The sequence below is a fragment of the Pseudoalteromonas caenipelagi genome, assembly GCF_013140855.1.
Taxonomy (GTDB): Bacteria; Pseudomonadota; Gammaproteobacteria; order Enterobacterales; family Alteromonadaceae; genus Pseudoalteromonas; species Pseudoalteromonas caenipelagi.
Genome location: NZ_JABBPG010000002.1, coordinates 346,030 through 403,700, shown reverse-complemented (window position 1 = coordinate 403,700; position 57,671 = coordinate 346,030). Strand labels below are relative to the sequence as shown.

Annotated in this window: 48 protein-coding genes (2 of these 48 only partly in view); 22 read left to right on the top strand and 26 right to left on the bottom strand. The window is 41.6% G+C overall.

Annotation, left to right across the window (positions count from 1 at the left end):
• The 5 genes from HG263_RS06495 to HG263_RS06475 all read right to left on the bottom strand — a co-directional run.
• Positions 1–1,246, bottom strand: partial view of an EAL domain-containing protein gene (locus HG263_RS06495; protein ID WP_216628376.1) — the 5' portion only. The gene continues 803 nt to the left of window position 1, outside the view; the window shows 1,246 of its 2,049 coding nt (coding positions 1–1,246); its start codon is at positions 1,244–1,246; its stop codon lies beyond the left edge, outside the window.
• Between the two features lie 92 nt (positions 1,247–1,338).
• On the bottom strand, positions 1,339–1,632 hold the full coding sequence (locus tag HG263_RS06490) for a hypothetical protein (RefSeq protein WP_171625262.1): 294 nt from the start codon (positions 1,630–1,632) through the stop codon (positions 1,339–1,341).
• A 40-nt stretch (positions 1,633–1,672) separates the two neighbouring features.
• Positions 1,673–2,359: a tRNA (adenosine(37)-N6)-threonylcarbamoyltransferase complex dimerization subunit type 1 TsaB gene (gene tsaB, locus HG263_RS06485; protein WP_171625261.1), complete on the bottom strand. Its 687-nt coding sequence runs from the start codon at positions 2,357–2,359 to the stop codon at positions 1,673–1,675.
• A gap of 1 nt (position 2,360) precedes the next feature.
• Positions 2,361–4,271, bottom strand: a complete 1,911-nt coding sequence (yoaA, locus tag HG263_RS06480) for a DNA repair helicase YoaA (protein WP_171625260.1) — start codon at positions 4,269–4,271, stop codon at positions 2,361–2,363.
• A gap of 81 nt (positions 4,272–4,352) precedes the next feature.
• Positions 4,353–4,589, bottom strand: coding sequence for a hypothetical protein (locus HG263_RS06475; protein WP_171625259.1), 237 nt, complete (start codon positions 4,587–4,589; stop codon positions 4,353–4,355).
• 329 nt (positions 4,590–4,918) lie between these two features.
• Here HG263_RS06475 and hisG point away from each other — a divergent pair, with 329 nt between their 5' ends.
• The 11 genes from hisG to HG263_RS06420 all read left to right on the top strand — a co-directional run bounded on the left by hisG (position 4,919) and on the right by HG263_RS06420 (position 13,740).
• Complete coding sequence (gene hisG / locus HG263_RS06470; RefSeq protein WP_171625637.1) at positions 4,919–5,818, top strand: ATP phosphoribosyltransferase; 900 nt, start codon at positions 4,919–4,921, stop codon at positions 5,816–5,818.
• Between the two features lie 5 nt (positions 5,819–5,823).
• Complete coding sequence (gene hisD, locus HG263_RS06465; protein ID WP_171625258.1) at positions 5,824–7,122, top strand: histidinol dehydrogenase; 1,299 nt, start codon at positions 5,824–5,826, stop codon at positions 7,120–7,122.
• Positions 7,115–8,188 (top strand): histidinol-phosphate transaminase, encoded by a 1,074-nt coding sequence (gene hisC, locus HG263_RS06460; RefSeq protein WP_171625257.1) that lies wholly within the window; start codon positions 7,115–7,117, stop codon positions 8,186–8,188. Before hisD ends, hisC begins: the two co-directional genes overlap by 8 nt.
• A gap of 10 nt (positions 8,189–8,198) precedes the next feature.
• Positions 8,199–9,260, top strand: a complete 1,062-nt coding sequence (gene hisB, locus HG263_RS06455) for a bifunctional histidinol-phosphatase/imidazoleglycerol-phosphate dehydratase HisB (RefSeq protein WP_171625256.1) — start codon at positions 8,199–8,201, stop codon at positions 9,258–9,260.
• Complete coding sequence (gene hisH / locus HG263_RS06450) at positions 9,257–9,850, top strand: imidazole glycerol phosphate synthase subunit HisH (RefSeq protein WP_171625255.1); 594 nt, start codon at positions 9,257–9,259, stop codon at positions 9,848–9,850. Before hisB ends, hisH begins: the two co-directional genes overlap by 4 nt.
• 8 nt (positions 9,851–9,858) lie before the next feature.
• A complete protein-coding gene (locus HG263_RS06445; RefSeq protein WP_171625254.1) occupies positions 9,859–10,593 on the top strand; it encodes a 1-(5-phosphoribosyl)-5-[(5-phosphoribosylamino)methylideneamino] imidazole-4-carboxamide isomerase in 735 nt (244 codons plus the stop codon).
• Positions 10,575–11,354 (top strand): imidazole glycerol phosphate synthase subunit HisF, encoded by a 780-nt coding sequence (gene hisF, locus HG263_RS06440; protein ID WP_171625253.1) that lies wholly within the window; start codon positions 10,575–10,577, stop codon positions 11,352–11,354. The genes HG263_RS06445 and hisF overlap by 19 nt, the downstream gene beginning before the upstream one ends.
• On the top strand, positions 11,345–11,962 hold the full coding sequence (hisIE, locus tag HG263_RS06435; RefSeq protein WP_171625252.1) for a bifunctional phosphoribosyl-AMP cyclohydrolase/phosphoribosyl-ATP diphosphatase HisIE: 618 nt from the start codon (positions 11,345–11,347) through the stop codon (positions 11,960–11,962). Before hisF ends, hisIE begins: the two co-directional genes overlap by 10 nt.
• 143 nt (positions 11,963–12,105) lie before the next feature.
• Positions 12,106–12,876 (top strand): glycosyltransferase family 25 protein, encoded by a 771-nt coding sequence (locus HG263_RS06430; RefSeq protein WP_171625251.1) that lies wholly within the window; start codon positions 12,106–12,108, stop codon positions 12,874–12,876.
• Positions 12,877–12,992: 116 nt separating this feature from the next.
• Complete coding sequence (locus tag HG263_RS06425) at positions 12,993–13,493, top strand: hypothetical protein (RefSeq protein ID WP_171625250.1); 501 nt, start codon at positions 12,993–12,995, stop codon at positions 13,491–13,493.
• Positions 13,486–13,740 (top strand): helix-turn-helix transcriptional regulator, encoded by a 255-nt coding sequence (locus tag HG263_RS06420; RefSeq protein ID WP_171625249.1) that lies wholly within the window; start codon positions 13,486–13,488, stop codon positions 13,738–13,740. The genes HG263_RS06425 and HG263_RS06420 overlap by 8 nt, the downstream gene beginning before the upstream one ends.
• 21 nt (positions 13,741–13,761) lie before the next feature.
• Here the strand turns inward: HG263_RS06420 and HG263_RS06415 are convergent, their stop codons facing one another.
• The 3 genes from HG263_RS06415 to HG263_RS06405 all read right to left on the bottom strand — a co-directional run bounded on the left by HG263_RS06415 (position 13,762) and on the right by HG263_RS06405 (position 16,313).
• Complete coding sequence (locus HG263_RS06415) at positions 13,762–14,316, bottom strand: cytochrome b/b6 domain-containing protein (protein WP_171625248.1); 555 nt, start codon at positions 14,314–14,316, stop codon at positions 13,762–13,764.
• A gap of 180 nt (positions 14,317–14,496) precedes the next feature.
• Positions 14,497–15,381 (bottom strand): lipase secretion chaperone, encoded by an 885-nt coding sequence (locus HG263_RS06410; protein ID WP_171625247.1) that lies wholly within the window; start codon positions 15,379–15,381, stop codon positions 14,497–14,499.
• 14 nt (positions 15,382–15,395) lie between these two features.
• Positions 15,396–16,313, bottom strand: coding sequence for an esterase/lipase family protein (locus HG263_RS06405; RefSeq protein ID WP_171625246.1), 918 nt, complete (start codon positions 16,311–16,313; stop codon positions 15,396–15,398).
• 582 nt (positions 16,314–16,895) lie between these two features.
• Between HG263_RS06405 and HG263_RS06400 the strand changes: the two genes are divergently transcribed.
• From HG263_RS06400 to HG263_RS06385, 4 genes are all read left to right on the top strand, one after another.
• The gene (locus tag HG263_RS06400; protein WP_171625245.1) at positions 16,896–18,545 is read left to right on the top strand and encodes a trypsin-like serine protease; all 1,650 of its coding nucleotides are present in this window, start codon (positions 16,896–16,898) and stop codon (positions 18,543–18,545) included.
• A gap of 86 nt (positions 18,546–18,631) precedes the next feature.
• Positions 18,632–19,837, top strand: a complete 1,206-nt coding sequence (locus HG263_RS06395) for a hypothetical protein (RefSeq protein WP_171625244.1) — start codon at positions 18,632–18,634, stop codon at positions 19,835–19,837.
• A 155-nt stretch (positions 19,838–19,992) separates the two neighbouring features.
• Positions 19,993–20,769, top strand: a complete 777-nt coding sequence (locus tag HG263_RS06390) for a putative porin (RefSeq protein WP_171625243.1) — start codon at positions 19,993–19,995, stop codon at positions 20,767–20,769.
• 301 nt (positions 20,770–21,070) lie between these two features.
• Positions 21,071–23,668 (top strand): ExeM/NucH family extracellular endonuclease, encoded by a 2,598-nt coding sequence (locus HG263_RS06385; RefSeq protein ID WP_171625242.1) that lies wholly within the window; start codon positions 21,071–21,073, stop codon positions 23,666–23,668.
• A 648-nt stretch (positions 23,669–24,316) separates the two neighbouring features.
• Here the strand turns inward: HG263_RS06385 and HG263_RS06380 are convergent.
• The 4 genes from HG263_RS06380 to dapA all read right to left on the bottom strand — a co-directional run bounded on the left by HG263_RS06380 (position 24,317) and on the right by dapA (position 30,167).
• Positions 24,317–25,444, bottom strand: a complete 1,128-nt coding sequence (locus tag HG263_RS06380; protein WP_171625241.1) for a hypothetical protein — start codon at positions 25,442–25,444, stop codon at positions 24,317–24,319.
• 1,126 nt (positions 25,445–26,570) lie between these two features.
• Entirely contained in the window at positions 26,571–27,362 is a 792-nt protein-coding gene (locus HG263_RS06375) for a PhzF family phenazine biosynthesis protein (protein WP_171625240.1), read from the bottom strand.
• Between the two features lie 534 nt (positions 27,363–27,896).
• Entirely contained in the window at positions 27,897–29,195 is a 1,299-nt protein-coding gene (locus HG263_RS06370) for a DEAD/DEAH box helicase (RefSeq protein WP_171625239.1), read from the bottom strand.
• A 57-nt stretch (positions 29,196–29,252) separates the two neighbouring features.
• On the bottom strand, positions 29,253–30,167 hold the full coding sequence (gene dapA / locus HG263_RS06365; protein WP_171625238.1) for a 4-hydroxy-tetrahydrodipicolinate synthase: 915 nt from the start codon (positions 30,165–30,167) through the stop codon (positions 29,253–29,255).
• Between the two features lie 231 nt (positions 30,168–30,398).
• Here dapA and HG263_RS06360 point away from each other — a divergent pair, with 231 nt between their 5' ends.
• The gene (locus HG263_RS06360) at positions 30,399–31,052 is read left to right on the top strand and encodes a DUF6058 family natural product biosynthesis protein (RefSeq protein WP_171625237.1); all 654 of its coding nucleotides are present in this window, start codon (positions 30,399–30,401) and stop codon (positions 31,050–31,052) included.
• A gap of 47 nt (positions 31,053–31,099) precedes the next feature.
• Here HG263_RS06360 and HG263_RS06355 read toward each other — a convergent pair whose 3' ends face one another.
• From HG263_RS06355 to HG263_RS06345, 3 genes are all read right to left on the bottom strand, one after another.
• Positions 31,100–31,888: an MBL fold metallo-hydrolase gene (locus HG263_RS06355; protein ID WP_171625236.1), complete on the bottom strand. Its 789-nt coding sequence runs from the start codon at positions 31,886–31,888 to the stop codon at positions 31,100–31,102.
• Positions 31,889–32,017: 129 nt separating this feature from the next.
• Complete coding sequence (locus tag HG263_RS06350; protein WP_171625235.1) at positions 32,018–32,281, bottom strand: hypothetical protein; 264 nt, start codon at positions 32,279–32,281, stop codon at positions 32,018–32,020.
• A gap of 164 nt (positions 32,282–32,445) precedes the next feature.
• A complete protein-coding gene (locus HG263_RS06345; protein WP_171625234.1) occupies positions 32,446–32,805 on the bottom strand; it encodes a cytochrome b562 in 360 nt (119 codons plus the stop codon).
• A 177-nt stretch (positions 32,806–32,982) separates the two neighbouring features.
• Between HG263_RS06345 and HG263_RS06340 the strand changes: the two genes are divergently transcribed.
• Both HG263_RS06340 and HG263_RS06335 read left to right on the top strand, forming a co-directional pair.
• The gene (locus HG263_RS06340) at positions 32,983–34,041 is read left to right on the top strand and encodes an ABC transporter substrate-binding protein (protein ID WP_171625233.1); all 1,059 of its coding nucleotides are present in this window, start codon (positions 32,983–32,985) and stop codon (positions 34,039–34,041) included.
• 199 nt (positions 34,042–34,240) lie between these two features.
• A complete protein-coding gene (locus HG263_RS06335) occupies positions 34,241–35,857 on the top strand; it encodes a S8 family serine peptidase (RefSeq protein ID WP_171625232.1) in 1,617 nt (538 codons plus the stop codon).
• A gap of 40 nt (positions 35,858–35,897) precedes the next feature.
• Here the strand turns inward: HG263_RS06335 and HG263_RS06330 are convergent, their stop codons facing one another.
• From HG263_RS06330 to HG263_RS06315, 4 genes are all read right to left on the bottom strand, one after another.
• Positions 35,898–36,716 (bottom strand): DMT family transporter, encoded by an 819-nt coding sequence (locus HG263_RS06330; RefSeq protein WP_171625231.1) that lies wholly within the window; start codon positions 36,714–36,716, stop codon positions 35,898–35,900.
• 2 nt (positions 36,717–36,718) lie between these two features.
• Complete coding sequence (locus tag HG263_RS06325; protein ID WP_171625230.1) at positions 36,719–37,663, bottom strand: protein kinase family protein; 945 nt, start codon at positions 37,661–37,663, stop codon at positions 36,719–36,721.
• Between the two features lie 137 nt (positions 37,664–37,800).
• Entirely contained in the window at positions 37,801–40,050 is a 2,250-nt protein-coding gene (locus HG263_RS06320; RefSeq protein WP_171625229.1) for an acyl-CoA dehydrogenase, read from the bottom strand.
• Between the two features lie 452 nt (positions 40,051–40,502).
• Positions 40,503–41,336, bottom strand: a complete 834-nt coding sequence (locus tag HG263_RS06315; RefSeq protein ID WP_171625228.1) for an ion transporter — start codon at positions 41,334–41,336, stop codon at positions 40,503–40,505.
• An 820-nt stretch (positions 41,337–42,156) separates the two neighbouring features.
• Here HG263_RS06315 and HG263_RS06310 point away from each other — a divergent pair.
• A complete protein-coding gene (locus HG263_RS06310; RefSeq protein WP_171625227.1) occupies positions 42,157–42,771 on the top strand; it encodes a hypothetical protein in 615 nt (204 codons plus the stop codon).
• A gap of 191 nt (positions 42,772–42,962) precedes the next feature.
• Here HG263_RS06310 and HG263_RS06305 read toward each other — a convergent pair whose 3' ends face one another.
• The 4 genes from HG263_RS06305 to ybaK all read right to left on the bottom strand — a co-directional run bounded on the left by HG263_RS06305 (position 42,963) and on the right by ybaK (position 50,978).
• Entirely contained in the window at positions 42,963–43,787 is an 825-nt protein-coding gene (locus HG263_RS06305) for a DUF6694 family lipoprotein (protein WP_216628374.1), read from the bottom strand.
• A 255-nt stretch (positions 43,788–44,042) separates the two neighbouring features.
• Entirely contained in the window at positions 44,043–47,588 is a 3,546-nt protein-coding gene (locus HG263_RS06300) for an amino acid adenylation domain-containing protein (RefSeq protein WP_171625226.1), read from the bottom strand.
• A gap of 799 nt (positions 47,589–48,387) precedes the next feature.
• Positions 48,388–49,986, bottom strand: a complete 1,599-nt coding sequence (locus HG263_RS06295; protein ID WP_171625225.1) for a DUF4365 domain-containing protein — start codon at positions 49,984–49,986, stop codon at positions 48,388–48,390.
• A 533-nt stretch (positions 49,987–50,519) separates the two neighbouring features.
• Entirely contained in the window at positions 50,520–50,978 is a 459-nt protein-coding gene (gene ybaK, locus HG263_RS06290) for a Cys-tRNA(Pro) deacylase (protein WP_171625224.1), read from the bottom strand.
• Positions 50,979–51,080: 102 nt separating this feature from the next.
• Between ybaK and HG263_RS06285 the strand changes: the two genes are divergently transcribed.
• Positions 51,081–51,302, top strand: a complete 222-nt coding sequence (locus HG263_RS06285; protein WP_171625223.1) for a hypothetical protein — start codon at positions 51,081–51,083, stop codon at positions 51,300–51,302.
• A gap of 59 nt (positions 51,303–51,361) precedes the next feature.
• Here the strand turns inward: HG263_RS06285 and dnaJ are convergent, their stop codons facing one another.
• Positions 51,362–52,495 (bottom strand): molecular chaperone DnaJ, encoded by a 1,134-nt coding sequence (gene dnaJ / locus HG263_RS06280; RefSeq protein ID WP_171625222.1) that lies wholly within the window; start codon positions 52,493–52,495, stop codon positions 51,362–51,364.
• 131 nt (positions 52,496–52,626) lie between these two features.
• Positions 52,627–54,549, bottom strand: a complete 1,923-nt coding sequence (gene dnaK / locus HG263_RS06275) for a molecular chaperone DnaK (protein ID WP_171625221.1) — start codon at positions 54,547–54,549, stop codon at positions 52,627–52,629.
• A 218-nt stretch (positions 54,550–54,767) separates the two neighbouring features.
• Between dnaK and HG263_RS06270 the strand changes: the two genes are divergently transcribed.
• The gene (locus HG263_RS06270; RefSeq protein ID WP_171625220.1) at positions 54,768–55,568 is read left to right on the top strand and encodes a thioesterase family protein; all 801 of its coding nucleotides are present in this window, start codon (positions 54,768–54,770) and stop codon (positions 55,566–55,568) included.
• A gap of 92 nt (positions 55,569–55,660) precedes the next feature.
• Here the strand turns inward: HG263_RS06270 and HG263_RS06265 are convergent, their stop codons facing one another.
• On the bottom strand, positions 55,661–56,437 hold the full coding sequence (locus HG263_RS06265; protein ID WP_343043960.1) for a substrate-binding periplasmic protein: 777 nt from the start codon (positions 56,435–56,437) through the stop codon (positions 55,661–55,663).
• 250 nt (positions 56,438–56,687) lie between these two features.
• Between HG263_RS06265 and HG263_RS06260 the strand changes: the two genes are divergently transcribed.
• On the top strand, positions 56,688–57,671 hold the 5' portion of the coding sequence (locus HG263_RS06260) for a PqiA/YebS family transporter subunit (protein WP_171625219.1). Its footprint extends 225 nt past the window's final position; 984 of the gene's 1,209 nt are visible here — the first part of the coding sequence; its start codon is at positions 56,688–56,690; its stop codon lies off the right edge, out of view.

The window sequence follows — 57,671 nt, the reverse complement described above, 5'->3', positions numbered from 1 at the left end:
CAAACATACTTTCCGCTTTATCTTCTATTTTTCGGCCCGCAGAATAGCGCTTTACCAGCATGTCTAATGCTTTGCCTGATACGCTATGGCGCCGATACATTTTTAAAAACGGATAATAAATCGCAACATTTAATGCCACTAACAATACTTGCAAAAACACACCAAGGTAACTGTTAGTTAAAAGCCACGCATTTAGAAATATGGGTGTAAACCACGGTACGGCTTGCTCAGCTGCCATCGTTAACAGTCCAGATGATATCGCATAATAAGACAACAGTGCATTGAGCATCGGCGCGAGCAAAAAGGGAATAAGCATGTAAGGATTAAATACAATTGGTAAAGCGTAAATCATCACTTCACTAATATTGAAAATAGCCAGAGGGAGGGAGATTTTTGCGATATGCTGTTCGTGTTTAGCCCCTTTTATCAAGAAGCTGGCAATGATGATAGCCCATATACAACCCGTACCTCCTAACAACACAAATGCACTAAAAAAATGGTAGTTTGCTATGTTCGCCCCAACAACGTAATTGGCAACGTCAGTTGGTGCTAAAATGTGATAAGTATTGTCGCCATGCACACCAAAAAACCACAACAAGTGGATACTGAACAATTGCACAAATACTTTACCAAAATCCGTCAGCTCAACTTGAAACGCTAACAAGTGATTGAATAGCCAGTTGGCTGAATTGTCAACAAACGGATATAAAAGCAAAGTAGTGGCAGTAACAGCTAAGTAGGGAAAAATTAGGTTGATATGTTTTCTTAAAAACAAACTAATCGAACTAACATTAACAATCCTGAACCATTTTACCTGAACAAAATACGACAATAAGTGAATACAAAATATTGGCATGAACAACGAATACAAAACACCTTGAGTTTGGTCTATGTGGATCATGTTATTGTCAATAAACATGTACCCAGTTGTGGCCGTAAAACAGCTCACTACTAAGATAGGGGCTGCGATAGTGTGAACTTTCAGATTTTTGGCAAGATGATAAGAAAATGAAATTAAGCTCAGTAACGGAAACAATCCCCAAACCAGTTGATTAAAGTCATTAAGGTATTGATGATCAAATCCTTGAGCTGCAATATCAAGCCATTGATTTAATAGCGTTATAAGAGAGGCTACGATAAAAAAGGGGATCAAAGCGATATAGCCTTCACGCAAAGACAATATCGTTGTGTTGGCCGATATTTTTACCGCGAAACGATTAAACTGATTAAGTATTGAAGTTGCCAAATACACACTCGGTTTTTTCTTTAAACAATACCGAGTTTTAGCCAGAACACCAATAGAACACTCTGAATTATGATTGAATATTTTTCAATTCATCAAACGAACACATTCACCCCTATAAGGCTTTGAACTTCTGCTCGACGCTCTTGATTATTAATGGCTGTGTAGGTACTAATTGCTTTGCTGTTGTTATAACTAGGCTGATCGTAGATTGTTGAGGTGAATTCACTTTGCAACTTTTTGGCAAGCTCAATGCCTTTTTCAGAGCTTCTTATAAAACTTTTATTTTCAGGTGCTTGTGGCGCAGACGTTTGCTCAGCATTGGCCTTTTTAACAGCTGGCTTTAACTGATAAGTATGTTGGCTTTGTACAATTAGCTGTGTTTTCATTGTCTGCACCGATATAACTAACTCTTATAAAAATATAAGATTATTCGCGACCTGGCAACTTTTTCCAAGTAACGGTATCTCTTACATAGTGAGGCTGCGCTTGGGCCGCATCTACTGACAAACCTTGACTGAATGCTTTGTCACCTATCTCAAGCATATAAAACGCATCAGGTAAGGTAATTGCATCTTTGACTTCAAGGTTATTACTTTGAGCCAGCTCAGGATAAGCTTGCCAAGCAGTGCCAACCGCAACTGTTGGGTTATCAAAAGACGCCACATCTTCTGGTGCACAGACTATTTCGTTACCGACAAGCGCTAAGTAGCCTTCGCTGGATACCTGATAATGTGCAAGATAAACTTCCCCCATTCTTGCGTCTATTGCGCTTAGCACCTCAGACACATTGAATTGGTGCACAGCTTGCAGCGCCATCGCTTCAAGCGTAGAAACACCGACAAGCCGCAATTTTGCAGAAAACGCTAAGCCTTGAGCAATAGCAACGCTAATTCTAACCCCTGTAAAACTGCCAGGCCCTCGTCCAAAAACGATACCATCTAAATCAGCTAACTGACAATTTGCTTGTGTTAGCAGCTGCTCAATCTCAGGGAGGATTTTTTGACTATGTTGTTGCGGACAGACTTCGAAGTGGCGATAGGTTTGACCATTAAAGTAAAGCGCCAAACTGAGCGCTTCTGTTGAAGCGTCAATTGCTAACAAGTTATGTTTCATACTATTTTATATTCTCAAGAAATTTAGTGGCAGTTTCCAAGCAACGAGTCCGCTTCATTGCTGGTAAGCTTTTTAAAAATGTTTGTCCGTATTTTCGCGTAACTAAACGATTATCGCAAATAACCAGTACTCCTTTATCCGAATTATCACGAATTAAACGCCCCACGCCTTGCTTTAAGCTAATCACTGCTTGTGGTAACTGAATCGTTGAAAACGGTTCATTACCTTGCATTTCAGCATCGTTCATTCTTGCTTGTAACAACGGATCGTCTGGTGAGGTAAAGGGCAACTTATCAATCATAACGCAACTGAGCGCATCACCGCGTACATCTACGCCCTCCCAAAATGATGCAGTACCAAGTAACACAGCATTACCATGGCGAACAAATTGCTCTAGAATAATGCGTTTTGATGACTGTCCTTGCATAAAAACTGGATACTCCAACGCAGTACTTAGTCCTTCAAAAACAAGGTGCATAACGCGATAGCTGGTAAATAATAAAAAGGTGCGTCCTTTTGCCGCACTAATAAGTTGCTTTGCAATTTTGACTAACGTATGTGGCATCAAGTCATCACGACTTTCAGGCAAATAGCGAGGTAAACATAACAATGCTTGTTGCTGATAATCAAAGGGGCTTGCCACAATACTTTGGTGCGTAGGCTTAAGTCCAAGGCTGGCATTGAAATGCGCTAAAGAGTCATCCACTGATAACGTCGCTGACGTAAACACAAAACTGGCTTTGGTTTTTTCAACAATCTCTTGAAACTTAGCTGACACATCCAAAGGTGTTATGTGAATAGAGATATAGCGCCGAGTCGTTTCAAACCAATAGCTAAAACCAGTTTGCGACACGTCAAATGCTCGCTCTAATTGCCCTTTAAACTTCAGTACCCTCTCAAATGGATGTTCAATTTTATCACTACGGTCTAAACAGGTTTTTAGGACTTGATACAAAAAATCTAGATCGCTGATAACTCGATGCAACGCATCACAGACTTGTTTATTCGCTAAAGCCGCGCGCCAATCTCCTCGTCCACCATCAACGCCAAAGGAGATCCTTAAATCTGCAACACTGGTTTCTAGCTTATTTAACGTTTTACCAAGTTGCAGCATATCAGGTATATCTGAGCGGTAAATGATCCGAATATCGTTGATTAGGTCGCCAAGTTGCTTGGTACTAAATGATTCGCCAAAGTAATCACTGGCTATCTGTGGTAGCTGGTGCGCTTCGTCAAACACATAATTATCAGCCGTTGGCATTAATTCAGCAAACCCAGAATCTTTAACTGCCATGTCGGCAAAAAATAAGTGGTGATTGATCACAACAAGATCAGCTTCCATCGCTTTTAAACGCGCTTTTCGGATGTAACAGCTTTGGAAGTCTGGGCAATCCTTACCTAAACAATTGTCGGCAGTGGAGTTTACGTAGGGTAAAACTTTGGCGTCTTCTTCAATGCCCACACAATCCGCTAGATCACCACTGTCTGTTTCGGTGGCAAACTTAGCGACCATAGCAAGTTGGTGCATGATATCAGGATCATCGCTAGGTACGTGTGCAACATGCTGTGATAACCTGTAGGTGCATAAGTAGTTTGCACGCCCTTTGAGCAACGCAGTGGTTTTGCCTACCTTCAAAGCTTTTTGTAAGGTAGGTAAATCTCGGTGATAAAGCTGCTCTTGCAGCGCTTTAGAACCCGTAGAGATAATCGACTTTTGTTTGCTTAGCAACAAAGGAGCTAAATAGGCAAACGTTTTACCTGTACCCGTGCCAGCTTCAACAACACATTGACCATTATCGACAATGGTTTGCTCTATTGCGAGCGCCATCTCGATTTGTGGCTGCCTTGGTGTGTAGCCATTAAAGTGCTGAGCAAGCGGCCCTTGCTGCGAAAAAACATGTTGAATAGACAAGATACAGCTTAGTTAGAAAATTTGGCTTGATTGTAATGAGTAAAGTACAGCAGAGCAAGAAAACTGCCTAGTAAAATAGCATCAAGCCCATGTATCTAAATGTGTCTCATCATCTTCTGTTTGCTCTTTACTGTTGGCATTTTTTTTCTGTTCAGCCATTTCTTGCTCTTGCAACTTTTTACGTTGCTGCTCAAGTACCTCTCGACGTAACTTAATTTTTGACACTAACCCATCTTTTACACCTGCAATGTAAAACAGTGGTTTGTGTTCAACTTCTAACCTCACAATATTAGTTAGAAATGGTTTTAGTGCATCCATAATCAATGCCCTCACCTTGTAAAATCTACCTATATTATCGGCAGTTATAAGATATGCTTTAGAAATCAACAAAAAGTGCTTGCACACTTTTACCTTTTTGTGTTTTTCTAGATATACAAATACAGCATAACTAATATTTAACGAGTTAACCATGTTCAATACACTGACAGCAGTACATCATCACCATCATTCAACGGGATAACCTGTCAGGTATTTCGCTGGTGGGTTATTCCCTTAAAGGAACCTCCGGCGAGCAGCACAAAATCTAGTTTATTTTCGCCCCGAGGTTCCACCTCGGGGTTTTTTGTTTTTAAACGTAAGGAAAATAGATTATGAACAGCAATAGATTAAGAATCGCAATACAAAAATCAGGCCGCTTATCAAAAGATTGCCAAAATTTACTTAAGCAGTTAGGGGTAAAGCTCAACCTTCGTGAGCAACGCCTTATTGCACACTCTACCAATATGCCTATTGACGTGTTAAGAGTACGAGATGACGATATTCCTGGTTTGGTTATGGATGGCGTTTGCGACTTAGGCATTGTTGGCGAAAATGTATTGGTCGAAGCACAGGCTGAGCGCGCTGGCGGAACCCAAAATGCAGAAGTCATTAAACTTTCTAAACTAGATTTTGGTTATTGCCGCCTTGCGCTAGCATGGCCTCAAGAGCTAGGTCCGCAAGATAAATCTTGGTTTGAGGGCAAGCGCATTGCTACAACTTATCCAGAAATCTTAAAGCAATATCTACAAAGAGAAAAAATCAGTGCCAGCGCAGTAATGCTTACAGGTTCAGTTGAAGTAGCGCCGCGTGCGGGACTTGCTGATGCCATTTGCGACCTTGTTTCAACAGGCGCTACATTAGAGGCAAATGGTTTAATGCAAGGCGACACCATTTTAGAGTCCAATGCCTGCTTAATTCAAAATCCCAACCTCACTGACAGCAACAAACTAGCGCTTATAGACAAACTGATGCCTCGCTTAAAAGGTGTGAGACAAGCCAAAGAAAGTAAATACATCATGCTGCACGCGCCAAAAGACAAGCTAGACGATATTTGCGAATTGCTACCAGGCACAGGTCAGCCTACTTTATTAGCGCTTGCAGGCAGCGACGATTATGTTGCTTTACACATGGTCAGCACAGAAACCTTGTTTTGGGAAACAATGGAAGAGTTAAAAGCGTTAGGCGCTAACTCAATTCTTGTAATGCCAATTGAAAAGATGATGGAGTAGTCCCCGTGATCCGTTGGAATGAGGAATCCCCAAAAACCCAGCAAGCGCTACTGACACGCCCTGCGGTTATGGCCAGTAAAACAATCCAAAACAGCGTACAGCAAATCATAGAAGAAGTTACTTGTGAAGGAGATGCAGCCCTCTTAAAGTACGCCGAATTATATGATAAAAGAAGCAACCCGCGCTTGGTTGTACCACAAGAGGAAATCGACAACAGCGCACAACAGCTGTCTTTGGAGCTTAAAGAAGCGATTGAACAGGCTTATGCAAATGTCAAAACATTTCACCAAGCACAGCAACCAAAAGACATTAAATTAACCACCAGCCCAGGCGTTGAGTGTGAGCTTAAATACCAGGCTATCGATGCGATTGGGTTATACATTCCTGGTGGCAGTGCGCCTTTACCTTCTTCAGTATTAATGCAAGGTGTTTGTGCGCAATTAAGTGGCGCAAAAACGGTGGTTTTATGCACCCCTGTTAACGGTGACAACTGCATAGCACCAGCCATTTTATACGCTGCGAAGCTATGCGGTATTAGTAAGGTCGTTGAAAGTGGTGGTGCAGGTGCAATTGCGGCGATGGCGATAGGCACGCAAAGTGTGCCTAAAGTAAACAAAGTTTTTGGCCCTGGAAACAGCTACGTTACCATGGCAAAACAACTGTTGAGCCAATCTCAAACCGGGTTTGCGATTGATATGCCAGCAGGCCCTTCAGAAGTACTAATTATTGCCGACGAGCGTGCTAATCCAGAATTTATTGCAGCAGACTTGCTGTCTCAAGCTGAGCACGGCTGCGACTCACAAGTTATTTTACTGTGTAACAGTGAATCAGTTATTGAACAAACTCAGCGCGCGCTGGATGCACAGCTACAAGTTCTACCACGACGTGACATTGCGCAAGCAGCAATGGCCAACAGCGCGCTCATATTGGTTGATTCAATCGAGCTAGCTTTTGAGATTTCGGCGCAGTACGGGCCTGAGCACTTAATTTTACAACTTGCAGAAGCGGCACCTTATTTACCGCAAGTAAAAAATGCAGGCTCAGTATTTGTTGGGGATTACACACCTGAATCTGCGGGTGATTATGCGTCTGGGACTAACCACGTGTTACCAACCTACGGATACTCCAAAGTATATTCAAGTCTCAATTTACTGGACTTCTATCGCACCTATACTGTGCAAAGCATTACGCCACAGGGCCTTAAAAACTTAAGCCGTGCAATACTCCCGTTAGCTGATGCTGAGGGGCTAGATGCGCACGCCAATGCAGTAAAAATTCGTCTAGAGGCGATGAAAAATGACTAAGCAATTATTTCCAAAAGATATTCTGCCAGACAATATCAATGCGCTGGCTGCCTATAGCTCGGCAAAAAGTCAGAAACTCACAGGCTCTACTTGGCTGAACGCCAACGAAAGCCCTTATTCCAAGACATTCGAATTGAGTTTGTCTGACTTAAATCGTTACCCTGATCCACAACCCCAAAACGTCATCGACGCTTACGCTCAATATGCAGGACTCACCGCAGAACAAGTGCTGATGACCCGAGGTGCTGATGAAGGGATCGAGCTTCTAGTACGTACTTACTGCAAAAGTGGTGAAGATAGCATCGCATTATTTTTGCCAACATATGGCATGTATAAAGTAACTGCAGATAGCCACAATGTGGCAATCAATGCCTTAACGCAAGAGCTATTGCTTGAAGGCAGTGTTGAACAAATTATTACTGCAGTTGGTAATAGTAAATTAGTGTTTATTTGTAATCCCAACAACCCTACTGGCAGCCTAACGACACTAAATAAGATATCCGCTATTGCTAAAGCGCTAGAAAATAAAGCGTTAGTCGTAGTTGATGAAGCCTATATCGAGTTTTGTCCACAACAAACCGCCACGACCCTATTACAGGATTTTATTAATATCGTGATATTACGCACCTTATCTAAAGCCTTTGCCTTGGCTGGATTGCGGACAGGTTTTATGTTGACCAACCCCTCTGTATTAGCGCCTATTCGCAAGGTGATTGCCCCTTACCCAGTGTCTCGAGTTGTTGCACAAATAGCTGAACAAGCACTACAAAGTGACGCAATTACACAAATGCGCAGACAAGTGACTATTTTAAACCGGGCCAAAGCAATATTGCTGCAATGGCTAGAAGCATCACCCGCAGTTAACCAAGTTTTAAACGGACAAGGCAATTTTGTTACCGCGCAACTTAAAGATAAAGCCAATATAGACAAAGCGATGAAAAGCGGTCTTATCATGCGTCCCTTTACACTGTACGGACAAGATAACTGGCTGAGAATATCAATCGGTAATGAACAAGAACTAGAACAAGTGAAGCTGTGGCTTGAAACACTTGGCAGCGAGCTTTAAAGGAACAACCATGAGTAACCCCTATTTATTTATCGACCGTGATGGCACTTTGATTGATGAACCGATTACTGACAAACAAGTTGATAGTCTAGAAAAACTAGTGCTGCTGCCTAACGTTATCCCTGCACTTTTGCAACTACAAGCAGCAGGTTATAAATTGGTTATGGTGTCAAACCAAGATGGTTTAGGCACTGATAGCTTTCCAACAGCTGATTTTGACATCGCCCAAAACAAAATGATGGAAATTTTTGCCAGCCAAGGAATTAAGTTTGATGAGGTACTAATTTGTCCCCACTTTGATGAAGACAATTGTCAGTGCAGAAAACCAAAAACAGGCTTACTTACTGAACTCATGCGTTCCGGCAAAGTCGACTTAGAGCGATCTTATGTAATTGGCGATCGTCAAACTGACATCGGTCTTGCCGAAAACCTGTGTATTCAAGGGATATTATATCAAGGCGATTGGCCAGCGATTGTCACACAGTTGACCACACAAAATCGTTCAGCCTGCGTCACTCGCAATACCAAAGAAACACAAATATCTGTCAGTGCCAATTTAGATCAAAACGCCAATGGCGAAATTAATACCGGACTTGGCTTTTTTGATCACATGTTGGATCAAATTCGCACACACGCCAATATCGGATTAAACATTAAAGCCAGTGGCGATCTGCATATTGACGAACATCACTTAGTGGAAGATGTTGGCATTGCATTAGGGCAAGTATTAAAACGTGCTTTAGGCACCAAATCACAAATAGCACGCTATGGTTTTGCGCTTCCCATGGATGAATGTAAAGCCGAGTGTCAGCTAGATTTATCAGGCCGCGCCTCTTTTGTACTCAATGCAAACTTTAGTCGCGAAAAGGTCGGCGACTTAGATGTGCAAATGGTTGAGCACTTTTTCAAATCGCTTGCAGATAACGCTCAGGTAAGTTTGATCCTCTCAGTGACCGATGGTAATTGTCACCACCAAGTTGAAGGCTTGTTCAAGGCTTTTGCTCGAGCACTGAGAATGGCCACAGCGCAAGACACACAGCAGCAAACCGCAAGCTCTAAGGGGTGCTTATGATTGCCATAATTAACACAGGCTGCGCCAACATTAACTCCGTTCGTTTTGCCTTTGAGCGTTTAGGTGTTACCCCTGAAGTGATCACCGACCCTGCTCAGCTTGCGCAGTTTGACCGAGCCATTTTACCCGGTGTTGGTCACGCAAAAGTTGCTATGGACCGCTTGAAACAAGCTGGATGGTGTCAAGCCATAGCTGAATACGACAAGCCACTTATGGGAATTTGCTTAGGTATGCAACTACTGTGCGAGCACACCGATGAAGGGGATGTTTTATGTTTAGGCATGATCCCAGGTAATGTTAGCTTATTAGAAGTTGGCGAGCTTACCTCCCCGCATATGGGTTGGAACAACTTATGCGAAGTAAAAGCACACCCATTAACCAGAGGCCTTAGTGCACAACAACAAGTTTACTTTGTACATAGTTTTGCGCATACACCAAACGAAGCAACACTAGCGCAAGGAGAATATGGCAATGCTTTTTCAGCCATTGTTGCTCAAGACAACTACGCCGGTATGCAATTTCACCCAGAGCGCAGTGCCAAAGTTGGTACCGCACTGTTACAAAACTTTATTGATTGGCAATTGCCTTAAGGATACACATGATTATTCCCGCACTTGATGTATTACAAAGTCAAATCGTACGTCTTTATCAAGGCAAATATGACACTGCTCAATTTTATCCTTTTGAACTTGAACAACGATTACTAGACTATCAACTCAGTGGCGCACAAAAATTACACTTGGTTGATCTAGAAGGCGCACGCGACCCTCAAAAAAAACAATGGTTGCAAATTCAAGCTGCCACCAAAACATTGAACGTTCCTTATCAAGTTGGCGGCGGTATTCGCAGCTTTGATGATGTAAAGCAATGGCTTGAAGCCGGAGCAAATCAGGTTGTTATTGGCTCGATGGCGGTCGATAAGCAACAAGAAGTGGCAACTTGGATACAAGAGTTTGGTGCCGAGCGCTTTGTGATAGCACTCGATGTAAACCAGACTGAAACTGGGTGGGCCACGGCAACTCACGGCTGGCTCGCCGGTGGGCAAGACAATCTATTCGAATTAGTAGACTTTTATTTTGCTCTTGGCGTGCTTGATTTTTTATGCACGGACATCAGTAAGGATGGCACCATGACTGGGCCTTCTTTTGAGTTGTATGAACAATTGGTGGCACATAATAGCCAAATAAAAGTTCAAGCATCTGGAGGCGTAAGTTCATTAGAAGATATCAAAAAACTCGGTCGCCTTGGTGTTGGTGGCATCATTTTAGGCAAATCTCTGCTAGATGAGGCATTCACAGTTGAGGAGGCGTTGGCATGTTATCAAAACGCATAATTCCTTGTTTAGATGTTAAAAATGGCCAAGTAGTTAAAGGCGTAAAATTTCAAGGCCACGAAGTTGTTGGAGGCATTCTTGAGCTGGCACAATTGTACAGTGAAGCAGGTGCTGATGAGCTGGTTTTTTATGAGATAAGTGCCAGTGTTGAAAAGCGCCTGTTAGATGTAAACTGGGTTAGCAATATCGCCAAGCACATCGATATTCCATTTTGTGTCGCTGGCGGAATTAAATCGGTTGCAGATGCTGCCAAGGTGCTAGAACAAGGTGCTGACAAAATCAGTATCAATAGCCCTGCGATTGCCAGACCACAACTGATCAAAGAGCTACACGATGAGTTTGGTAAGCAGTGTGTTGTGGTAGGTATTGATAGCTTTTATGATGAAGCGACAGGTGACTACTTAGTTTACCAGCTAACGGGCGACCCAAACGCCTCTAGCCGCACACGCTATAAAACCCAGCAATGGGTTGAAATGGTGCAAGAACTTGGTGCAGGTGAGATAGTACTTAACTGCATGAACCAAGATGGCGTTCGTAAAGGCTATGATAATGCGCAATTAAGTTTGATCAGACGCATGTGCGATATTCCTTTGATAGCCTCTGGTGGCGCAGGCTGTATGCAAGATTTCGCTGATGTATTTAAGCAAAGCCAAGTTGATGGTGCATTGGCCGCGAGTGTATTTCACAAAAACATCATTGATATTGGCGAGCTAAAAACTTATTTGAACGAACAACAAGTGGCGGTGCGATTATGCAATTAACTCCAGATAACCTATCACAACTCGATTTTGAAAAAAGCCCGCTGATGCCTGCGATTGTACAAGATGCAGCGACGGGTCAAATTTTGATGCAAGGCTTTATGAATGATGAAGCAATATCAGTGACCTTTGAAAAACAACTCGTCACTTTTTATTCTCGTTCAAAACAGCGACTTTGGACCAAGGGTGAAGAGTCAAACAACGTATTGAAGCTCGTAAGTGCACACACCGATTGCGATCTCGACTCCATTTTAATCCTTGCTACCCCCAAGGGGCCAACGTGTCATCTGGGGACACAGAGCTGTTTTAGTAATGCCAAGCCCGCAACTAGCTTTTTAGCGCAACTGGAACAAGTCATCGTTGCTCGCAAAAATGATGATCCAAGTAGCAGTTACACAGCCTCCTTATTTGCCAAAGACATTAGTCGAAGCTGCCAAAAAGTAGGTGAAGAAGGCGTTGAAGTGGCACTTGCCGCAATGAAACAGGACAAACAAGAGCTAATCAACGAGTCTGCCGACTTACTTTACCACTTACTGGTGTTATTACAACGCAGCGACAGTAGCTTAAAAGAGGTGGTTGAGTGTTTAGAAAGTCGCCATAAAACCACCTAAAGCTAGTCATTACGTTTTACCGTGGTATCCTTGTTAATCAATAGCAAGCTCCCCAGGGTAAAACGTACTACCTTTTTTGTTTTCAACGTTTTATGCTTGCTTCAAATCGTGCTTAAATCAGCCATATAAAGAGCAGCAAAAAAATGAAAGAACAACCCCCTATATATTTGATCAATTTAGACCAAAGCCCTGAACGGTTAGAAAAAAGTAGCGCACGGTTAAAAGAGCAAAATATTAACTTTGAGAGAATATCTGGGGTTTATGGTAAAACACTTAGCGATATCGACTTAATAAAAAATTACCAACCTTTACTAAACAGACGTCTATTTTATAGACCATTAAGTAAAGGAGAGATAGGCTGTTACATGAGCCATCGTAAAGCATGGCAAGCCATCGTTGATAATAAGCACCCCTATGCCATCGTGATGGAAGATGACTTTCGACTGGTTGGTGATTTACACAATGTATTTGCCACAATAGAACAACTTCCTGTTAAGTGGCAGCTAATCAAGCTAGCGGCATATGAGAACCGCACACGCCCTATTGCTTTTTCTCACCGCGTTAACGATACCTTTAATTTGGTGGTGCATAAAAAGGCCATGACGGGTTGCTGTGCACAAGCAATCAGCTATGAAGGCGCTAAAGCCCTGCTTGCTGCGACTGAGTACTTTGCTCGCCCCGTTGATACTGACCTTCAACATGTTTGGGAAACAAAAGTGCCGGTTTATTCGTTAATGCCATATTACATCGAGCAAGACTTAGACTTTGATAGCGATATCAGTGCTGCATCAGGTACCAAAAAAGTGAAAAAACGTTTTTGGAAACGTAAGTGGCTACAATTTTTAGAAAAAATTGCGAATAAAAAAGCCACTTCGCAGATAATTGATACATTGCAAGCTCAGTTAAAAAAATAGTTTAGCCATAGCTTAAGTAAAATAAAACACACCTTAGGTAAAAAATCTTTGACATGAACAATAAATCGCCTTAGGCTTGTTGATGTCAAAAATATTATACCTGAGGTTAAATGCATATGACTCGCACAGCACAACTAAAAGAATTTCTACAAAGCATTAGTTTTAGAGAACTAACACTCAGTATCGATTTATTGGTGAGTGTTTATATTTCATATTTCTACATTCAGCGTTTAGTTAATGCAACTGCCGAGCAATTAGCATCGGTATCTTGGTTATCGGGTTTATTGTTGGAAGTATTAACCTATTCAGTCGTACTGATGGTTTTAAGCTATTTGTTATTAGCTTTTATTAGTGATGATGAACTTAAGCAGCCGCTTGATGTAAGAGAAAAACAAATTAATTTAATCGGGTTTAAATACAAAACTCATATTTTGCAAACCGGTATTTGTGTTGCCATCTTTCAATACCAAGCCGAAGCAAACGGCTGGGGACCGTCTATAGAATACAACATTCCCCACCTGCCTATGCACGTTATGGTTGGTGCATTCTTGCTGGCCGAAATTGCAAACTACGCAGCCCAGCTCTATAAAGGTAGAACTGGGGATATCTATGAGTAAAGCGAAAGATAATGCTGAAATAACCAACTCAATTCGTACATTGCGGTTTTTAAACAACGAAATGACGCAAAAACAATTAGCAGATGCCATAGGTGTAACACGACAAACGGTGATGGCTATTGAGGCAAATAAGTACTCCCCTTCGTTAGAAGTCGCTTTTAAGATTGCAACGGTGTTTAATTTGCCACTTGAAGAAGTGTTTCGTTATAGGCCTAATCATGGCTCTTGCGATAAAAATGACCATTAAGCGCAATACATTGTACAAAAACTACAACATTCTTTGCATAATTTTATTACCTGAGTGCTGGTGCTTAAGCAACGCACTCAGGTGTATAGTAATGAAGAACAATAAAGCGTAACTACTATATTTATGAACTTGCTCAAAGAAATCCAGCCATGTGATATCGGTGATAATGGGGGCCATGTTCCATAGCCCAAAAACAGCATATGGGCGGTTCATCATCAACAAGCCAGAGCTCAGCAAAACCGCAATTAAAATATACATGCAAATGTGAGCGATGTGCGCTACTTTAATTTGTGTATTGGATAGCGGTGCAAAATAGGGAGGCTTTTTAACTCGTAGCGCATGTGCAACACGCCAAAGAAAGATTGGTATGTACAATATGGTTAACGATACATTAAAGTCGGTAATAAGACGTTTAATATCCTTTTTGGGAAACTCACGAGATAGCTCTACAGTTACTTCAACGTTAGGTAACAAACTAACAGCCATACCCGACAGCATCGCCCACAGAATTATCACCGCAGAAATCCAGTGCAATGCCCTTGCAATATTATCAAACTTTAAAGCTTTAGGTTCCATCGTTGTCGTATCTTAGTCAAAAGCAATAAATGTCATTTTAATAGATGGACAGTTAAATTTTGGTTAATTTTTAACTTTAAATTAAAATTAAGACGCGATACTTGATTTAGCACAAGCTTTGTTATGACCAAAACCCTTAGCTATGTAGTTAATAAACTGCTTATACAAATATGCCGATTGTTAATATGCGCTTTGCTTTTTTTGAATTCTCGCTAATGCATGCGGCAAACGCTTTCGCTCATAGCTATCAAACAGTGCTTGCTTTATTTTTTGTATTTCCTGCTGTTGCTCACTTGGGGTAACTGCTTTAGCCAAGATTTCTGCACGTAGCGCTTCAAATTTTAATAGTTTTTTCTGCCACTGGACCTGTTTCTCTTTCACTGCAAAGAGTCTTTGAGCTGCAGCTTGGCCATATTGTGTTATTAACTCGTTGGGGGCTTGCTCAGGCAAACTCTTGGCAAGCTTGACTAGCTGCGAACTAGATTGGATAAGTTGTCGCTCTGTATCTGGCAATTGGCTTATGTGCTGTGAGATTAAACGCTCCTTTTGCTCTGTGGTGATCCTTTTATCTGAGAGTATTTGCCAACGCTGTAACGCATGTTCATTCCAGTTGTTTTCTTGCGCATACCAACGCTCAATTAACTGCGGTGAAAAATACTCACGCTGCAAATCCATTAGAAGTTCATGTCGTTCAAATATATTTAAGTTTTCATCAACCTCAGTAAGTGCTTGTTTATAAGCTATATAAGCTTGAGCATATTGATGTAAACACACATCTAGTTCGCCGATATGTTGTTGCCATTGTGATTGTAGTTCATGGTTTTGCAGTGTTAGCAACCAGTCGTCTATCGTGTGCTTGTCTGTAGCTGTTACATCATCGCAGTTTTTTAGTTCCTGATACGCTGTTAATTGAGATAATGGAGCCTGAGCAATAGCATTGCCTGTCAGAGTAACTGGCAGTTTTTGCTCACTTTGTTGAGCAACTTCGCGCTGCTTTAGCTGGCTCTGAAAATACAACATCAGCGTGCCAAAGATTACCACCGTAGTCATTAACACTATTATCATCAGGCTCCACTTCCTCATAGATTAAGGTCCTTTAATCTGCGAATATGTTGGCGATAAAGCGTCAGCGGATCTGTTTCAAACAAGTGATGAATACCAATAGTCTGGTTCACCTGATCAAGATGGTTCATTTTAAAATTATTACCAATCACTTGCCCTAAATTACTGGAGCATGCGGACACTAGACCATCATTGGGTTCACCAAATACTTGAGAAAACAAAGCCAACGCGTTATCAGCTGGGTCAAACACATTCGTCCAAGCTTTCGCGCCGCTCCAGGAAAAATAATAAACGCCATTGTCTGCCAAAGCACTTGAGTTACCGCAATACGTGCTTGGTACGCCCTCTGGATATTTTTGATTAAAAGCAATAGTTCCTTCTGTCGTCAAAGCAGACAGAGCTTCTAATGCATCTTTTGGTGCTGTCGGCTTGCCCGATAACAAATCAATCAACCCAGCCAATCCATTTGCTAATGAAGCCAAAAACTGTTCCGAAAATGAGCCTGTATCAACGCTACCTCTAACGACGTCCGCAAAACGGCTTCCCCAATTGACTCCGCCAATGCTGGTTACTGATGCTACCCACTGAGGCTTAACCGAAGCAACATAACGAATGGTTTGCGCTCCTTGGCTATGACCGATTAAGTTAACTTTATCTTTACCCGTTATAGCACGCACCAATGCAACTTGTTCAAGTAACTGTTCCCCACGCAATTCCGAGTTATGCGCTGAAGATACTTCGGCAACATACACATTGCCTCCTTCTTGCTGTATGACGGATGGAACACGATAGAAATAATCGACACCTAGTAGGTTGTCAAAGCCAAATAAACCGTGAACTAAAACAACTGGATACTCCAGTTCTTCACTGCTGTGGGCTGAGGCTCCCCATAAAGTAAAAAAGCCAATAATAAGTGAAAACACATAACGCTTCATAAATTAATACCTTTACAATGTTAATTTTTAGTGAATATTAACGTTAGAACACTATTGACATAGATCAAGGAGTTAGATGAAAAAATATCCCTTTATATTTTTCTCCTAGCTGGTGATGTAAAATTGCCTCCACTTGAGTGTTTCTGACTGAAGTAGAGTAAACAGCTAAATTAAAAGAGAAAATATTAATTAGGTCGTGTAAGGCATCCAATTTAAGCACTCATAAATTAGTGACTTTGGCAAAAAGCAAGCTCACCTGTAAAACTATTCAGGTTGTTTAATAAGTTCGTAATACTTTTCCTGCATACTTTAAAACAAGTGAGCAGTTCTTTATTTTTTGTTTCCAAAAAGAAACAAAAAATGACAAAAAACACAATAAAGTCCATCCTGTTTACATCTATTTACATTGCACCTGTAAACCAATCATTACAACCAACTGTTTGATTAAACTAACTATTTATGCAATAAACCCTCCCCAAACACTGGTCAGACCTCGCGCAAAGTTTAAACTAGCTATTGATTCGAAATGTATCTCAGATTATTCCTAGATTACTCACTAACGAGTAACAACAAGGATACAACATGTACAATAATAAAATGACAACTATCACATTAGCTGTATTAAGCACATTAGCCTCTCCCCTGTTAATGGCAAAACCTGCAACTTTACCTGATGTTGATATCAACATTGTGGGTGGTACAGAAACAGACGCACATTCAAGACCATACCAAGTAGCACTTTTGATGAATGGCCAGCAAGGGTGTGGTGGTACTTTGATCAGCCAAGATTGGGTATTAACAGCAGCTCACTGTGTTGATAATGCATCAACTAGCAGTTTAACAGTACGTGTTGGTGCTCACTCGATTAGTCGTAATGATGGACAAACATTACGTGTATCTCAGATTATAAGCCATGAGCAGTGGCGCGGTGCACAGAGCATTCGCTCTGGTTATGACATAGCAGTGCTGCGCCTAGCGTCTCCTGCGAGTAGCCAACATACACCGGCGAAACTTGCAACGGCTGCAATTGAACAACAATATGCTAGCGTTGGTGACAACGTAACAGTTTCTGGTTGGGGATTGACGTCTAATAGAGGCAGACCAAGTGACGTGTTACGTGAAGTTGACTTACCAGTTATCAGCAACTCAAGCTGTAGTAGTCAATTAAACTACAGTATCCCGAACTCTGTTATTTGTGGTGGTGGTCAAGGTGGCCGCTCAGCATGTAACGGCGATAGTGGCGGTCCATATGCAGTACGTGTAGGTAATGAATTTTACAGCATTGGTACCGTAAGCTGGGGTATTTCATGTCAAGGTGCTTCTGCGTTTACCAGAACAACAAGCTACTTAGATTGGATTAAAGCGAAAACTGGGATCGGTGACACAGGCCCAGTTGACAGCGCTCCAGTAGCAGACTTTGACTTTACTGTTAACCAACTATCAGTAACCTTTACAGATCGCTCTCGTGATGACAAAGGTATTGATGGATATAGCTGGAAATTCGGTGACCGCCAAGGTGGAACGTCATCAGACGCAAGCCCAACTTATCAGTTTAGCGAAGCTGGTACGTACAACGTACAACTGACTGTTACAGATACCAAAGGCCAAACAAATACAACATCTAAGCAAGTTAAAGTATCAACTGGTGATGACAATGGCAGCTGCTCTGGCGTTGAAAGTTGGAGTGCAAGCAAATCTTACGCACTGAACGACAAAGTAAGCTTTAATGGCTATGAGTATACAGCTATTTGGTGGTCACAAGGTGCGCAACCAGATCTTTACCCGAACGTATGGCAAAAAGGCAATGCATGTGGCGACAGCTCAGCCCCTGTTGCAGACTTTAGCGCAAGCGTAAGTGGTTTAAATGTAAGCTTTACCAACAGCAGCGCTGGTAACATCAGTGCAGTACTTTGGGACTTTGGTGATGGTAATCGCAGCAACGCGTTTGCACCAAGCCACACTTATGCGCAAGCTGGTAGCTACCAAGTAACGCTTTCTATCACTGATAGTAACAACCAAACGGCCACTGTAACTAAGTCAGTTTCGGTCTCAGGTGGTGATACAGGTAACTGTAACGGTGTAGCAACTTGGTCAGCATCAAAAATCTATCAGCAAGGTGAACTTGCTCAAGTGGAAGGTATTGTTTACCGCGCCAACTGGTGGGTACAAGGTGAGAATCCACAGAGCTCTGGTCCATGGGGTCCATGGACTCGAGTTGGTACTTGCCAATAAACTTAGGTTTTAATTTCTCAACCGGACTTTAAAAACCTCTAAGTCCCATGTAATCTAACTTTAATTAAAAATAAGGGCTTGATATCATGGGACTTAATCAGCAAACCGTCAGTGAACTTACAAGGTTAGGAGATCGACTTAAAAAAAACCTCAATGCAATTTTTGCTGAACTTCCAGTAACAGCTAACACTATCAATGGTTTAACTAACTTTTTAAATTATCACCGTTCGAACAGCCAGCGTGTTTTCAATGCCAAAAAAGCTGCAACGGGAGATCAAGTACTGCTACAACTACCTGGTATAAAGGCCTTAGAAGAATTTATAAACAAGTTGCAGCCTCATATTAGCGAGTCAAACCACCAGCAATTGAGCCAAGCCTGTCATTTGTTTGCCGAGAGTATAAAGACCTATGCCAGCAGCCATGCAGATCTAAAACGACAGCTTCAGAAATTACATGAACCAAATACTGATGAACTCCCACATCAACAGGACAAGCGAGCACAACTATATTATGCCGCCAAGTCTTTACTGGGCTTCAGTGTAGAACATGTTTTTTGCACCTACATTTTAACGTTACAAAAACCGGACTCAGATTTTTTGCAAGAAATTGCTTTGATCAGCAAAAAAAGTGTAAAAAGACAAAGAGGTGCGCCTCCTTTTGTACAATTTTACACACACCCTCATCCAAGTGATTTTAAGAAGCCAAAACTGCTATCTAAATCGAGCAGAATAACGCCAAACGAATTTACCATTGGTATTGCTGATGAGTTTTCGTCTGAAGGCCTAGAGCAAGCTTATAGCAGTTATTCGCCAAGTAACTCTGGTATTGTATTTGATGACTTGCCTAACGCCCCTGTATTTGACGCAACATTTATTTTTAATAATCCTGATGAGTTGGTTAACCCTTTAACCCACCAAAGCCAATGCAGCTCAACAAGTATTTCAATCAAAAACCCTACTAAACGACTTACCTTACTGGTGTTAGTCGACAAAGCCATAGATAGAAGCAGTAATGTAAATGTTGGTTGCTATCATGGGAATCAAAAAGTTGAAGAAGGTAAATTAAATGCCAGCGATATGTGGACTGAGCGCTTACCCGATTTTCCTGAGTTAAGTATTATTAGTTTGCAAAACCCACACAACCTGTTGAACAAAGACCAGCAAATGCAAGCAAAAGTAAAGTATCTGCTCGATTATGCCAATTTAGACGCAGATCGGTTTGTGTGTTATCTAATGGACGTTGATTATCCAATTTGGTCAGCAACTTATAGAATATATTTTGAGCACAGCTGATGCTCTGTGATTTATTATAATGATCTTAAAGCTTATTTTCGCAAAATATTACAATTTTTGGCTTGTATAAAGAGGCTAATCTGTTTAACTTTAGCGCCGCAACAGAGACGCTAAACTAGCACTCTAATTTTAACGCCATTAAACAAAGGAATATTATGCGTTACTTATTACCTATGACAACTCTATTATTACCACTGAGCATACTAGCTACCAGCGTACACGCAAGCGACAAACAGTGGTTCAATAGCGCAAGCTATGCTCATACTGAACAAAGCAGTTTTAACTCTTTACATCTAAACAGCACATATTATTTCGCAGAGCAGCAAAATACAGGTATATGGGATGACTTTGGCTATTTGGATACTGACTCTAAAGTATCAGTAAGCTATACCGACAACGACGCAGACAACTTTTTTAGTGCTTCTGGTGAGGCTTTTTACCGTAATTTTTTCGTCAACGCGACCGTTGGAAACCTTAGCAACGAAGATAACCACAGTATAGGTTTCGGCTATTTATATAACGATATGTTGAAACTTCAAGTACGCACTTTACGTTCAGATGAGCACACTGACAAAACGTGGTTTCAGGCTGAGTACAATCATCAAATTAATGAATCTGACTACCTTGGTGTGACAGTTGGTGTGCAAGATGCACCAGATAATTGGATGATATCTACTCGTTATTTTAAAAAGCTAAATGGCAGTGCATTCTTTACTATCGATGCCTCTCATGAAGACTATCAACTTGGTGGCTCGGTTCGTAATGTTATGGCTAGCTATTATGTAGACAAAAGCCTAGCGTTTGGTGCCGGTATTAATGACTCTAAACTACAGCTTGAAGCAAAATACTTTTTGTCTGATAAATACTTCTACCGTTTTGGTTACCTAGATAGGGGTAATCAAGTATCAGTTGCATTCAACGCATACTTCTAGACCCCAAATGGATGCGATAAATATGTTATCGCACCCATTCTTTGCAAAATTAAGGTCATCTTAGTTATCCCTGAATTGTGCAAATGTTAACTAAACTGGTTATTTAGTTGCCAAATAATCATTAAATAAGCACTCCCCACCCTATATACAAACTCTCTGGATACAAGACTTTATTTACATTCATTCATCATAAATCCCTTTTTAGCGAAACTTTTTAAACACAAATGCAATAAAATTAGAGTAGAATATCCAAATCTAGCCAAAGAGCTAGATTAGTGCTAAACACGGGAACTATAATAAAATGTTAAAAAAAACAATTCTTGCAACCCTGATCTCAGCGGTTTGCATACCAGCTCATGCTGAGCTAATTATTTCTGAATATGTAGAAGGCAGCAGCTACAACAAAGCTGTAGAACTTTACAATACAGGTGATCAAGCAGTTAATTTAGCCGATTATGGGGTAAACTTTTACTTCAACGGTAATACAGATGCTGGTCGCACCATTACACTTGAGGGCAGCCTTGAGCCAAAAGCAACATTCGTTATTGCACATTCAAGCGCAAACGAAGAGCTAACAGCAAAAGCACAACTTTTATCGGGCGGAAGCTGGTTCAATGGTGATGATGCAGTCGCGTTGCTCAAAGCTGGCACCATCATCGATAGCCTAGGCCAAATCGGTGTAGACCCGGGCTACAGCTGGGCCGATGACGAAGCAAACACAAAAGATAAAAGTTTAGTGCGTAAACCACAATTTATGGTGGGAGATGCAAACGCGAGTGATGAGTTTGTACCTTCAACACAGTGGATTGCAAACGCTAAAGATGACTTTTCTAACATTGGTAAGCACTCTGATGAGCTCCCTCCTGAGCCAGAAGATTTAGTGTGTGACGCTAATAATGTTTTGATTAGCCAAGTACAAGGTGCTGGTAATGCAAGCCCATTAGCTGGTCAAACAGTTGAAATTCAAGGTATCGTTACGTCGGCATTGCAAGGTGATGAGCAACTTAAAGGCTTCTTCTTACAAGAAGAGCTCGCAGATCAAGATAATGACCCATTAACCTCTGAAGGTATTTTTGTTTATTTCAAAAACACCCAAGTAAATAACGGCGATATCGTTAAAGTGGCAGGTAAAGTCGAAGAGAAATACGGTCAAACTCAATTAAGCTCAGTCAACGCCGTTAAAATATGCGGTACCGGGTCAGTACCAGCCACTACAATCACACTACCACTTGAAGCAGGACTCGAGTCTGTTGAAGGTATGTTTGTTGAAGTAAGTAATGCGCTTGTTGTAAACGATACCTATGGTTTAACACGCTATGGCGAAGTACGCCTTGGTACCGAGCGTTTATATCAATCTACGCAAGTAGCACTTCCTGGTGATGCAGCAAATGCAGTAGAAGCACAAAACAAGCAAAAAGAAATCTTACTTGATGACGGCTCTTCAGCGCAAAACCCTGAAGTGGTCCCATATCCGACTCCTGAGCTTGATGCTTATAACACGCTACGTTTAGGCGATACAGTAACAGGCGTGCAAGGTGTGTTGGGCTATGGTTACAGCCAATATCGTATTCACCCAACTGTGCAGCCTAATTTCATCGCAACTAACCCTCGTACCGATGCGCCTGAAGTAACAACCCGTGGCGATCTACGCATCGCCAGCTTCAACGTATTAAATTACTTTAATGGCGACGGTCAGGGCGCAGGCTTCCCTACTCCTCGTGGTGCTGATACGCCAGAAGAGTTCGAGCGCCAAAAAGCAAAAACCGTCGCCGCAATGCTGAAATTAGATGCTGATTTATTCGGTATTCTAGAGATGGAAAACGATGGTTTTGGTGAGCTAAGCGCAATTGCTGATTTAACTGCGACATTGAATGCACAAGATACTCAAAACACCTATGCCTATGTCAATCTTGGCACCGAAAAGGTCGGTGGTGATGCAATCATGTCTGCCATCATTTACCGTAGCAACAAAGTTAAAGAAGTGGGCACTGCGGCTTTTACTGAAGTTGTTCCTTTTGATTATGGTAACCGCCCACCAGTGATGCAAACGTTTACTGACTTACAAAGCAACGAAACCTTTAACTTAGTTGTGGCCCACCTACGCTCAAAAGGTAGCTGCTCTAAAGCTGAAGGTTTAGATCAAGACCAAAAAGATGGTCAAGGTTGTTGGAACCTCACTCGTGTTAATGCAGTTAAAGCATTATCAAGCTGGTTAGCAACCTCACCAACAGGTCAAGACGACCCTGATACCATCATTCTTGGAGATATGAATGCCTACGGCCAAGAAGACCCAATCCGCACTTATGTCGAGCAAGGCTATCAAGATATCAAAAAGCAGTTACACCAAACTACAGCTGATTACTCATATGTTTATCAAGGTCGTATCGGTAGCCTAGATCATGCGTTTGCAAGTTCATCTATGATGGAAAAAGTGGTTGATATCGCTGATTGGCATATCAATGCAGACGAGCCTGTTGCACTTGATTACAACATGGAATACAAGTCTTACAAACACTTAGCTAGCCTTTATGCTGACAATGCCTACCGCGCATCAGATCACGATCCAATCGTGATTGAGCTAAAAACAGCGACACAACAAGAAGTGATCGAAGGTGAATTTACCAACCTTGCCGGTTGGTTTTGGTGGCAACGCTTCTCAATTGAGCTACCTGAAGGTTACAAAAACCTTGAAGTAAGTATCAGCGGTGAAGGCGAAGCTGACTTGTATGTGCGTCACAACAAGAAAACACATTTCTTCAAATACGACTGTCGCCCATACCTTTGGGGCAGCGAAGAAAGTTGCTCTTTAGAGAATCCACAAGCAGGTACTTGGCACTTTGGACTAAGAGGCATCTTCCCTTATGCCAACGTAACGCTTAAGTACAAAGCAACTAAGTAACTTACCAAACCCCCTTAGTAATCGATAGCCGTCCATAGTATTTCGTATACTAGGGGCGGTTATTTTATCTCACCAGACGATTACCATCTTTCATAACATTTACCGAGATTACTAAACTGGTTAAATTGAGTCGCACACTTTAATAATGTTAAATGTAGCTCAACCAACTCGTGAGCATATGAAAAATTACAATCTGCAAAGTCTACACACAGCTAATAACGTTCAGTCATCAGTTGAGTATGAAAACTCTTTAAGAAAAGAGTCCGGGTGGGGTTGACCAGTACAATTAAGGCTGTTTTCAAAAGTTGGACTCTTGCTAACTTAAATAATAGCGAAAAAGCACATGTTACAAGTTATATTCTTGCATCTGTCGTTCATGAAGGCACTTCACATAATTACTGTTTTTTAAAGTTTGCTATGTTGTTTTTGATAACGGTTTGCCTGCAAAAATCTTTAATCGAAAGGTAGTAATTGACCTTTTTGGTAATGCAATTTCGCCAGTATGTGGATTATAACTCTCTGATTAGCTGACTCTAAAAATAAATAACCGCCACAAGCTTTGCGCTGATGGCGGAGATACCGCTTTTTCTACAAACTACTTATTGATAAAGCGTTCGTAAATTTCTATCTCAAACTCTTGGCAAAATGTTAGTTCATCACATCACTGAAAGAAACACCTGTATGTGTAACTGTTTGACCATACTTTGCTGAATCGCGGATATGCTCTACAACTAACTGCATCTTACGAGGGTGTGTAATATCAGGGTCATTGTATGATAGTTTAAGTTCATATAATCCAGCGCCAATATTACGTAAGGTTACCGTTCGTCTATCCGCGTTTTCTACAAATGTAACAGGAACTGTTTCATCGCTTAATTTAGCAGATACAAAGCGCACATCGACCGGTTTGCCGTCTAATTTCGCGTGTACAATAAAATAGTAGTCATGTACTTTTCCTTTGATTTCTCTATCAACATACTCGGTACTGAGCTGAACTTCTTTTTTAGGAGTATGATCAGCTTGTTGCAAGCCAACAACTTCGTAAAGGTACTTTCTATGTAGTTTCCCCTTACACTCGGCAACAGTTTGGCGATACCATTTAATCGCCTGCCAATAAACTTTTAACGCTTGCGCTCCTGCTACGGCCGTTGCTTTAACAGGGTTTGGCACACCACCACCATTACCAGCAGCGACTGTAACGATACTTGGACTAAGAATATTGGCGATACCATCGGCGGCGATACTTGCAAGGCCAGCACTTACTTCTTGGTATAGCGTAAAAATAGCAAACGGTACACCGTCAATGAAGTTTAAGAAATCTACACAATGGATCGAATCATCATATTGTTCATAAATCTCTGCGCTATCGGAGTCTGTGCCCAAACTGTTCATAATATTGGCGTCAAACGTATTTGCCGTGTTGTAGCTACTTTTGTAGTTTTCAATTTTTCTTTGTAGTTCGGCTACTTTCAAAAGGTAGTCTGGCAGAGACCAAAGATCAGCATTGGCTTGCATTTGTGCATAGGTTTCTTTGAGCTCTAGCTCTGTCATTGTTGCGACTTGCGCCTGAGCTTGTTCTAGCTGTGCAAGAATGCTTTCACTATTTTGCATCTGAGAAGCAGCATAAACTGTATCAGCGAAGTAGTCATTTAACTGCTCACGGATCTCAGACGTTTGAATTGTTGAATGTGATACCGCTGCTGTTGCAATTATAGGTGCAATTCCAGTACACAGCAATCCGATCGCTAAGGCACATCCTTTCAAATTATTAATCATTTCATTTCCTAATTGTTATATTGTTGAGACATTAAATATGCATGCACGAACATATTATTAACTATATATTTTCAAAATTGAGGTTCAACCAGAGAAACAACCTTAAACAGGCACTGAAATGAAAATTATTAATAAATTCAAACTATTGAAATAAATGAAATTTAAAGCAATAGAATATGAAGAGCCTGAGTAGACACCCACCTTTTCCGCCTGACACATTGTTGCAACAAAGTTAATTTTGCGTTTTTTCTTTGCCATAACTGCATTAGTTAAAATGTGATAACACTTTAATTTTAAAGTAATATGGGTACAACTTTAATTGCATCATTGGCCCGATTTGTATTCTTTCTTCATCTTATCCATAACATTAATGTTCCTTTATTTATCCAAATCAACAATGAATCAGGATAATTTTTCCATTAAATTCATTAAAGGCTTAACAATACCAGCGTATGATTAGTAGCTGATGGGAGTCATGGAAAGTGATTAAATGGTAGAAGAAACATTTAATGCATTTGTAGCAGGGTTTAATAATTAGTGGCCAAAGTATACACTTGGTCACAGAGAAAGCTTAACAAGATATGCATAGGTAAATTTGCAGGCAATCACGGCACTGAGTTTGGCCCGAATAACTTTAGGACTGATTGGGGTACGATTTTAGAAAGTGCCTCACCTAGTTAAATTGCATTTTACTGGGAAATTGATAACAAGCGAGCATCGTAGAAATAAGGTTTATATCAGAGTACTCTCGCCGACACCACTACCATTAAATTAACACATAAAAGACTTGAACATCATGGTGAATCCGCACTTGCTTACCGTGACAACATGGCGTAAAGATACGCTTTACCCTTTATATTACAAAGAGTTAAACATTCGGTAAGTTTACAGTTGATTGCTCTTTGAACAGTTCAAACAACCATGATAGAGAAGATGAATAGCCTCATTCTTGGTAAGAAAATTGACAGGTTCAATCACAACAGAACTTTAGACTCAGCGAAGTCTTCTGCAACAATCAGTTACTACTCCATCAAGATAAAATGTTTTATTCAAAGCGTACATGTAAGCACCAGCACACCTCAATAATCATAAAAGTGATGTCATTTTCGCTTATCAGCAGCCGTTACTAAACGGTCTTATAGTTTATTTCACCTTGCATATAATCCACGGCCGACCCGATAAGCACAACACGTTCGTTTTTTACCTCACATAAAATGGTGCCGCTTCGCTGCGATATTTGCGTCGCACACAAATGTGCTTTATCCAGTCTTTTGGCCCAATAGGGGGCAAGTTCGCAATGCGCAGAGCCCGTTACAGGGTCTTCATCAACATTAAGCTTTGGAAAAAAACAGCGGCTGACAAAGTCGACCTTGTCACCTTTAGCGGTGATCACTACACCTCGACGATCAAGTTTACGCCAAGCACTAAGATCAGGCTCAAGTTCACGTACCTGTTCTTCATTTTCAAGTAAAACCACATAATCGAATGCCGCTAACACTTGCTTAGGCTCTACATTTTTTAGCCCTCCGACCAGCGCTAAAGGTGCGGGGATTTCTTCCAGCACAGACGCTGGAAAGTCCATGCTATATCCTTGCGCAGTTTTACTCACTTCCAAAGTGCCACTTCGAGTTTGAAACGAAACACTGCTATCCTCATAACCTAAGTGCTCGTATAGTACATGCGCCGTAGCAAGTGTTGCATGACCACATAAGTCGACTTCGTCTTTGGGCGTAAACCAGCGTAACTCATAGCCAATACCCGCTTTGACTATAAAGGCTGTTTCAGAGAGATTGTTTTCTAGGGCAATACTTTGTAGTACACCATCTTCTAACCATGACTCTAAAGGCACCACCGCTGCGGGGTTGCCTGAAAAAAGGGTATTTGCAAATGCATCTACTTGATAAATTGGTAATTTCATAGCACTTCCTGGGCAGTGAATTTAATGAGTATTTAAAATTGATAAATAACTCAATGTAATTTAGAGAACACGACAGGCTAATCGTAGTTTAGTGTTTTAATTTACAGCTGAGTTTAACTATAAATCAAATATTTAACGTTTATTAAACTCATAATAATTCGAGTATTCCCGCAACCATGGATATATTTCCTTTAATCCCTAGCAATCAATGCTCCACCTACAAACATACTAAAGTATATTAGCGCTATGCTCTTTGAACCGCTACTTTAGTGCTCATGTATTTACCTAATGATACTAACGAAAGCGATGTGAAAACTTGTTTAGAGATGCGTTAAAAATGAGCGTCACTACACCGTACAAAAAGCTGAGTACACAATTAAGCAAAACAATACGTGTGATTTTAGAAAGGTAAATGGCAGTTTGAACAGTTGTTGGCTAATGATAGCCCAAACATTTGAGAAAACGGGTTATGTATAAGAATTGAACAGGCTTGTATGTACAGCTGCTACAAGCCTCTATTAAATCTAAGCTGAGTTATTTATCCAGACCTAGCTTTTTGCCCTTTATTTGTTTACGCACATTTGCAATGCGCGAGCGGTTTTTAGCTCTTGCTTCACCACTCGCTTGGTTACTTGGGCGGTTACTTCTTGGCTGACGGCGTTGATGCGCAGGCTTTTTGGTGAGCTTGCTAATCAGTGAGTCTCGATTGCTCACTTCATAGCCTGGCAGGTAGTATCGTTTAATTTGCTGTTCAATAAGCTGCTCAATGTGAACTAACACTTGCTCTTCTTCTCGAGATACAAACGAGATCGCTTGACCTTCGTTTCCTGCTCGACCTGTGCGACCTATGCGGTGAACGTAATCTTCGGCGAGGTAAGGTAAGTCGTAGTTTACAACACGCGGTAAGCCTTCAATATCTATACCTCGAGCTGCAACTTCTGTCGCAACTAACACACGGTATTTACCTTCTTTAAACTCTCTTAATGCTCTGCGACGTGCGCCCTGCTTTTTGTCACCATGGCAAACAATTGTAGCAATGCCATCTAGGTTAAGCTCTTCCACCAGCTCATCAGCAACATCTTTCATATTGACGAAAACCAGTACCTGCTGCCAGTTTTTCTTTCCTATTAGTTCTGATAACAGCTCTCTTTTACGACTTTGCTCAACAGGGTAAACCACGTGGCGTACAGTTTCTGCCGTGGTGTTTTCAGGCGTAACTTGTACGTACTTAGGGTGACGTAATACTTGCGAGGCAAATTGCTTCATGGCAGGCGGGAAAGTCGCCGAAAACAATAACAATTGTCTATTTTCGTCAACTAAATTAATAACCTGCTGCATATCGGTGATAAATCCCATATCGAGCATACGGTCAGCTTCATCAAGCACTAAGTGAGTTACTTTAGCTAGGCTCAAGTTACCTAATCGGATCTGATCAAGTAAACGTCCAGGTGTTGCAACAACAATATCAGCCCCTTTCGCTAGCAACTGTGCCTGTCCTTCAGGACTTACACCACCAAACAAAGCAACCGTTTTAAGGTCTGTATGCTGACAAAATGCCGCACAGTTTGAAGCTATTTGCTCTGCCAGCTCTCGTGTTGGTGCCACAATCAGTGCACGAGGTTGCTCACACGCACCTTCATCAAGTAGTTTTTGAATAATTGGTAATGCAAAAGCAGCTGTTTTACCTGTACCAGTTTGCGCTGTTGCCAAAACGTCGTGGCCTTTACGAACAACAGGAATAGCGGCTTGCTGTATTGGTGTGAGGGTATGGAAATTTAATTCGTCTAATGCTTGTAACAGCAAAGGTGAAAAGCTAAAAGATTTAAAATTCATGGTAAAAACCTGCGACCAATACTTAAGGGCCGCAGATTATACGTTATTTGTTCAAACCTAACAAAGCTTTAATAGTGTTTGATCGATTAGTTTAGCTCGGCCTCCCACCACATCAGCTTCATTAAGCTGATTAATAAGCTCTATGCCTTGTTGTTGTTGTGCGTCATTTAAAGGCAAATAAGGTAGGCGAAATACAGGTTTAACAGCCCCTGTCATAATCAAAGCAGAGTTAATTGCTATAGGATTTGGCTCACAAAACAACCATTGCATAAGCGGCTTTAGCCGCTGATCTAACTCGTTATTTTCTTTGTCCATTAACTTGCGAAATAAACCAGGAATCAAATTAGACGTCACTGATATCACCCCATGCGATTGGCATTGATGACGGCTATCGTGCGCTTCATCGTCGTTACCAGACCAGCACGCAATGCCTTTAGACTCGTAATGTGCAATACGCTCATTGCCAGCACATTCTTTCACACCAATAAAGTTTTTGTGTTTTGCTAACGGTTCAATAATTTCAGGGGTTAAATCCTGCCCTGTACGCCCTGGTACGTTGTATATAAAAGCAGGTCCAATATCTAACACATGCTGAAAGTGGGTTTTTACGCCTTCGATAGAGGTTCTTCCATAGTATGGGTTTATCTGCAGGGCAGCATCCATACCAGAAGCAAAGCCGTATTCTGTCGCTTTAATTGCTTCACGTGTATTGTTGCTACCGGTATTACCGACGATTAAAATTCTATCTGAGAATTTATTAACACTGTGTGCAATCAGCATTAAATGCTCTTCCCAGTTCATTAATTGGCCTTCGCCTGTCGTACCACCAACAATAATGCCGTCAACCCCCCCGGCAATCTGTGCTTCTATCAGCTCGTCATACGTATCTAGATCAATCTCACCACTCATGCTGTATGGTGTTTTGATTGCCGTAATTAGGCTCGCTTGTTTTATCGTTTGAATCGTTCGCATAGTGCTCTAATTTTGCAGTTGTCGAGTTTGCGCACTGTTTTACCACAAATCACTTTATTATCCGAGGGTCAAAGCACTAAATTTTTTCAAAAACAAGTAAATCGCTCAATCACACATCACCTTTTGTTTGCTGTAAGTGACGACTCAACTAGGATAAAAATATCTTTTTGCTTGAAAAAGACCTAGACATGGGTCAAAATCAAAACACTGTACATTCATCCAGTAACCACTATGAGCTTACTTAACTATTTAAATACTTATTTTTACCACACTGATGAACTTTGCCACGCATTGAAAATTGATGCAGAGCAACTGTTTGATTGGCAACAACAAGGTTTATTTCCAAAACCAAGTTATAGTATTCAAAACCAAATTAAGTGCAGCTCTTTTTTAGGTATTTATGAGTGTGAAGAATTCACTGATTATTACCCAAGAGGCAGCGCTCAATGGGGTCTTGATTTAATCAAACACAAAGTGACTAACCCAGCTCACGCCTACGAATTATTTTATCAGCAATATATGCAAAGTTTGAGTAAATGCCAGCAACAAGGCTTTAGTTGTCAAGACGATCGCTTCAACGACGATTTGTGCGAGCAAGTGCAAAATGCATGGCAACAGTTTCTATGCAGTAAATACGGTACTATAAGCCAAAATGGATTGGTAGAAGAGCTTGTACAAATTGAATTGGGTCGCGCCATAGTAGATGAAATAACTGACGAGAGAACAGCTTCCAGTATCAATCAAGAACTTCGCCCGACGCTATTGCAAGCGATTAAACTACTCAATCGTGCTTTTAGTCACCCAGCAAAGCACGAACGCAACCTTTCACTGCGTGAGCGCTATATCGACGCATTAATTCTTAAATACGATTTGTCAATTAAGTAGTGGCGACAAGCTGGTAGCTACCCCTATCGAGGGGTTCTAATTGCTACTTAATACTTTTTGTCATTGTTAATTACTGAAACCGTTCTTTTTATAAAACGGTGAAACGCTTTTTCAGGTAAAAAATGCTTTTGCTTGTCGTTGTTAAATTTTTCAATAAGCGACAATATTTGCGGATCAGTTGCGATTTTAGACGTACTAGCCCCCGCTGCATGCAAAGCTTCCACTCTGCCGATCCATGCTAACGTGTTTTTTTGAAACTCTCTTAACTGCGCTTTGTCAGCAATTCGGCCGTGGCCTGGTACGATAATGGTTTGCTCGTTACCAATATGCAAAATTGTGTCTATTGCTTTGGTAAAGCCTTTAACTCCCCCGACATAGAACGTTGGGTGCCAGCTAGTGTCAAACACATCGCCTACAAACAAAACATTACTTTGAGAGACATAATAAACAAAGTCATCCGAGCTATGAGAACGCACTTTATACAACACAATGTCATTATTTGGTTTATTAACCACCGCTCCGTGGCGCACAAAAAATGCGTTACCACCAGTATGATCAGAGTGTGCATGGGTATTAAGAACATAACGAATGGGGATTTTCTGGTAGGTTAAAGATTGGATGGTGTCACGTAAACGGCTTAATTGCTCATCTCCAGGCATGGGGTCAATTAATACAACGCCTTGAGATGTCTTTATTAAACCGATATTTGTAGAACTATCAATACTTCTAAGTAGAGTAACTTGCTCAGTAATTGGTTGCGCAAAAATTGCGTTCTGAACATTGGCGTAAGCTGCATTTATTGTAAAAATGATTAGAGCAGATAGTGTGAGCTTCATAACACTTCCTTTGTCAAACGCTTCAAAGCCGTTAATCATAGACAAAGGAAGTAGTTACTGCAAAATAGCAAATGTGTTACTTGCTATGTAAAAGTCACTTTAAATATCATGTTAATAACAAAAATGACACTACTGATATTCTTGTTCAAAATGTGCCCGTATAACTTCAAAGGCCTTTAACACATCGAGTTGAGACTGACATAGTCCATCATACCAATTATCAAACTTGTCATCGTCATCTTGTTCACTTAATGCCTGATACTGGGCCAAAAGCTCAATAATATCGCTATGGGTACAAGCTAATCCGTCCAGCTTTTCACTCAATGACGAATGATCTTTATTTTTTAATGTCGCAATGACGCTATTATCTAAATGTTGGTTTTGTTCCGTCATAGCGGCTCCCTATTAAACATTACGCTATTTTATTTATATCAGGCTGGCTACGAATAGCTAGTCCCATTCTGAACAGTTGCGCAATATTCAAACGGATTTCGACAAAAATTAATAATACTGACTATTTTGTAGCAGAATTGCACAAAGTGGGTCTCTATTATGGGTTACTTCCCGAACAGTAAATCCCAAAAGCTAGGAGGCTCATGTAATTTATGATATTGCTTTCTTAATTCATCTATTTCTTGGAGTCTTTTTTTAGCTTCAGCTAACTTTCCCTGCTCTGCCAATAATCTACTTTCGTCGATAACGCTCAAGACTTTGTTAAGTCCTTGTTGTGATTGCTCTTGCAACTTGGCCGTAAATGTATGCTGTTGGCTAATTAGTAAATGCTCTTTAAATATATCAATCTGTGCTACTAAGTCTTGCTGTGATTGGCTTTTCATAGCTTGTTTGTAAGCATGCCCCATATTTTTCATCGTCACTTCGAGATCACTACTTTGCTTGGCTATAACAAGCGAACTCATACAAAATAAAACTAGGCAAAAAAAACGATACATATATCCTCCCAAAAGTAGAGCCGCATTATAATGATCTTTTGGGCACGAACATAGTCTTACAAAAAGACATTACTATGATTAGGCAAAGTATTTTTATATTTTTGTGCCATAATAACTACTTAAATAACAATAAGGAGGTAAGCATTGTTAAAAAAACTCATATCTTTGTTGTGTATTTCCTTTTTCGCCATGACTTGTCATGCACAACAGGTAAAAATTACGTTTGTTAACCCTGGTTTCTCGCAAGACAACCCAACTGGTAGCTTTTGGCAAAATGTATCGGCTTTTATGCAAGCTGCTGCAGAAGACTTAGATGTAGATCTAAATATTATATATGCTGAGCGTAATCATATTCATATGAAACAGCTGATAAATACTGCCCTAACAAGAAAAGACCATTACATTATTCTTGTGGATGAAAAGTCAGCAGCAACACAAACATTACTCACCTCTACAAAAGTCCACGACAAAATCATATTTTTGCTCAACAAACCCACAAAACAAGAAATGATTCGGTTAAGATCCCGTGGTTTTGGTATTTTGGGTTCTATAGTTCCTGATAATTATCAAGCTGGTCGCCTACTGATACAAGAGCTTGAAAACCTAATTGTAAAGTCAAACAAAAACCCTACGATTAGCACACTTGCTTTGCTTGGAGAATCAGCAACAGACGCGGCTAAACTGCGCGAACAAGGTTTATTAAGTTATAGCAATCGTTCTTACTATCTAAAATTACTAGAAAGAGTAAATGCGAACTGGTCTGAGCAAGAAGCTTATAATATTACCAAGGGTTTGTTACAACGTTTTAGTAATACAAAAATAATTTGGGCGGCAAACGACGCAATGGCAACTGGTGCCGTCAGAGCGGCAACTGAACTTTCTATGCGCCAGTATATTCTGATAGGGGGAATAAATTGGGACAAAGATCAACATAAGAGGCTAGATGTCTCTGTAGGGGGGCACGTCACTTTAGGGGCTTTAGCTATTGTTAAGATTTCTGACTTTGACGCAAACAACAAAAACTATATAGGCGATTTGAAACTACCTATCTTTAAGGCTTATAAACCAAAGTATGAGAGTTTATATAAAGCTATACACACTAAAGGACTAGAAAAAATAGACTTCAGATACTTTTCGTACACACATACTACCCCTGCGCCACAACCCTTCACTCTGGATAATATGACAGCGCTAGTAAAATAATTTTTTATCCAATAAAAAACTGCTTTAAGTATATTTTTTTCTTAAAAAAATGCACTTTTAACAATTCTATGCCATATAAATTTATTCATAAATTAAATATCCACACTCAACTTATAGTTCAAAAAACATACTGTTGACATACTTTAATTTACCTGTTTTATTTACAGCGGTTAACAACATGTAAAAAAGGTAACTTAAAATGAAAAAAACAGTTTCTAACAGCGTAAAACTTTCAGTACTATCAGCATGTATAGGCGCAGCACTTAGTGCGGGCACTGTATCTGCAGACGAAGGTCAACGCGTAATCGTAACACTAAAAGACAACGCAATCAGCACACTACCGTTATCCGTATCTAAGTCTGATGCTGTGAACTATAAGCAACAAGCGCTTACTTCGTTCGCACGCCAATTAAATTTAGACCCAATGACAGCGCTGCCAAGTGTGAACGCGGTGGTGATGGAAGTAAGCCCAGAGAAGCTTGAAGAGCTTAAAGAAAACCCACAAGTGGCAAATGTTGAGGAAGATCCTAAGCGATTCCTTATGGCTGAGTCGACACCATATGGAATCAACATGGTTCAAGCAAATCAGCTTGCCGACAACATGAGTGGTAACCGTAAAGTATGTATCATGGATACAGGTTATACGCTAAATCACCCAGATCTTCCTAGTACAGGTATTACTGGTAATGATGGCTATGGTTCAAACGACACGGGTAACTGGTACAACGACGGCAATGGTCACGGTACACACGTAGCGGGCACAATTGCTGCTATTGGTGGCAATGGTCAAGGTGTTGTAGGTGTCAACCCATCAGGTCAACTTGGTTTACACATCGTAAAAGTATTTAACGACCAAGGTAACTGGGCATATGGTTCGGACCTGATCAAAGCAATTGAGCAATGTGAAGCAGCTGGTGCAAATGTAACAAGCATGAGTTTGGGCGGCAGTGGTAGCTCAAGTGCAGAACGTAATGCGTTCCAACAAAGCTATAATCGTGGTGTATTACATATCGCAGCGGCAGGTAATAGCGGCAACAGCAGCCTAAGCTACCCTGCATCTTACGATGCGGTTGTTTCAGTCGCTGCAGTTGATAGCTCAGAAAACAAAGCATCGTTCTCACAGTATAACAGTCAGGTAGAAATTGCAGCACCAGGTGTGGGTGTGAATTCAACTTGGAACAACAATGGCTACAAGTCAATCAGTGGTACTTCAATGGCAACACCTCACGTATCTGGTGTTGCGGCGTTAGTATGGAGCCACTTCCCTAACTGTACTAATGATGAAATTCGTAAAGTGCTAAACAATACAGCTAAAGATAAAGGTGCCGCAGGTCGCGATACATCTTACGGCTACGGTATTGTGCAAGCGAAAGCTGCGTATGATTATATCGCACAAAATGGCTGTGGTGACCCTGTTGGTGGCCCAGTTGCAAACTTTAGCTTCAGCGTAAATGGTACTACTGTTGAGTTCAAAAACTCGTCAACTGATGCCCGTAGCTATTCATGGCAATTCGGCGACAATACTAGCAGCACACAAGAATCACCAAGCCACACTTATGCAGCAGCAGGCACGTACCAAGTAACGCTTACAGCATTGGATGGCGACAAGTCTGATTCGGTGACCAAGTCAGTGAAAGTAGGTAATGTTACACCGCCAGGATGCGATGGTGTATCAGCTTGGTCAGTATCAAAAACGTACCAGATTGGCGACCAAGTTTCATATAAAAACTACAAGTATGAAGCAATTTGGTGGTCTCGTTCTGCACAACCAGACATTTTCAGTAATGTTTGGAAACGCTTAGGCGCTTGTAACTAAGCCTTAAACTATAAAAAACGCTCGTATTCACGGGCGTTTTTTATATCAGTAATACGAGGGTGCTTAGCAGCATAAGTATGATAGCCGCACTTTGTTTGCCAGTTAGCTGCTCTTTAAAAAAACAAGCGCCCACCAGCATTGCACTTGTAATCCCAATTGAGCGCTTTAATCCTTCCACAATACCTGGCTGCATTAACTCGATTGCCACAAGCTGAAAAATCACTGCGCTGGAAAATATCAAAGCTGAAACACTCCACCAGCAAATGTGTTTTTGAATGTCTTCAACCTTAACTCTTACCCGCAATACCACAGCAGTAGCACACAGTACTATGCTGGTGATATAGGTGGCATGAAAAGTCCTATCTGAATACTGTAAAGCATACTTATCAAATACGATACTACAGCCCCAACACAATGATGTGAGCAATGCTAGCCAGACACCACCTTCAGGGGTTTTAAAACGTGCCCCCATAAGCCAAAATGAGCCACCAACTATACCCATAACTCCTAAAATTTGAACTGTCGTCAACGGCTCTGCTAGCCATAACCAAGCTAATAAAGCAGAACATACAGGAGTAAAAGATAACATTGATAAGACGATGGCTATTTTGCCAATAGCAAGTGCACGAATAAATGCGACACTGGCTACTGCAGCTAACAACCCACTGACACTTGCGCTTAGGTAGTACCCGTCTGACGGTAATCGTGCGCCCTCGTACACCCACAACCCAAAAAATACCGGCAGGACACTGAGACTAAACACCACTGACATAAGCGGGGCGCTATAATATTTCGCTAATTTCTTTCGGCAAAAATCAAACCCAGCCCAACAAAGAGCACTCAACAATGCAAATAACATAGCTAACCTCTAACAAGTTTCAATGCGTTTTGAGACTGCTCGCGCATATAGTGATTGATCTTAAAGTGATCCGGCTTCCACCCTAATAAAAAACGATAAAAGTCCGCCCACACTACTGACCATAATCCACGCCAACTGGCAATAATATCTGAAGCACTTTGAACACTGAGTGTAACGGATAAATTATCCAAAAGAATTGAGAAGTAGTATTCAAGCAACATATCGGCGTTGGTTTGCAGGCCGTCATCATCAAATACACTTGTGAAATACAACATCACATCCTGTATACCTATTCCAGAACCAAAATATTGAAAGTCATACCCCAACACTACCAAATCAGAGTTAAACGCAAAGTTTGCAGCTTTGGCATCACCATGAATTTGAGTCTGGTATGGGCAGCTATGAATGAGCGAGGCAAAGCAATTCGCGTGTGTCTTTAGTTCACTGTGAGCCATTCTTTGGAACTCATCAGGACGAGTAGCTAAATGCCAATACCCACCTTCTCGCCAGCCAATATTGCTTTGCAAGATAAAATAGCTATGAAATCTCGCCAACCAATTTAACACCTGTTGATGATGAGCTAAGGACAACTCATTTATCGTAGTAAACCCTTCATAGGTAAAATCAGATAACACTAAACACGTTGTATAGTCTCGCTGAACCGCGTGTACCAGCTTAGGCACATTGCAAAAACTATTAAGTTGGGCTGATTGAAGTTGATAAAAAGCCAGCTCAACTTGATATGACTTTAATTTACGTGTTAATGCAAAGTTTGATTGCGCTATGTTTCTATGGGTGAGCTGTGAAGGTACCTGCGCAAACTTAACAGCCACATCAGTACCGTCTAAACACATCCTATTGACTGAGCCACAGCCACTCCAAAGCTGGCTGCTACTTTCTTTATCTACAATATCTGTGAACTTTTCACTGAGAATTTCGTAAAGCATATTTGTTATATCGTTACTCGTTTAGCTTAAACGCTAACATTTTCTGCCAATAAAAAAAGCCCCTGACATATAGTTCAGGGGCTTTGTATATAATTAAGTGCCAATACTGCTAGCACTTAGGCATTGTTGAATATCGATTAGCTTGCTTGCTGAACCTTATCTATTGGTTGGGCATTGTCATCAAGCAAATTTAAATCAAAGTCAAACTCATCAACTCGAATCGCTTTTTCACGCTTCTTGTTGTAGTCGATTAACTGTGCGTATTCTTGCGAGCTTATTAAATTAGCAGCAAGTGCATTATCAAGCGTTTGTGCAAAGCGAACACCCGCTTTGATCTTTTTACTACGAATCGCTTTTTTAACTTTGGCTAACAGGTCTAGACAGGCCATTTTAGCTTTATAAGCTTGTTCATTAATGTCATGACCATCGCCAGCTGTTGGCTTGATAAGATGCGTAAGCTGCGCTTTAAATGCGGTATCCATTTGCGCGGCTTTTGCAAGCTCACGTACTAAGTCATCACTGATAGCTGGCATTTTGTACGTATAATGCATAGTTATAACACGCATAAACTTACGAGTTACAGATGCTGGGAAGTTATCTAAAAACTTATGCAGTGCGTTTTCTGCATTTTGCAAAGCCCAACGTGTTGCATAATGGAAATATGGAGCAGCCGCTTGTCTGTCTGCTACTGCAACTTTTTGCTCGTAATACTTAATAGATGCCATAGCTGCGTACAAGTAACTCATCACATCACCTAAACGCGCTGACAGCATTTCAGCTTGTTTTAGCTTTCCACCTAACACGAGTAGAGAGAAATCTGCATATACCGCCAGCTTTGCCGATAACTGATGTGCCGCTTTTTCATAACCTTGAACTTCAGGTAATGAAGATTTGCTACCTGCAGTAAAAGGCAACACACCTAAGCGAAATGCTCGCAAGCTATTAGCAACGCTGTATCCTACTGTTTTACGTAAAATCTTGTTAAATGCTTTATCTGCGCCTTTGTCTTCACTGTGGATAGACTCAACCATAGACTGAAGGTATGGGTGACAACGCATTACGCCTTGGCCAAAAATCATCAAGTTACGAGTTAGAATGTTTGCGCCTTCTACTGTAATCGCAATAGGCTGAGCAACGTAACCACTGGCTAGGGTATTCTGTGGACCATTTTGAATTGCTTTACCCGCTTGAATATCCATCGCCGAATCAAGTACATCACGACCAATTTCGGTCATATGATATTTTGCAATTGCAGTGACTACTGATGGTTTTAAGCCCATGCCTAAACCTTCCGTAGTTAACACTCGCATCGCTTCTTGTAGGTAAGTTTTACCTGCTATGTCAGCAAGCTTTTCTTGAATACCTTCAAATTGACCGATAGACAAACCAAACTGTTCACGAACAGCTGCATACTCTGATGCTGACTTAAGCGCCACTTGAGAAGTAGAAACACCTAACGCTGGAAGTGAAATACCGCGACCAGCACCTAAACAACTTACAAGCATCTGCCAACCACGGCCAATGTTCTTCTGACCACCAATGATAAAGTCCATTGGGATAAATACTTTTTCGCCACGGGTTGTCCCGTTATAAAAACGAATGCCCATTGGATCATGACGATTGCCTAGTTCAACACCAGGGTGTGATTTTGGAATAAGCGCACAAGTTATACCTAGGTGCTCTTTACCACCTAGCAAACCATCTGGGTCTTCTACTTTAAACGCTAACCCAAGTACAGTCGCAATTGGAGCAAGCGTAATATAGCGTTTATCCCAAGTCACTTCTAAACCAAGAACTTCTTCGCCATTGTATTGACCTTTTTTAACGATACCGATATCAGGAATACCACCAGCATCTGAACCTGCTTCTGGACTTGTTAGTGCAAAACATGGAATTTCACGACCATTAGCAAGGCGCGGTAAATAATGTGCTTGTTGTTCTTCTGTGCCGTAGTGAAGAAGTAACTCACCCGGACCTAACGAGTTAGGAACCATGACCGTTACTGCTACAGCAGAAGACTTAGTTGCTATAGTGCCAACGATAGTCGAGTTTGCATAAGGGCTAAACTCAAGACCACCAAATGACTTAGGAATAATTAGTGAGAAAAATCGCTCTTTTTTCAAGAACTCTAAAATATGATCAGGTAGATGTTTACTGTTTTGAATAACAGAATCGTCAACCATTGCCATTAATTCTTTTACTGGCCCCTCTAAGAATGCTTGCTCTTCAGCAGTTAATTTTGCTTCAGGTACTGCTCTTAGTGCATCAAAATCAGGCTTACCACGGTAGATAGACCCTTCAAGCCATACATCACCTGCATCAAGTGCTTCTTGTTCTGTTACTGAAATGCTAGGTAAAACTTTCTTTAGTTGTGTTCTTAAACTCATAATCAACTCATCCGACCAGATAGATATACCTACATTACGGCACAAAAATGACAATAGATCAATCACTCTATTGAAAATTTTAACGAGTTTTTTACTGGAGTTTCATTCCATTAAGAAATTTTACTGACAAATTATAAGCTTACACGTGTACGCTGAAAGTAAAAATTTATCGGATTAAACAGGTAAGTTTGTGAAATTTGTACCGATATTTGCTGGACCGTTTTTTTACAAAGGTTTATTGTATAAAAAATGCCAACCACTTGGTCTTGCAAACAAGGTTGGCATCTTCTTAGTTAGCTTATAACTTGTCTAACAACAGCGCTTTAGCAGCTCTTTTAGAGTTCGACTATTGGTAGATTTAATAAGTATTTGGGCCATCTAACTTACAACCAAAGTCTATTTTTAGTTAGATGGCTTTATTTAATTGTGGCGAGCGGCGGTGGCTTTTTGAGTTACAATGCGCTTTCTTTGTCTGTTATTTCTTTGGAACTTTGCTGCTGCACAATCAACGCTTTTAGCTGTTGGATTTCACTATGCAAGTCTTCAATGGTTGGTATGTTTTTAGCGTCTTCTTTGGCCTTTCTCAGCTTTGAGCGCTCCTCTTCCATCACATTAACCACGATACCAATAACCATATTTAAAAATGCAAACGCAGTGAAGAAAATAAAGGTTAAATAGAACACCCAAGACATAGGATATACTTCCATTGTCTCATATTGGATGTCGGTCCAATCTTCAAAAGTCATAATCCTAAATAGTGTGAGCATAGATATGGCAATATCTCCCCACAACTTAGGGTTAATGTCTTTAAACACAAAGCTACCAATCGCTGCATAAATATAGAAGATGATAAACATTAATAAAATGACGTAACCCAGCTGCGGCAACGCTTTTATTAATGAGTTGATTAACACCCTTAACTCTGGGACTACCGACACCATTCGAAGCACCCTAAACACGCGGACAAGCCTTGCAAGTAAAGCCATTTCGCTGTCGTTGATTGGGATTAAGCTAATCACAACCACTAAGGTATCAAAAACATTCCAGCCCTTTTTAAAGAAGCTTCTTTTATCCTCATCAGCAATGAAACGCACAGAGAGCTCAAATAGAAAAAACAAAGTAATGAATATATCGAGCACATGGGTAACAGAAATTGCACCACTGGAAAGTGGGAACGTCTTAGCACCTATTTCAAGCGCCGAGATGATGATCACTGCAACTACCGATAGCTCAAATGCTTTGTTGTTTTTTAACGCGTTTAGTTGGGATTTAATATTGTTGTACATACGTTACCAAAAGTTAGACCGTTACAATGGAATGGTTACTGATTAAATTGGCGTGGATTATATCCTACTGGGATCATAAGTAGGTGAAAATTTCGTTCCTATCTCTGAGAATTTTACTTTTGTTCTGGCATGAGAACCGGTAAGACGTTGTGCTCAAATACAGCAAATAAGTTAGCTGCAATGCAAACTCAAGTCTCCCTTTTAAGCTAAATACGAGAAACAAGCTTTTTGGTCTATTTTAATACTTTGTGAAGACTTAGAACACCTTCATGAACCTCTGATTGATAAATTGTACCGGTTAATTCAGAATCAAAAGTGAGCTTAAAGGTCATTAATAAAGTGAGGCGACTAAAAGTCACCTCGATTGGTTAGTATTGTTTTACAAAGACTGGGCGTCCATATATGTCTTAATTATTTATTTTAACTGGTGTTTCAATGAGTGACACCGCAGTAAAATACACACCTCACGGAAACAAACTGACCGCCTCAACCGAAAACCTCTAACCACTCAATTGTGCTTTTTTGCAGTGGTCTACTTAATTTTTAACCATACCTTGTTAGGAATTGACACACAGGCGCTGCGCATTTTCGACCTACGCCCTACAGTCACTAAATATGCACAAGCAACCTCTAAACTCTTTACGCATATAAGCATATAAGCATATAAGCATATAAGCATATAAGCATTTGAAAGTATAATGTTTTTGTCATAAAAAAAATACTCATTAACGAGTTATAATGACACCAACTTTCAGCAAGACAACCTGAAAGTTGTACGCCCCCTTGGGTAGAGGTAACAAAATTAAAAATGGAATGAACCATGTATAAGACTATAAGAAAACCAATAATTACCATAGCTTCAGTGTTGCTGCTAAATGGTTGTGCTGCAGTGGCCGACTCTATGTCAAAAATGGCAGGAATAGGTGTAGTTACCGAAGAGGTGTCTACTTTCGACAATGCGACAATTGTCAATATGTCACCGGCTTTTTTACATGCAGAAGGTTCTTGGGGTAATAACATTAAGCTGGGGGCTCGTTGGAGTAGCAAGTCCCCTGACTATGCAGCTTTAGTTTTGTCTTACAGCTCAGATGTATCAAGTAGTCGCAGTGCATATCTAAACCTTTCAGGCTTAGATATAAATATTGATGGTAAAATTACTTCTTACAAAACAGGTCGTTTAACGAACCATGAAGGCAGTGATTATAATAATGTCACCAGAACGATTTACACTAAAAGTGAAAACGCCGTGGTTGTGCCTTACTCTATTCTAGAGCAAATGGTGGAAGCAAAAGATTGCCGTTTACGAATCCACACAAGCAAAGGGTATGAAGATGCTCAGTTTTCTATTGAGAGAATACCCGGAGGACAAGGAACTGCGATTCTGCCTATGCGAGAGTTTGTTGCAAATATAAATTCAAAAACAGGAAAGCTCTAATTTCCACGGCTTGACTTGCATAAATTTGCTTAATCAAACGCCTAAACTGATAAGCTTAGGCGTTTTTGTGTGCTGATCAAGAATGATTGTGTCACATCGGCAAGTTAAAGCACACGTCTCAGTAGCCACTTCACTAATACTTATCTGTAACTCAACAGAGAGAGATTCGTTATTGGTGGCGTAAATATTTACTAAATACCATATCTAGACTTTAACTCAGTAAGTCGATTCGCATCTCTTTCCGTAAAGTCCGTTGTTGAATAGAGTGAATGACCGTCGGCACCATCAATTCTCTGGACCGTAACGGTAAAGACGGCATCAGCAGGAGCTTCTATTAGTCCCCAATCTGAAAACTTATCTGGTGCTAGACTCCAGCTTTGTTCCTCACCAGGTTCTAGCCCTCCTGAAATGCTGTAGTTGAATTTATCAACATGCCAAGGCACACTGCGACCAGGGCTGGCAATAGTGCCTTCAAAATACGCACGTGATACTGCAGCGCTAGTCCCATTTTTGACTGTTAGTTCAATTATTGGCTGTTTAAGGCCATATTTTTGTTCTTCGTGAGTAAATCTAGAGCGGACTACCAGAAACTTTTTTAGCTCGTCTTTTGCTTTTTCAGCAGCCGTACGCTTTTTTTCTAGCTCCGCAATTTCTGCCATTGCCTGCTTACGTTGCCTCTCATCTCTCTCTAACTTGATGTTTTCCGCCTCGGCAAAGACCTGCTTAGCGTTTTTCCCATGAAGTACGTCTTTCATCCTGTTTTCGTAGTTTCCTGTACTAGCGGCGTCTTTATGAAAAATATCATTCATGTCGATTTGACTAAATGCTACGATTTTAAGCGCGTTATCAAACTTGAGACGCTCATCCTCTGGTAATGAGTTTCTTACATCTTGAGCTGTTTTTTTCATCCGCTCATCCGTTGAGGTATCTATCGTTGGCTCATGAAAAACCTTATCGCAACCAGAAAGAACACCTAACAGTATCGCTACTATCGCCAAAGTATTAACCTTGTTCACTTCACACTCCTTTTTTGTGAATACATAACAACTTATTTTTTAAACGTTTTGGTTTAAATGCTTACAAAACGGGACATAAACACCCTAAGGATACACTATAGAAGCCCTTTGTAACAAAAATGGTTACAACATCCACTTTTTTCTCGGCAAATTCTGAGAACTAAGGACCACCCCAGCATGCGTATTGGAATGGGTGTTCATGCTTAAGTAATTGACCGCTGCCCTTGCATTCAACTGTATAAATAAATGGTCGTTTTATGACAAGGTATCGACAACTTCAGGCATCACAGTGAGCGGCTTTAGCCCTGAGGGTAATGTATGCAAACGGCTCATCAACCAAAAAAAGACCTCGCTTTGACCTCTCAGCTCGCATTCACCATCACAAATGCAACGCAGCAGCGCCTGCACATCTCCCATGGTTAAAGCAGTAACAGCCTCCGCGCTACGGCAGTGGATATGGCACATCGGCAAATCTATCTCGTCCTGTATGCCTGTTACCACGGCATTGTGAGACACGCACAAAGCATGACTACCGCTTGAAGTGCTCACCACCAACTGTAGCTCAGGTGCCTTTGCAGACTGTGCCTTTACCCACTTTTCAAGATACGCAGCAAAGCTTTTCCACCAGTCGGAAGACACACAGGTACTGGGTAAATCTTTTGCTTTGTCGGTGGATAAACTTGCAAACTCTGTTTCAACTTCCTGTACAGCTTCTTTTAATGCCAGTAACGTTGTATCTACATCTTCCTTAGTATGGGCAGCCGAACAAATAAAACGTAATCTGCCACGGCCACTTTCAACGATTGGGTAAGTCACGGCTGAGGCCTGAACACCTTTTTCATACAAACGCTGCACAATCGCATACAATTTATCCTTATCACCAAAATGGGGCGTGACTATCGGCCCATCACCACTGCCCAACTCAAAGCCCGCTGCACTGAATTGCGAGCGCATATATCGGGCTGTGTCCCACAGCCGCTCACGCAGTGACTCATCCTGACTAAGACGTTGCAGCGCGGCCAGCGCCGCGGCGATGTCTGCAGGACTCACAGAAGCTTGAAAAATATAGGCTCTGGCTGAAGCTTTAAGCAAATCAACATATTCAGCGTTTGAGGCGACAACCCCGCCTAGGCTGCCGAGTGATTTGCTAAGCGTGGTCATAATAAAATCAACCTCGTTGCTTACCTCTTGTGCAGCGCAGATCCCGGCCCCTCGCTCACCATAAAACCCGAAGGAGTGTGCTTCATCAACCATGACCAATGCATGATAGCGCTTAGCGGTACGAACAATGTCTGCCACAGGAGCCGCGCCTTCACCCATGCTGTAAACGCCCTCGATGATAACCAACACGGTTCGGTAGGGGGAACTTTCGCTCTCAAGCACAACAGCGAGATCATCGACATCGTTGTGCTTAAAGGTGCGTACTTTGGCACCACATAAGCGGGCACCATCAACTATGGAGGCATGGCACAACTGATCGATCACCACCACATCGTTTTCACCCAGTAACCCCGCAACCGCACCGATGTTGGCGGTATAGCCGGTGGGGAACAAGCAGGCGGCGGGCTTCCCCACCAAAGTGGCAAATTGTTGTTCAAATGCCAGATGCAGATCGGTTAAACCAGACGCGGCTGCAGATGTACCCATACCGGTTCCAAATTTAGAGATTGCTTCACGCGCTGCTGCAACCACAGCGGGATCCCGGTTAAGACCAAGATACAAATTGGTGGTCCAAATAATCGCTTCTCGCGCATCATTGTGATAAGCATCTGCCACCATGCCTCGCGTGCCACTGCCGTTACGCAACACTTTGCTGTAGGGATTGGTTCGACGCTTGCTTACCATCTGAGTGGCTGAGCGCACCAGCTTACTTTTATCAGCGGCTGACCAGCATGGGGCTTTGGCCAGCGCAAAGGTTGGGTGACTGGCGCGCAACTGTTTGTGCAGCTCTCTCAACGTATCGCGTAACGGCCCAACACAGATTTGTGATGACGTATTTCCACGCCCCTCCTGAAGATGCGCCGCGAGACGTTGTGGTGTATTAAACTGATAAATGGCCTGCACGGAGCAGTTCAATTCAAGCACCTTACTCAGGCGGTTACTCAGCTCCAGCGTAGTTAATGAATCTAGGCCAGCCTGCTCAAAGGTTTGCAAATTCACGTCCTCTGTTGTGTGGCCCAACAAGGCGCTCAATTCATAACAGATAAGTTCAACAAGTGCCTGCTCAGAGTCAGTTCCCTTGCTAGCTCCGTGTCGCTGTCGTTGTGGTTGTGCCGATGCACTGGGAAGACTGTTACGATCCAGCTTGCCGTTAGGTAGATAAGGCAATGACTCAAGAAAACAGACACTGTGAGGGACCATATGATCTGGCAGATAGCGGGCCACAAAGGATAAAATCACATCGGGGCTCAAGGTTTCTTCTTGCTGACAGACAATGCAGGCTTGTAATCTGGCCTGCGCGTAAGCGCCCTGCAACACGTTCACGGCTGCCGCAGCAATACCCGGTATTTTACTCAGCACAGCTTCAATTTCTTCCAGTTCAATACGAAAGCCACGGATTTTGACCTGTTGATCAACACGGGAGATAAAACACAATTCACCATTGTCACTCCACTGACAAAGGTCGCCGGTTTTATATAAACGCAACTCCGCAATGCCACTGCCAGGTATAGGCGTCACAAAGCGCTCATCTGTACGTGGTGTATCAAACAAATAACCCGCAGCCAGCTTGTCTCCCGCAAGATATAACTCCCCCGCTTCGCACCCTGATACCGGATGTAAGGCGTCATCAAGCAAGTAAGCGCGGGTGTTAGCAACGGGTCGACCTATGGTGATTTCTTCCATATCACACCCGACCTCCACTGCCGTCGAAAATACCGTGTCTTCGGTCGGGCCATAGACATTAATAACGCGCAGATCTGGCTGCTGCAAATACACTTGTTTTAGTAATGTGGGAGTGAGTACCTCGCCACCGAAAACTAGGCAGCGCAGCGTATTTGGTAAGATAAACCCACTGAGCAGTGCTCGCATGGCCGATGGCACAGCAATGCAAGTGCGAACACGTGCTAGATGCGGCAGACTAGGTAATGTCAAAATGTTTTTTGTCAGGATCACCGTACCACCGAGCAATAAAGTACCTATGATCTCCATCACCGATGGGTCAAAACACACCGACGTGGCAGCCAGAACCCCGCTCAGCTCTTCTTCTGAAAGCAGCGTGCCCATGGCAGTGCACATCGCAAGCACATTAGAGTGTGTTATTGCTACACCTTTTGGCTCGCCGCTCGACCCTGAGGTGTAAATCACATAGGCCAATGCTTGCGGATCACATTCAAAGTCTGCAAGGTGCTGCGCCTCATCGTTCAAGTTAGCCAGCAAAATATGTGTGCTCACTCTTTGACATAACTTGGCCGATGCGCTGCCATCAACAATAACCGCGGCAGCTTTGCTGTGCGCCAACATATAGTCAATTCGGGCATGCGGATAGGCAGGGTCTAGCGGCACATAAGCGCAACCCGCTCGGAGCACCCCCAGCAAGGTTGCCACCAGCTCCCAGCTGCGTTCCATACACACGCCTACTAATTCACCAGGCTGAATGCCGCTCTTTGCCAGTTTTGCAGCTATTGCCTCTGCACGGCGTAATAATGACTGATAGCTGATTTGCTGTGTGCCATCAATCAGCGCGATTTTGTTGGGGTGGCGCTGTGCTCGGGCGGTAAATGCCATTGCCACGGATCCCATATCCTGTAATTGCCCATACTGTTTTTGAGGCTCAGAGAGGGAGGGAGTTCGCTTGTTCATACCAGTTTCCTTTGCTGTTTTTGTTAATCCTGTAAATGCCATTTACGGCTCATAGTGTATCTCGCCAGACCTATACAAGTGGCGCCGATAACCATAGCGACAGGCAGCAGACCAGCTGCCACTATTCATATATTATCAACACACAGGTTACATTGCTGGTGACAAAGAAACCAAAGAAACTAGTCGGACTACACGTCTGATCAGATAAAGCACTCGGGAGATAGGTAAAAAAACGGTAGTTAGCGTGACTATCGTCACGTTATCTTTGGTGTCGCCAATTAGTGGCACCGCACTCAAATGCACGCCTCACTGAAATGAATTGACCACCTCAACCGAAAAGTACTGACCATAAGAATGGTAAAATTGACCATTTGGCGTTTCGAGTTATTAAGCTAAATAATGGAGAATCCACACACAATGCGCCACAGTTCCACGCAAAATGTGCCAACTGTCTGTTCAGAATGCGCCACGCGTCTGCGATAAATGCGCCACTAGATTTGGCTGTAGTTCGGTAGGTTATTTGAATGAAGGGTGAGAATCAATCCTTCGAATAAGTTGTTTATATATTCGATTGCAAGCGATGCAGTTACACATCCAATTTAAAAAAGCATATCAAACGGTCAAAGTTGGATAGCACTTCGTTTATACCGAAAGCAACAGCGGGCAATCCTCTCTTAAGTGCAATAGCAGACTCTGGTAGTAGCTCGTTTATGCCCCAAAACGAGTTAACTTTAATATACTAAAGGATTGTTTTGAGCGAGAAGCAGACAGTCGGATAAACTCGTGCTCGCAGTATGCTCTACTCTTTACGAACATAAAAACTCTCAACTAATGCAGCAAGCTCCTTTTCCATGGTTGTATTGATAACTATGTGATGCTGGCTTTGTTTATCTTGTATGAGTAAGTTTCTAATTCGTTTAAGCAAAGAGCGAACTGATTTCTTGCCAGCCATAACCGGAGGAAGTAATTGTTTTAGATAACCCTGACAAAAATATCCCTTATCATCAAACACCTTTACATCCCCTTGAATCCTCAATGTGAGGACATAATCATTTTCCAACACTCTGATTTGAAGTGGTACAAAAAGAAGAATTGATGCACCGGAATTCACTCCCTTCAAGTTACTAAGCCTAATCGTTCCCTGCTCGTTGCCAAAAAGAATCTTCAGTAAGGTTTCATATCGCTGTCTATTTGCGAATAAGTGACCAGCCGAAATGGGAGTGGACAGCCTAATCGCCAGTGCTTTCATGAGCTGCTCGAAACTATCCAGAATCGACATTAATTCAAGAATATCACTCCTATCGGCTCCATCTGATTTATTTATGATTCTGTCACATTGCAAATTATCCAACGAAGCAAAGCCGAATTTCTTTTCATCTTTGCTAAATAGTATAAATGCAATATTTAGCTGATGCCTAAGTTCGTCTATTGAGATGCGGCTAGATAATAACTTATCCCAATGGAATGTAATTCTTACAAAAGAGCTCTCATTTTTCGAGATAACGAGCTTGAAGTAGTCACTATCAAAGGCAAATAGACCATATTTTGAAGAATTTGGAGAAACCCTTAATTTTCCGCTCAATGCAAGTGGTAAAGAATCATCATTCACGCAAAGAAGAAGCTTTTCATTGTCTGGTGTTATATCCTCAGACAATCCGATTGATGATGCATGCCCATTGCTAAGCAACTCAACCTTAGCTGGTTTTTCTGGATAGGGAATAGGAATGTTAAACCGAAGATGATTATACTCCAATAGCTCAATTTCAACACTATCCTTAATCCCGAGCTCGACAGCTAGCAAGTCTTGTTCAGAAACTTTACCTTTTATTTCTATTGATCCAGCTGTATACCCGACGGTTTTAACATATTCAATTTTTTCTTCGACATAACGCCTTGGTGAATTTCCAATGATCTCAATTAACGTTTTTTTCAAGCTACCTGATATACCGACTTTTACTGCACCGTATTTATGAGGGTTTATAGTCATAGTCGTGTCATTAAGTCGCTTGTGGTTTGCTTGAGCTTCTCGGATTTTTTTAAGTCCTTCCTTAATAATTTCTGAATCAATATGTACTAGGTAAATTTCATCACTAGTCGGTTGTGCATAGATAACAAAGCAAGGGGCATTTGATGTCACCATATGTTGGATGTTCGATAGCTTTATGTTTCTGCCTGTGTATTCTTCAAACGCTTTGTCAAACTCTTTCACCTGTACATACACATTATAATTACTCTCATTTTCATCCAAGAAGACCGAGTTTGTATTTGATTTAAACTGTAGATGTAAATCCCATCCAAATTGATCTTGTTGAGGTGGTGAGGCAAGAATATCGTCTTTATTTGCAAGATATTGAACTAAAGACTCCCCGGGAGCCCCTTTGAACTGTTTTTCCCCCACACTATACTCCCTATGTTAATTAGGTTACCGAATTATTTAGCCATATTCAGAAACTATTAATCATTACAAAAGCTTGGTCAATAGCCAAGTTTCTTTATCAAACTTTGGGATAGAAGCGAGTTATAGCTGAATTTGGCACTAAGACGAGTTCGGCTATGAGCGAAGAACAACGCGGTAAATCGGGTTGTTTCTAAGCAAATTCATACCTTTTGTCGGATGGCGGCGCTGCACGCCTTATGCCGACCTACGTCAAAAGGTAGGTTGATTAGGCCGAAAGCGCCACCCAACAGAGTGTCAGGCTCATGCCGTGAAGGTCCGCTTTTGGCAGAAAGCCGCCAGTCGGATCTAAAACGTTTATGTCCAAAAACGAGTTTGTCCATCAGTTGATCTCACAACTCAAACCAGCCATTAAATAAACCCTAAGCCTTTCCTACACCCGACCGTTCATATGAACTGATTGAACCATCTCATCCAGAGATTACTTCAATTGCGTTTTGCTTTTCCTTACCAGCGTTTAGTTTATTAAGTTGCCGCTAAAACTGTGCAACCGTTGCGCTGCACAGTGCTATGCAGTCGTTAGGAGCAACAGCTACCTCCAACCCTCGTTTACCAGCGCTAACATAGATTTTGTCAAACTGCTGTGCATCACTATGTAGCATGGTATTTAACCGCTTTTTTTGTGCAAAAGGGCTAATCCCCCCAATTAAATAGCCTGTGGTGTTTTGTGCTTTTTTAGCGTCAGCAAGCATGGCTTTTTTACCTTTACAGGCTTTTGCAAAGGCTTTGAGGTCTACCTGACGGGTTGCAGGAAGAATTGCCACATGCAATACCCCATCCACCTCGACAAGTAGAGTTTTAAATACTTGCTCGGCGTTTAAATTAAGTTTTTCGGCGGCTTCATTAGCAAAGCTTTGTGAGCTTGGGTCGTGTGCAAACTTTAGCACTTCAAAATTGACTTTTTGTTTTTCTAATAGTTTTATTGCCGGTGTCATAGCATCTTCCTTTTTGAACACTTTCAAAATACCGTAAGTTAGACAAACGTCAACATTCTACTAAAATCTAAGTTATCACTCAGAAATGAAATGATGTGCCATATGTACAAAAAAGCGCTGCTTTTCATGCTCTCGGTGATTGTGGTGATCGCATTTTTGAGTTTTTTGCAAAATGAATATGAGGTATGGACTAACAACCTTGCCTGTGATGCAAAATGCGAGCTACTCGGCTGTAAAACAGGGCAGTTATTATTGGGCCAAAACAACCAAACAATTGCCTGTAAATGTGAAAGTAAACATGATTATTTAGTGCTGTTAAATTAAATGACGGCAAACAAAAACGGCACATAAAGCGCCGTTTTTTATTTATCTTAAAAGCAAACTTATTTAGTAAGATCGTCAAAGAACTTTTTCACGCCATCAAAGAAGCCTTGCGCTTTAGGGCGGTTTTTACTGTTATCTCCCCCCATGCTTTCTTCAAACTCTTTTAATAGTTCTTTTTGACGTTCGTTCAAGTTGACTGGTGTTTCAAGAACCACCTTACAAATCAAATCACCCACCGCGCCACTGCGTACTGATTTAACACCTTTACCACGCATGCGGAACATTTTGCCTGTTTGGCTCTCAGCTGGTATTTTGAGGTTTGCACGCCCATCTAGAGTCGGTACTTCTATTTCACCGCCCAAGGCAGCTGTACTGAAACTGATAGGTACTTCACAATATAAGTTATTACCATCACGCGTAAAGATTGGGTGTTCGCGCACTGCCACTTGCACGTATAAATCGCCGGCCGGCGCACCATGCATGCCTGCTTCGCCTTCACCCGATAAACGAATACGGTCACCCGTATCTACGCCAGCTGGGATCTTCACGTTAAGTGTTTTAGTTTTTTCTACGCGACCTTGGCCGTGACACTTGTTACAAGGGTCTGAAATAATTGAACCGGTTCCCTGACACGTTGGACAAGTTTGCTGAACCGCAAAAAAGCCTTGTCGCATTTGAACCTGGCCAGCACCGTGACAAGTTGTACACGTTTTTGGCTTTGAGCCCGCTTTTGCACCACTGCCATCACATGGGCTACAACTTACCCATGTTGGTACTTTAATTTCAACGTCTTTACCTCGTACCGCATCTTCAAGCGTCAGGTCCATGTTGTAACGCAGATCCGCACCGCGTTGTTGGCGAGATTGACGACGGCCACCGCCACCAAAAATATCACCGAATACGTCACCAAAAATATCGCCAAAGTCACCTTGACCGCCGCCGAAACCACCGTGGCCACCGCCATTTTGATCAAAGGCTGCATGGCCGTATTGGTCATACATCTGACGCTTTTGGCTATCAGTTAGTACTTCGTAAGCTTCTTTTACTTCTTTGAACTTAGTTTCAAGCTCAGCATCGCCCGCCGTACGGTCTGGGTGATACTTCATCGCCAAGCGTTTATACGCTTTTTTTATGTCACGTTCGCTGGCATCTTTGCTAACGCCTAGTACTTCGTAATAATCACGTTTTGACATAGTTATCACATTACTCTAGTTAGATGATGGGCTTGCGCTCACCAATAGGCTAAACAAAATGTCAGCCAAAATTTACATACACTAAGGGCGCGTCAAGCGATAACCGCCAGCGCGCCCTTGCAAGTCAACAATTACTTGTCGTCTTTAACTTCTTCAAATTCAGCATCAACAACATCGTCGTCTTGCTTTGAAGAGCCTTGCTGAGCGCCAGCATCAGGGCCTGCTTGACCAGCCTGAGCTTTAGCTTGTGCAATTTCCATTAGCTTTTGTGATTTCTCTGCTAGAGCTTGTACTTTAGCATCGATCTCTTCTTTGCTGTCGCCTTTAATAGCGGTTTCAAGCTCGCTTAGTGCTGCTTCAATCGCTTCTTTATCTTCAGCTGGTAATGCATCGCCTGCTTCTTCAACTTGCTTGCGAGTACCGTGAACCATCGCATCAGCTTGGTTACGTGAAGATACTAGCTCTTCGAACTTCTTATCTTCCTCAGCATTTGCTTCAGCATCACGTACCATTTTTTCTACTTCTTCATCACTTAGACCTGAAGAAGCTTGGATAGTGATCTTCTGCTCTTTACCTGTATCTTTGTCTTTGGCTGATACATGTAAAATACCATCCGCATCAACGTCGAAGGTAACTTCGATTTGTGGTACACCACGCTGCGCTGGGCGAATACCTTCTAGGTTGAATTGACCTAGAGATTTGTTATCACTTGAACGCTTACGCTCACCTTGTAGTACATGAATCGTTACCGCAGACTGGTTATCTTCAGCCGTTGAGAATGTTTGCGACTTCTTAGTTGGGATAGTCGTGTTCTTCTCAATCAATGCTGTCATTACCTGACCCATTGTCTCAATACCTAACGATAGAGGACATACGTCAAGTAGTAGTACGTCTTTTACGTCACCAGCTAGTACACCACCTTGAACCGCAGCACCTACTGCTACTGCTTCATCAGGGTTAACGTCTTTGCGTGGCTCTTTACCAAAGAACTCAGCTACTGTCTTCTGTACAAGTGGCATACGAGTTTGACCACCAACTAGAATGATGTCGTTAACATCACCTACTGATAGGTCAGCATCAGCTAGAGCGCGTTTAAGTGGCTCGATTGACTGAGTTACTAAATCTTCTACTAGTGACTCTAGTTTTGCACGAGTTAACTTAACATTCATGTGCTTAGGACCAGTCGCATCAGCTGTTACGTAAGGTAAGTTAACCTCAGTTTGCTGTGCAGAAGAAAGCTCAATTTTTGCTTTTTCTGCTGCTTCTTTAACACGCTGCATCGCTAGCGGGTCAGTTTTAAGGTCAATACCTTGGTCTTTTTTGAACTCAGCAACTAAGTAGTTGATAACGCGGTTGTCAAAGTCTTCACCACCTAGGTGAGTGTCACCGTTAGTTGCTAATACTTCAAACGTGTGCTCGCCTTCGACTTCATCAATTTCGATGATTGAGATATCGAATGTACCACCACCTAAGTCGTATACTGCAACAACGTTGTCGCCTTGTTTTTTGTCCATGCCGTAAGCTAGTGCCGCGGCTGTAGGCTCGTTGATAATACGTTTAACTTCAAGACCCGCAATACGGCCAGCATCTTTAGTCGCTTGACGCTGTGAGTCATTAAAGTATGCAGGTACTGTGATAACCGCTTCAGTTACTTCTTCACCTAAGAAGTCCTCAGCTGTCTTCTTCATTTTCTTCAGTACTTCTGCTGAAATTTGTGGTGCTGCGCGCTTTTCGCCACGTACTTCTACCCATGCATCGCCATTGTCAGCTTTAACAATTTGGAAAGGCATGATGCCAATATCACGTTGTACTTCTTCGTCTTCAAAACGACGACCAATCAAACGCTTAATAGCAAATAAAGTGTTTTGTGGGTTGGTTACCGCTTGGCGCTTAGCTGGCTGACCTACAAGTGTTTCACCTTCTGCCGTATATGCAATAATTGAAGGAGTTGTACGATCGCCCTCAGCGTTTTCGATAACGCGTGCTTTATCACCATCTAGTACTGCTACACAAGAGTTAGTAGTACCTAAATCGATTCCAATAATTTTACCCATGAATCTTCTCCGACTTCAAAATTCGTTGTTCTGTTAGATGCTTTGTAAATAGGGGCAAGAAAATTGAATTCAAGCGCAAAACTAAAAAAAAATGCAGTTTTTTGAAATTTTTTTCTGTTTGTGCCTTTTTTGGTCAAAAAAAGACAACAAAACGGCAATTGACATGCTGGTTCGACCAGTTATGCTAAGCAAAATAATAAATCATTTTAGGTAATTCCATGACATTCGATCAGCTCATCAATAATCCAGCATTGGCTAATAACGATAGTCAGCTAAGTTTTCCACAAGAATGGTGTCAAGGTCGCACTGCATTCGGGGGCTTATCAACCGCTTTTATGCTTAAAAGCATGTTTTATAGATTAACCGATGATCGTCGCTTATTATCTTTAAGTACTAACTTCGTGGGGCCACTTATGGCTGGCGAACCTTTTCAAATCAATACTCAGGTTTTGCGTAGTGGTAAAAATGCCACACAAATGCTCAGCACACTAATGCAAGGGGATAAGGTGTGCCTTATTGCACAAGGATGCTTTGCTAAAGATAGAGACTCTAGTATCGAAGTGCCCAGTGCGGATAAATGCACATTAGGCCCAGTTCAAGAAGCACATATATTACCCTATCAAGAAGGGGTAATGCCGGCATTTTTTCAGCATGTTGCACTAAATGCTCAACAAGGCGCCTTGCCTTTTAGTAATGCCAAAAGTTCAAATTTAGGCGGTTGGATGAAATTTAAAGCTGAACCAGAACATCAGCTTAACACACTTCATTTACTAGCCTTAGCAGATGCTTGGCCATCGACCCTACTACAAATGTGTCGTGCACCGTCGCCGGCTAGCAGTATGTCTTGGTACATCGAGTTTCTAAGCGATATTAACTTACCGAAAGACGCTTGGCTTGGGTTTGAGGCAATCACACATCACAGTGCAAAAGGCTACGGAGTTGAAGATGCCAACATTTATGGCCCTCAAAGACAGCTACTTGCACTAAGTCGCCAGACTGTCGCAGTATTCGACAGCTAAACTGCTACTTTATATACCTCTCATCGTTACAGTATAAGAGCAGTCGTTATGCAACCGCTTAGCTCTAAACAATCCAAGACTACAGTGCTAATTTACTTCACCGTAGTCTTGTTTAACTTCTTTGCATACTCTATCCCGTCAAACTGCAAAATAGTATGATATTGCCCAGTTTTAACAATTTGATCTAAGCCATTGTTAAAAGTATCTCTCAATTTTTCATCCTTGAAGAAACTAGGCCGTGGAGCCTCTGAAAAGATTGCATGCACCTTAAACGGCTGAAGCTCATTGTTTTTAGCGTACTTGTTTAGCAAATATAAAAATACACGCCTCTCAAGAATAATAACATCAACCCATCCTTTCATAAGGTTATTTATCTGAGCTTCCTGATTTGTAACTTCCTCGTATGACTGCAACTGCCCAACAACTAACTTATATGGTGCCTGTAAGTAAGCTATAGCATGTTGAAATGCTAAGACACTTTTGCCTCGCAAATCATATATTGAGCTAATAGAGAAGTTATTGGCACTTAGAGATACAGCCACGTTTTGATACTTAACTAGGCTGTTACTTTTGTATACTTTAGAGTGATTGTGTACCGGAAAATTAAGAGCAACGTCTACTTTACCTAACAGCAGCTCTTGTTCTGCCCTTAAATTGGACATGTACCTTACTTCGATATTACTTAGACCTTGTTGCTTAAACGCAGCTTTGAGAATTTCTAATTGAATACCACTGTCATTTGTTGGAATAACATAAGGGGGCAAATGAGCATTAGCTGCGACGATGACTTTTGTGCTAACCTCTTCAGCATTGCTGATGTTTGAGCATAACATCAGACATAATGCGCACAATGCCAATATCCACCTCACGATTTCTCCTTGCTGATCGGCAGCGATAATTCCCGCTAAATTTATTAATAATAAGAGTAGCTCAAAAACATGAACTAACACCTAAAGCCTGCAGAAATTGGTGGTCTGCTAGCCTTATGAGCACCAAAAAAGTTGCTCAGTTTTATATCCAAGTGGCTGCTCAGTCATTATAAATGTAGATAGCAAATATTTGCACTTAACAGGTTATTCCCGCACACTTAATTAAAATTAAGGGTTTAAGACTACTATTGTGATCGTTGCATGCAAACACTGTGACAAATTAATTAATGTTGGGCAATTAGGGCTTCAGCAACGTGCTATCTGTCCGGTTTGTCATGCACACCTATTAAATTGCAAAAGTGAGCAACAGCAATGGTTGAATGCCTTTAGCATCGCTTCTTTATTATTTTTATTCTCAAGTTTATACCCCCCATTCATATCATTTTCTCAACGCGGTTTGAGTCAACAAATGAGCCTGTGGGACGCAGTAATATTGCTAAGTGAAAAATACAGTACAGCCCTTGCTTTAATGTTTATCTTTACCATTTTGATAATGCCATTGGTGGTTTGTTTTTTAGTATTGATAACCAACAGCACCTTGTGGAGTAGACTAAACCCTCACAATGCTCGATGGATAGCAAAAGCGTTGAGCTATATTATGCCTCTCAACTTGGCGGATATTTTTCTTGTTGCTGTGTTAGTCAGCACTTTTAAGCTGATGTCTTATGCCGAACTATCGATGGGATATGGTTTTTGGGCTTATGTGTTGTTTGTATTTTGTTTCGTCGAATTACTCACATTAATAGACGCCAGTACTCTGTGGCAGCGACAGCAAAAACAATTTGAGCCCAAACCATTGTTGTGCGGTCAAAGTGCGCTATCTCAATCATTAAAGCAATGCGGGGTCTGCGGTCAACTCACATCTCAAAGCCACTGCCCACGTTGTTATGCGAAAACATTTTTTAGAAAGCCCCATACAACATCAAGAGCGTTTGCTTGGATGCTCACTTCACTGGTTTTAATGGTGCCAGCAAATATGCTGCCCATAATGAATACCATTAACCTTGGGCAAAATACCTTTGCGACTATATTTTCTGGCATTGTTATTATGTGGCAAGACGGCTCTTACCCAATCGCTATTATTATTTTTGTCGCCAGCATTTGCATCCCTCTATTTAAAGCTGGAGCACTATTTTATCTGCTCTTTGAGGCACAAATGTGTAAAAATCCCAAA

Coding starts and splice junctions, on each gene's coding strand:
- HG263_RS06490 (WP_171625262.1), bottom strand. CDS start 1,632: ATGAAAACACAGCTAATTGTACAAAGCCAACATACTTATCAGTTAAAG.
- tsaB (WP_171625261.1), bottom strand. CDS start 2,359: ATGAAACATAACTTGTTAGCAATTGACGCTTCAACAGAAGCGCTCAGT.
- HG263_RS06475 (WP_171625259.1), bottom strand. CDS start 4,589: ATGGATGCACTAAAACCATTTCTAACTAATATTGTGAGGTTAGAAGTT.
- hisC (WP_171625257.1), top strand. CDS start 7,115: ATGACTAAGCAATTATTTCCAAAAGATATTCTGCCAGACAATATCAAT.
- hisB (WP_171625256.1), top strand. CDS start 8,199: ATGAGTAACCCCTATTTATTTATCGACCGTGATGGCACTTTGATTGAT.
- hisH (WP_171625255.1), top strand. CDS start 9,257: ATGATTGCCATAATTAACACAGGCTGCGCCAACATTAACTCCGTTCGT.
- HG263_RS06445 (WP_171625254.1), top strand. CDS start 9,859: ATGATTATTCCCGCACTTGATGTATTACAAAGTCAAATCGTACGTCTT.
- hisF (WP_171625253.1), top strand. CDS start 10,575: ATGTTATCAAAACGCATAATTCCTTGTTTAGATGTTAAAAATGGCCAA.
- hisIE (WP_171625252.1), top strand. CDS start 11,345: ATGCAATTAACTCCAGATAACCTATCACAACTCGATTTTGAAAAAAGC.
- HG263_RS06430 (WP_171625251.1), top strand. CDS start 12,106: ATGAAAGAACAACCCCCTATATATTTGATCAATTTAGACCAAAGCCCT.
- HG263_RS06425 (WP_171625250.1), top strand. CDS start 12,993: ATGACTCGCACAGCACAACTAAAAGAATTTCTACAAAGCATTAGTTTT.
- HG263_RS06420 (WP_171625249.1), top strand. CDS start 13,486: ATGAGTAAAGCGAAAGATAATGCTGAAATAACCAACTCAATTCGTACA.
- HG263_RS06415 (WP_171625248.1), bottom strand. CDS start 14,316: ATGGAACCTAAAGCTTTAAAGTTTGATAATATTGCAAGGGCATTGCAC.
- HG263_RS06410 (WP_171625247.1), bottom strand. CDS start 15,381: ATGATAATAGTGTTAATGACTACGGTGGTAATCTTTGGCACGCTGATG.
- HG263_RS06405 (WP_171625246.1), bottom strand. CDS start 16,313: ATGAAGCGTTATGTGTTTTCACTTATTATTGGCTTTTTTACTTTATGG.
- HG263_RS06400 (WP_171625245.1), top strand. CDS start 16,896: ATGTACAATAATAAAATGACAACTATCACATTAGCTGTATTAAGCACA.
- HG263_RS06395 (WP_171625244.1), top strand. CDS start 18,632: ATGGGACTTAATCAGCAAACCGTCAGTGAACTTACAAGGTTAGGAGAT.
- HG263_RS06390 (WP_171625243.1), top strand. CDS start 19,993: ATGCGTTACTTATTACCTATGACAACTCTATTATTACCACTGAGCATA.
- HG263_RS06385 (WP_171625242.1), top strand. CDS start 21,071: ATGTTAAAAAAAACAATTCTTGCAACCCTGATCTCAGCGGTTTGCATA.
- HG263_RS06380 (WP_171625241.1), bottom strand. CDS start 25,444: ATGATTAATAATTTGAAAGGATGTGCCTTAGCGATCGGATTGCTGTGT.
- HG263_RS06375 (WP_171625240.1), bottom strand. CDS start 27,362: ATGAAATTACCAATTTATCAAGTAGATGCATTTGCAAATACCCTTTTT.
- HG263_RS06370 (WP_171625239.1), bottom strand. CDS start 29,195: ATGAATTTTAAATCTTTTAGCTTTTCACCTTTGCTGTTACAAGCATTA.
- dapA (WP_171625238.1), bottom strand. CDS start 30,167: ATGCGAACGATTCAAACGATAAAACAAGCGAGCCTAATTACGGCAATC.
- HG263_RS06360 (WP_171625237.1), top strand. CDS start 30,399: ATGAGCTTACTTAACTATTTAAATACTTATTTTTACCACACTGATGAA.
- HG263_RS06355 (WP_171625236.1), bottom strand. CDS start 31,888: ATGAAGCTCACACTATCTGCTCTAATCATTTTTACAATAAATGCAGCT.
- HG263_RS06350 (WP_171625235.1), bottom strand. CDS start 32,281: ATGACGGAACAAAACCAACATTTAGATAATAGCGTCATTGCGACATTA.
- HG263_RS06345 (WP_171625234.1), bottom strand. CDS start 32,805: ATGAGTTCGCTTGTTATAGCCAAGCAAAGTAGTGATCTCGAAGTGACG.
- HG263_RS06335 (WP_171625232.1), top strand. CDS start 34,241: ATGAAAAAAACAGTTTCTAACAGCGTAAAACTTTCAGTACTATCAGCA.
- HG263_RS06330 (WP_171625231.1), bottom strand. CDS start 36,716: ATGTTATTTGCATTGTTGAGTGCTCTTTGTTGGGCTGGGTTTGATTTT.
- HG263_RS06325 (WP_171625230.1), bottom strand. CDS start 37,663: ATGCTTTACGAAATTCTCAGTGAAAAGTTCACAGATATTGTAGATAAA.
- HG263_RS06320 (WP_171625229.1), bottom strand. CDS start 40,050: ATGAGTTTAAGAACACAACTAAAGAAAGTTTTACCTAGCATTTCAGTA.
- HG263_RS06315 (WP_171625228.1), bottom strand. CDS start 41,336: ATGTACAACAATATTAAATCCCAACTAAACGCGTTAAAAAACAACAAA.
- HG263_RS06310 (WP_171625227.1), top strand. CDS start 42,157: ATGTATAAGACTATAAGAAAACCAATAATTACCATAGCTTCAGTGTTG.
- HG263_RS06300 (WP_171625226.1), bottom strand. CDS start 47,588: ATGAACAAGCGAACTCCCTCCCTCTCTGAGCCTCAAAAACAGTATGGG.
- ybaK (WP_171625224.1), bottom strand. CDS start 50,978: ATGACACCGGCAATAAAACTATTAGAAAAACAAAAAGTCAATTTTGAA.
- HG263_RS06285 (WP_171625223.1), top strand. CDS start 51,081: ATGTACAAAAAAGCGCTGCTTTTCATGCTCTCGGTGATTGTGGTGATC.
- dnaJ (WP_171625222.1), bottom strand. CDS start 52,495: ATGTCAAAACGTGATTATTACGAAGTACTAGGCGTTAGCAAAGATGCC.
- dnaK (WP_171625221.1), bottom strand. CDS start 54,549: ATGGGTAAAATTATTGGAATCGATTTAGGTACTACTAACTCTTGTGTA.
- HG263_RS06270 (WP_171625220.1), top strand. CDS start 54,768: ATGACATTCGATCAGCTCATCAATAATCCAGCATTGGCTAATAACGAT.